This window comes from Petrotoga sp. 9PWA.NaAc.5.4 (assembly GCF_002895485.1).
Taxonomy (GTDB): domain Bacteria; phylum Thermotogota; class Thermotogae; order Petrotogales; family Petrotogaceae; genus AZRK01.
Window position 1 is genome coordinate 1 of the sequence record NZ_AZRK01000014.1, and the last position, 49386, is coordinate 49386.

General features: G+C 30.8%; 39 protein-coding genes and 1 pseudogene. 16 read left to right on the top strand and 24 right to left on the bottom strand.

What is annotated here, in order from left to right:
* A partial coding sequence (locus X924_RS10290) for a HAMP domain-containing protein (protein ID WP_233186589.1) occupies positions 1–1557 on the bottom strand: 1557 nt, incomplete at its 3' end.
* Between the two features lie 1467 nt (positions 1558–3024).
* Between X924_RS10290 and X924_RS05440 the strand changes: the two genes are divergently transcribed.
* Positions 3025–3516 (top strand): ferritin, encoded by a 492-nt coding sequence (locus tag X924_RS05440; protein WP_121957930.1) that lies wholly within the window; start codon positions 3025–3027, stop codon positions 3514–3516.
* Between the two features lie 79 nt (positions 3517–3595).
* Here the strand turns inward: X924_RS05440 and X924_RS05445 are convergent, their stop codons facing one another.
* From X924_RS05445 to flgM, 7 genes are all read right to left on the bottom strand, one after another.
* A complete protein-coding gene (locus X924_RS05445; RefSeq protein WP_121957931.1) occupies positions 3596–3964 on the bottom strand; it encodes a cupin domain-containing protein in 369 nt (122 codons plus the stop codon).
* 530 nt (positions 3965–4494) lie between these two features.
* Positions 4495–4758 (bottom strand): carbon storage regulator, encoded by a 264-nt coding sequence (locus X924_RS05455; RefSeq protein ID WP_121957933.1) that lies wholly within the window; start codon positions 4756–4758, stop codon positions 4495–4497.
* A gap of 2 nt (positions 4759–4760) precedes the next feature.
* Positions 4761–5234 (bottom strand): flagellar assembly protein FliW, encoded by a 474-nt coding sequence (gene fliW, locus X924_RS05460; RefSeq protein ID WP_121957934.1) that lies wholly within the window; start codon positions 5232–5234, stop codon positions 4761–4763.
* Positions 5235–5249: 15 nt separating this feature from the next.
* On the bottom strand, positions 5250–6134 hold the full coding sequence (gene flgL, locus X924_RS05465) for a flagellar hook-associated protein FlgL (RefSeq protein WP_121957935.1): 885 nt from the start codon (positions 6132–6134) through the stop codon (positions 5250–5252).
* 13 nt (positions 6135–6147) lie between these two features.
* The gene (gene flgK, locus X924_RS05470) at positions 6148–8571 is read right to left on the bottom strand and encodes a flagellar hook-associated protein FlgK (protein ID WP_158245326.1); all 2424 of its coding nucleotides are present in this window, start codon (positions 8569–8571) and stop codon (positions 6148–6150) included.
* Between the two features lies 1 nt (position 8572).
* Complete coding sequence (locus tag X924_RS05475) at positions 8573–9022, bottom strand: hypothetical protein (RefSeq protein WP_146255672.1); 450 nt, start codon at positions 9020–9022, stop codon at positions 8573–8575.
* Between the two features lie 52 nt (positions 9023–9074).
* Positions 9075–9344 (bottom strand): flagellar biosynthesis anti-sigma factor FlgM, encoded by a 270-nt coding sequence (flgM, locus tag X924_RS05480; protein WP_121957938.1) that lies wholly within the window; start codon positions 9342–9344, stop codon positions 9075–9077.
* Between the two features lie 1059 nt (positions 9345–10403).
* Between flgM and X924_RS05485 the strand changes: the two genes are divergently transcribed.
* The 12 genes from X924_RS05485 to X924_RS05545 all read left to right on the top strand — a co-directional run bounded on the left by X924_RS05485 (position 10404) and on the right by X924_RS05545 (position 28918).
* Positions 10404–11054 carry a peroxiredoxin gene (locus X924_RS05485; protein WP_121957939.1) on the top strand — a complete coding sequence of 217 codons (651 nt, stop codon included), beginning with the start codon at positions 10404–10406 and terminating at the stop codon, positions 11052–11054.
* 911 nt (positions 11055–11965) lie between these two features.
* On the top strand, positions 11966–13042 hold the full coding sequence (locus X924_RS05490) for a Xaa-Pro peptidase family protein (RefSeq protein ID WP_121957940.1): 1077 nt from the start codon (positions 11966–11968) through the stop codon (positions 13040–13042).
* Positions 13043–13207: 165 nt separating this feature from the next.
* The gene (locus tag X924_RS05495) at positions 13208–13780 is read left to right on the top strand and encodes a cyclodeaminase/cyclohydrolase family protein (RefSeq protein WP_121957941.1); all 573 of its coding nucleotides are present in this window, start codon (positions 13208–13210) and stop codon (positions 13778–13780) included.
* Positions 13780–14907 (top strand): tRNA guanosine(34) transglycosylase Tgt, encoded by a 1128-nt coding sequence (gene tgt / locus X924_RS05500; protein ID WP_121957942.1) that lies wholly within the window; start codon positions 13780–13782, stop codon positions 14905–14907. The genes X924_RS05495 and tgt overlap by 1 nt, the downstream gene beginning before the upstream one ends.
* A gap of 763 nt (positions 14908–15670) precedes the next feature.
* On the top strand, positions 15671–16027 hold the full coding sequence (locus X924_RS05510) for a hypothetical protein (RefSeq protein WP_121957944.1): 357 nt from the start codon (positions 15671–15673) through the stop codon (positions 16025–16027).
* A 67-nt stretch (positions 16028–16094) separates the two neighbouring features.
* Positions 16095–16481, top strand: coding sequence for a VanZ family protein (locus X924_RS05515; protein ID WP_121957945.1), 387 nt, complete (start codon positions 16095–16097; stop codon positions 16479–16481).
* 20 nt (positions 16482–16501) lie between these two features.
* Positions 16502–18271, top strand: coding sequence for a tetratricopeptide repeat protein (locus X924_RS05520; protein ID WP_121957946.1), 1770 nt, complete (start codon positions 16502–16504; stop codon positions 18269–18271).
* Positions 18272–18280: 9 nt separating this feature from the next.
* Entirely contained in the window at positions 18281–20905 is a 2625-nt protein-coding gene (locus X924_RS05525; protein WP_121957947.1) for an Ig-like domain-containing protein, read from the top strand.
* 264 nt (positions 20906–21169) lie between these two features.
* A complete protein-coding gene (gene rlmD, locus X924_RS05530) occupies positions 21170–22339 on the top strand; it encodes a 23S rRNA (uracil(1939)-C(5))-methyltransferase RlmD (protein WP_121957948.1) in 1170 nt (389 codons plus the stop codon).
* Positions 22340–22494: 155 nt separating this feature from the next.
* On the top strand, positions 22495–24168 hold the full coding sequence (locus tag X924_RS10420; RefSeq protein WP_121957949.1) for a flagellin: 1674 nt from the start codon (positions 22495–22497) through the stop codon (positions 24166–24168).
* Between the two features lie 80 nt (positions 24169–24248).
* Positions 24249–25814, top strand: coding sequence for a flagellin (locus X924_RS10425; protein WP_121957950.1), 1566 nt, complete (start codon positions 24249–24251; stop codon positions 25812–25814).
* Between the two features lie 479 nt (positions 25815–26293).
* Entirely contained in the window at positions 26294–28918 is a 2625-nt protein-coding gene (locus X924_RS05545; protein WP_121957951.1) for a glycosyltransferase, read from the top strand.
* 90 nt (positions 28919–29008) lie between these two features.
* Here X924_RS05545 and X924_RS05550 read toward each other — a convergent pair whose 3' ends face one another.
* The 5 genes from X924_RS05550 to X924_RS05570 all read right to left on the bottom strand — a co-directional run bounded on the left by X924_RS05550 (position 29009) and on the right by X924_RS05570 (position 35264).
* On the bottom strand, positions 29009–31549 hold the full coding sequence (locus X924_RS05550) for a polysaccharide pyruvyl transferase family protein (RefSeq protein WP_121957952.1): 2541 nt from the start codon (positions 31547–31549) through the stop codon (positions 29009–29011).
* Positions 31550–32736: 1187 nt separating this feature from the next.
* Complete coding sequence (locus X924_RS05555; protein ID WP_121957953.1) at positions 32737–33621, bottom strand: UDP-3-O-(3-hydroxymyristoyl)glucosamine N-acyltransferase; 885 nt, start codon at positions 33619–33621, stop codon at positions 32737–32739.
* A 213-nt stretch (positions 33622–33834) separates the two neighbouring features.
* On the bottom strand, positions 33835–34269 hold the full coding sequence (locus X924_RS05560) for a hypothetical protein (RefSeq protein WP_121957954.1): 435 nt from the start codon (positions 34267–34269) through the stop codon (positions 33835–33837).
* Complete coding sequence (locus X924_RS05565) at positions 34235–34810, bottom strand: hypothetical protein (protein WP_121957955.1); 576 nt, start codon at positions 34808–34810, stop codon at positions 34235–34237. The genes X924_RS05560 and X924_RS05565 overlap by 35 nt, the downstream gene beginning before the upstream one ends.
* A 55-nt stretch (positions 34811–34865) precedes the next feature.
* The gene (locus X924_RS05570; RefSeq protein ID WP_158245327.1) at positions 34866–35264 is read right to left on the bottom strand and encodes a type II toxin-antitoxin system RelE/ParE family toxin; all 399 of its coding nucleotides are present in this window, start codon (positions 35262–35264) and stop codon (positions 34866–34868) included.
* Positions 35265–35540: 276 nt separating this feature from the next.
* On the opposite strand from X924_RS05570, the gene X924_RS05575 reads away from it, so the two are divergent.
* The gene (locus X924_RS05575) at positions 35541–36434 is read left to right on the top strand and encodes a glycosyltransferase (RefSeq protein ID WP_199172641.1); all 894 of its coding nucleotides are present in this window, start codon (positions 35541–35543) and stop codon (positions 36432–36434) included.
* A 200-nt stretch (positions 36435–36634) separates the two neighbouring features.
* Here the strand turns inward: X924_RS05575 and X924_RS05580 are convergent, their stop codons facing one another.
* The 11 genes from X924_RS05580 to X924_RS05635 form a co-directional block, all read right to left on the bottom strand.
* Positions 36635–37057 carry a GNAT family N-acetyltransferase gene (locus tag X924_RS05580; RefSeq protein ID WP_121957957.1) on the bottom strand — a complete coding sequence of 141 codons (423 nt, stop codon included), beginning with the start codon at positions 37055–37057 and terminating at the stop codon, positions 36635–36637.
* Positions 37058–37062: 5 nt separating this feature from the next.
* A complete protein-coding gene (locus X924_RS05585; protein ID WP_121957958.1) occupies positions 37063–37506 on the bottom strand; it encodes a hypothetical protein in 444 nt (147 codons plus the stop codon).
* A 441-nt stretch (positions 37507–37947) separates the two neighbouring features.
* A complete protein-coding gene (locus X924_RS05595; protein WP_121957959.1) occupies positions 37948–39180 on the bottom strand; it encodes a glycosyltransferase in 1233 nt (410 codons plus the stop codon).
* Positions 39181–39213: 33 nt separating this feature from the next.
* Positions 39214–40320, bottom strand: coding sequence for a glycosyltransferase (locus tag X924_RS05600; protein WP_121957960.1), 1107 nt, complete (start codon positions 40318–40320; stop codon positions 39214–39216).
* 46 nt (positions 40321–40366) lie between these two features.
* On the bottom strand, positions 40367–41815 hold the full coding sequence (locus X924_RS05605; RefSeq protein ID WP_121957961.1) for a lipopolysaccharide biosynthesis protein: 1449 nt from the start codon (positions 41813–41815) through the stop codon (positions 40367–40369).
* A 77-nt stretch (positions 41816–41892) separates the two neighbouring features.
* Positions 41893–42942: a dTDP-glucose 4,6-dehydratase gene (gene rfbB, locus X924_RS05610; RefSeq protein ID WP_121957962.1), complete on the bottom strand. Its 1050-nt coding sequence runs from the start codon at positions 42940–42942 to the stop codon at positions 41893–41895.
* The gene (locus X924_RS05615; protein ID WP_158245328.1) at positions 42939–43850 is read right to left on the bottom strand and encodes an NAD(P)-dependent oxidoreductase; all 912 of its coding nucleotides are present in this window, start codon (positions 43848–43850) and stop codon (positions 42939–42941) included. Before X924_RS05615 ends, rfbB begins: the two co-directional genes overlap by 4 nt.
* 1 nt (position 43851) lies before the next feature.
* Positions 43852–44967, bottom strand: coding sequence for an ATP-grasp domain-containing protein (locus tag X924_RS05620; protein WP_121957964.1), 1116 nt, complete (start codon positions 44965–44967; stop codon positions 43852–43854).
* A 23-nt stretch (positions 44968–44990) separates the two neighbouring features.
* A complete protein-coding gene (gene rffA / locus X924_RS05625; RefSeq protein WP_121957965.1) occupies positions 44991–46121 on the bottom strand; it encodes a dTDP-4-amino-4,6-dideoxygalactose transaminase in 1131 nt (376 codons plus the stop codon).
* On the bottom strand, positions 46118–46996 hold the full coding sequence (gene rfbA / locus X924_RS05630; protein WP_121957966.1) for a glucose-1-phosphate thymidylyltransferase RfbA: 879 nt from the start codon (positions 46994–46996) through the stop codon (positions 46118–46120). Before rfbA ends, rffA begins: the two co-directional genes overlap by 4 nt.
* 11 nt (positions 46997–47007) lie before the next feature.
* Positions 47008–48060 (bottom strand): TDP-N-acetylfucosamine:lipid II N-acetylfucosaminyltransferase, encoded by a 1053-nt coding sequence (locus X924_RS05635; RefSeq protein WP_121957967.1) that lies wholly within the window; start codon positions 48058–48060, stop codon positions 47008–47010.
* A 402-nt stretch (positions 48061–48462) separates the two neighbouring features.
* Here X924_RS05635 and X924_RS05640 point away from each other — a divergent pair, with 402 nt between their 5' ends.
* Positions 48463–48834 carry a hypothetical protein gene (locus tag X924_RS05640; protein ID WP_121957968.1) on the top strand — a complete coding sequence of 124 codons (372 nt, stop codon included), beginning with the start codon at positions 48463–48465 and terminating at the stop codon, positions 48832–48834.
* Positions 48785–49386 (top strand): annotated as a pseudogene (locus X924_RS05645) (hypothetical protein); the annotation flags it as partial. The gene X924_RS05640 and the pseudogene X924_RS05645, both read left to right, overlap by 50 nt.

Consider the following 49386-nt stretch of genomic DNA (forward strand, 5'->3'; position numbering starts at 1 on the left):
TGTTACTTCTTCTACTTTTCCTGTTGTTTCTTCTGCATATGCCTGTATCGTATCCATTTGTGTCTTTAACTCTTCAGAATTATTCCTGCTTTCTTGGGATGCTTTTGTTAGTTTTATGGATGCGTTATCTACTTTTTCTGATGCTTCTTTTATTGAACTCATCGATTTTCTTAATTCTTTGCTCATCTCTGATAGTGCATTCGCCATCTGTCCTATCTCATCTTTGCTTTTGCTTTCAAAGTCTACTGTTAGATCTCCTTTTGACATCTTTTTAACGTTAGAAGTCAAATTACTAATCCTATCTCCAAAACTCTTTCCAAACATATAAGAGAATATTATGATCACAATTATTAATATGATTAAAATAACTATTATATTTTTGATTATTTCGTTTAGACCTAAGTCTATATCAACGTCTATTTCTTGAACAGATAAAGAAGGAAGTTCAAAGGAAGTTTCTAAAGGTATATTTATAGATGTTTCAACTTCTTCATAATCTTTACTTATTTGTACATAAATACCATCAAATTCATTTATCCCTGTATAATAACTTCTCATTGACTTATTTATAATATTTTCAGTAATAAATTGTTGATTAAGCTTGTTTTTATCCAAAAAGACTTCTTCTTTAGGGAATTTAGAATACAAAACATTATAATTTTGGTCAAAAATCGTGAGTTGTGCATTTAGTAAATTGGAAATTTCCAATAACTTTTGGTTTTCAAATTCTTCTAAAATAACAAGAAAACCATTAACTGTATTGGTTGCAATTGGATCCGCAACTGGAAAAATACCTATGAAAAAGGGGATAGAATCAAAAGTTTTTGTTGTTACAACAGGTGTTAGATATCCCATTTTTAAAATTTCTTCAAAGTTTTTTTTAAGGAAGTCTTCAATTTTCACGTCTTTTGTGTATTCGTATCCTTTTAAATATGTTTCGGCTTTCTTTTGTACCTTGTAAGTATTATTATTAAAATTGATTTCTATCCCAGAGCCGGGGGTTTCTGGAGGATATGTAATCCAAAGTTGTATACCGTTATATTCTTGGGTAGTAACAAATGGTTCAAGCAAACCATACCTTTCTATCAAAGAAATTGTTTTAGAAGCTGCCTTTTCTTTAATAGTAGCTTCTGAAGCTATTAACTTTCCGGTTTTTTCTAATGAAGTTTTTTCTGAATTTAAAAAATTGTTAAATATTATAGCCAATGTTCTTAGCGAATCATCAAAAGATTTTATGTAGCTTTCTTCTATTTGTTTAGAGATATCGGATTCAATTTTATCTATTTGTTCTAATAAATAAGCATTATAAAGATTAAGCTGTTCTTGAACCATTTTATTATATTCTTCTATTTGTAGAAAATATTCGTGGTTGAGTTTGTTTATAGATTCTAAAACTTTCATTTCGCTTTCCACAGAACGATTTTGAACAAATAAAACCATATAAGTTACTAAAAAAATGGTAGGAATTAAAGCAAGCAAAATAAGTATCAACCCTATTTTATTACCAAACTTGTTAAACCATCTCATCTTTGAATAATCTTTAATAGTTTTATCCATCTAAATACACCTCCATGAAAACGTTTTCTAACAATAATATTATACACAATTTAATAATTTTTTGTATCTTTCTAAAAGATAAAATTTTTGAACTATTCATCTTTAAAAGTAACTTATTAATCAGTTTTAATTAGATATTTTATAAAAATTTAAAATTTATTTGGTATAATTAAAATTAGACAGTACTTTAAAAATAATCTTTTGAATTTAAAATGGGTTTAAGGTGGAGCCCCTTTCTCTTCTCGGTACAAGTACCGAATAACTTAAGAAATAAACAATTTATCAAAATTAGATAGAGACTTTAAAATGGAGAACTTTTTAAAAATAATCTTTTGATTTTATAATGGGTCCAGGGCGGAGCCCTCTCCTATACTTCAGATGTGTACCGACAAAATCAAAGAAATAGATGGGAACTTTTAGAAAAGGAGCATTTCTGAAAATAATCTTTTGATTTTAAAAGTGGGTTCAGGGCGGAGCTCTCTCCCCTCTCGGTACAAGTACCGAAAAGTTAAGAGAATTAAATTGAAACTTTAGAAATAATGATTTTCTGAAAAATAAGGTTTTGAATTTAAAAATGGGTTCAGGGCAGAGCCCTCTCCCATCTCCCGGTACAAATACCGAAGAGCTAAAGAAATAAACAATTTATCAAAATTAGATAGAGACTTTAAAATGGAGAACTTTTTAAAAATAATCTTTTGATTTTAAAACGGGTTCAGGGCAGAGCCCTCTCCCCTCTTGGTACAAGTACCGAAAAGTTAAAAAATTCAGATAGTACTTTAGAAATAACGATTTTCTGAAAATAATCTTTTGATTTTATAATGGGTCTAGGGCGGAGCCCTCTCCCCCCTCGGTACAAGTACCGAATAACTTAAGAAATAAACAATTTGTCAAAATTATATAAAGACTTTAAAATGGAGACTTTTTAAAAGTAAGATTTTGAATTTAAAGTGGGTCCAGGGCGGAGCCCTCTCCCCTCTCCCGGTACAAGTACCGAAGAGCTAAAGAAATAAACAATTTGTCGAAATTAGATAAAGACTTTAGAAATAATAACTTTTTAAAAGTAAGGTTTTGAATTTAAAATGGGTCCAGGGCGGAGCCCTCCCTCCCTCTCGGTACAAGTACCGAAAAAGTTAAAAGAATTAAATGTGGATTTTCGAAATAATAATTTTCTAAAAATAAGCTTTTTATGGGTCCAGGGCAGAGCCCTCTCCCTTCTTGGTACAAGTACCGAATAACTTAAGAAATAAACAATTTATCAAAATTATATAAAGACTTTAGAAATAATAACTTTTTAAAAGTAAGGTTTTGAATTTAAAAGTGGGTCCAGGGCAGAGCCCTCTCCCCTCCTTCGCTACACGCAGCGAAGAAGTTAAAGAAATTAAGAATTAGTAGTTATTAGAAAGGAGAGAATATTTTATAAAAAAATAATTAATGAATATATTAAAATTCAAAAGGAGGAGATAATTAATGAAATTGGATGAAAGAATGCTAAAAAGTTTAAACGAACAAATAAACAAAGAGATATATTCTGCTTATCTTTATTTTTCCATGGCTTCTTATTTTGATTCAATAAATTTAAAAGGTTTTGCAAAATGGATGAAATCGCAGGTAAAGGAAGAATTGAATCATGCCCATAAAATTTACGATTATATTTATGACAAAGGTGGAGTCGTTGAATTAGAAGCTATTCAAGCTCCAAAAAATAGCTGGGAAAGTCCTTTGGAAGCATTTAAAGATGCCTATGAACATGAGATTTTTGTAACAGAATCCATTTATAAGCTTGTAGACCTTTCAAAAGAGTTAAATGATCATTCTACATACAATTTCTTACAATGGTATGTAGCTGAACAGGTAGAAGAAGAAGCTCAAACCAAAAATATAGTTGATGCTTTAGAATTTATTAAAGATGAAAAAACAGCATTATTTATGCTTGATATGGAACTTGGAAAAAGAGAGTAGATAGTATAAGTTAACATAAATTCAACTAAAAAACACTATCAGTTTTTACTGATAGTGTTTTTTTAATAAGATTTTAAAATTACTCTTCATCTGCAGAAGTTGGAATTACACATATAAACTCTAAGTCTTCATTACCTGCATTTTTTAGTTGATGTTCAACATAAGGTGGTATATAAACATAACTTCCTTCTTCTACTAAATTATATTTTTCTCCATCATATACTTCAGCTTTTCCTTTTACTATAAAGATTTCATGTTCCCATCTATGGGAATGCTTAGGTGAATGCCCACCAGGCTTTACTGTAAAAAGTCTCATCACAAAATTTGGAGCTCCAAGATTACTTTTTCCAATCAGTATTCTTTTTTCTACATTCTTAGTTATTTCGTTATTTATTATTAATGGTTTAACTTCTTTTGCTTTTCCAATTATGGCTTTTATTTGTTCCATTAACAGATTCCTCCTGGATATAAATTTTTTTACTCACTGTAACATTCTAAAATTCAACTTTGCCCTGAACCCGCTTTTAAAATCAAAAACTTCGTTTTTAAAGGTATTAAGTAATTTTTAACTTGATTGATGCTTCAAAGCAGGGGGAGGAGGGCTCCGCCCTGAACCCATTTTAAATTCAAAATCTTATTTTTCAGAAAATCATTATTTCTAAAGTTTCAATTTAATTCTCTTAACTTTTCGGTACTTGTACCAAAGAAAGGGGGAGGAGGGCTCTGCCCTGGACCCATTTTAAATTCAAAACCTTATTTTTAAAAATCATTATTTCTAAAGTACTACCTGAATTTTTTAACTTTTCGGTACTTGTACCGATAGAGGAAGAGGGCTCCGCCCTGACCCATAAAAAGCTTATTTTTAAAAAGTTCTCCATTTTAAAGTCTCTATATAATTCTCACGAAATATGAATTCCTTAAACTTCTTCACTAAGTACAACAAAAAAGATGGAAAAGCTCCGCCACCTTAATTATCTTTTACCCGTTGAACTTTTGTTTTTCTTTTTGTAAATTAATTTTTTTATTTATTTCTTTTGCTAAATCTATATCGCTTATAACTGATGCTTTGTTTTGATTTACGATTTCTTGATATACTTCATCTCTGTATATTTTTATATCTCTTGCTGCCTCAAAACCAAGCTTTATACTCCCATTGTTAATTTCAACAAGAGTCATTTTAATTTCTTTATCACCAATTTTTATGATAATTGATTCACCAGTTTTTCGAGACAGTATAAGCAAAGTTAGTCACCATCTTTTTGAACAGAAAGCAGTTCAGAGTTCCTCTCCATTTCTTCCACTAAATAATGTCTAATCTTGTAATTGTTATTTTCAATCAAAAACTGCAACCCTTTATTGTTTTTTTTGGATATAATAATAGGAGCAGCCAAATTTATTGTTATATCATCTTTGTTTTGTGGGATAGTCAAAATACTTAATATAACAGCATCTTCAGGATCTTCTAATTGAAGATATGCCACTATATCTTCTGGTAAAACTACTTCATAATCATTTCTAATGAGTTTTGGAAAAGTTACAGGAAAAGCCACGTTTTTATCTTCTAAAGAAACAAGCCACATGATTGGATAAGTTGATTCTAATTCAATTATAGCAAATTTTTTGTGACTTTCAAAACCAGGTATTCCGTACTCAAAAGTAATTATTTTTTCTGTATCTATTTTAACATTTCCAAGTTTAGTTTCAAAATCTTTTATCATTCTCTAAAAACCTCCTTATAAAAAATCAGCTAAGGTCGGAGGAATAATATTTCCTGCCGCTTGTAAAGCAGCTTGCAAAACACTTTGTTGTATAGATAAATCCATAATAACTTGAGCAATGTCTGCATCGGCTTCGTTAGACAAGAACTCAGTTGAAAATATATTAAACTCTTCCATTCTATTTGAAGTCATATCAAGAAGTCTTTGAGTTCCTCCTACTTTTGCTAAAGAATTAAGTGCTTTTGACTGAATTTCATCAATGTTACCCAATTCTTGTTGAATAGCCTCGCTTGTGCCGGATCCAATTGCCTGTGACAGTCTATTTATTATTCCGAAAGCTGAAGCGCCACTATCCGTGACAAAAACATCGTATACAGTTAATCCATATACAACTTCTTGGGAGCCTATTGATATTTTTTGTCTTAAATTTGCTTCGGAAGGAGTCAATATTTTAAAGTCATCTGACACAACCGGAGAGTTGTTTTGAGCACCACCAAATATGTAATTTCCACTAATTTGAGTGTTGGCTATAGAAACCAAATGTGTGTTAATTTTATTTAATTCTTCCGAAATAGCCATCCTATCATCGTTATTTAAAGAACCGTTTGATCCTCGAACAGCCAATTCTTTTATTCTTAAAAATACAGTACTAATTTCTTGAATTGAAGAATCATACATATTAACATAATTTTTTGCCATTTCCACGTTAGTTTTGTACCTTTCAATCTCCCGTATCCGACTATCAAGATTTGAAATTCTTGTTGCTACAGCTGCGTTATCTGAAGGATATCTAACCTTTTTACCTGAAGTAAGTTGAGAACTTAAATCACTATATCTCTTTAAAACATATTGAATATCTTTAAGAGCTTGCTTATTTAAAAGATTTTCAGTAATTCTCATAATATTTCCTCCCTCATCTTCCTACTGTGCCTAAATTGTTGATCACAGTTCCGAGCATTTGATCTATGGCTGTAATAACTCTTGCTGAAGCATTAAAAGCTTGTTGATATTTTATAATATTAGCCATTTCTTCATCTATTGAAACCCCCATTACTCTTTCTTTTTCAAGGCTTATTTGAGAATTTAAGGTTTCACTGTTTAACCGCATTTTATATGCATTTTCACCTTTAACTCCCATATCCGTTATTATATTTGCTAAAAAATCCGAAAATCCTATTCTACCATTATCTAATATGCTAAGGTTTTTTAATTTTGAAATTTCGTTCCATACGCTAACATTGCCAGGACCTGTAGGATAGTAGTTTGAACCATCATAATAACCTAAATCAATTGCTAATAAAGAAGGATTACTTTTTAAATTTTGAGAAACATTGATTTGATTGATTATCCCTATGGTATTGTCTATTCTCAACAAATCAGCTTTAGAAAAACGTTCTTCGATATTTTGAGGAGACATATTTGGAGAAATCAGCGTGATTATGTTATTTGAGGTAGTTTCAATTAAACCTAATGCTTTAAATAAATTTTCCGGACCTTTAATAGTAACGTTTTGCATATCAAAATCAATGAAATTACCTGCTCTTAAAATAAACTTTCCTTGTGGAGTAATCGATGCGGTAACTCCGGTATTTGTAGCATTTATTTTATCAATTAAATCATATATATTGTCTTTTAAAGGATTAATTTCTATTCTTATTCCATTTATACTCATTTCTAAAGTATTATGTGAACCTAACAAATTATTTAGTGTAGGTTGTGAAATATCTAAGGCGTCAAGAGTAATTCTTTGAGCTTCCATTTGCGAGAGAGAGCCTTCAACATCATTTAAAACAATAGTGTTTAAATCGTAATTTGGAACTTTTTCTGTTGGAACAATATAAATATAACCGTCATTTTCAAAAGCTTTCAAATAACCTCCCGCATTAGAATTTATATTGTCTACTAACTCTGTTTCATTTGAAAAATTTATATTATAATCGTTTCCATTAACCACGAAACTCAAACTTCCAGGTATGACATTGTTTACATCAATCTTGTACGCCCCAACTTCTTTCTTTGCAAAACCATACTGTTTAAAAAAGGAACCGTCTAAATCAAGGATAAGTTTGTCTTCCAAAGGAGAAGTACTCTCTAAGTATATTGCATTATTTGTAGGATCATAATTTACAGAAATTGGAAGAGATGATCCTGATAAAACATCTGATGACGAAATAGAAAAAATATTAAAAGGGGTATTAGGATCTGTTAAATCAATTAGCGGATCATTATAAAAAGTCTTGTTACTTGTAACGTAGTTAATATTTGCTGAATGAAAAACATCGACGTTACCTGCTATTCTGAATAATCGCGAATTTTCAAAACCTGTTTGTGTACTAATATCCGTAAAAAATTGAGCTCCTTTTATAGTTCCTGTAGCATCCCATCCTTCTTTATATATAAGGTTTGTAGTATCGACTAAATATAATCCAAACTCATCCAATTGTTTTCTATACGAAGGTATTATTTCATCTCTTAATTCAAAAAGAGCTTTCATTTTGCCGTCTCCAAATGTTAGCGGGCTGTTTCCAACGTATGCTTGATAATAATCCCCTGTTTGCGGTAAGGTTTCTAAATGTATTTTTTGATAATGCGAACCATTTAGAATCACTTTATCTCCTATACTCAAAGACATTTGACCATTTGCAAGAGTAGTTATTCTAATATCAGATAGTTCTGCTAATTGATCTAATAATCTATCTCTTTCGTCTAATAAATCATTAGGACTGCCTCCGATTGTACTTACTGTCAAAATTTTTTGATTGAGATCTGCGATTCTTTCTAAGTTACCATTTATTTGATCAATTCTGAGTTTAATTTCGCTATTTATATCATTTGCGAGTTCTTGTAATCTATAATCAAGGTCTTTCATTGTATTTATCAATTCATCAGCTCGAAAAACGATTTGAGCTTTAGCAGCTTCATTTGAAGGATCTGATTTTAATTCTTCAATAGAAGCCCAAAAAGAATCGTACATATTTCTTAATCCTGTTTCTCCTGGTTCACCAAAAAGTTGTTCAATATAATGTATATTTGAGTAAATATTTTCCCAATATTGTAAGCGTGCCGATGTTTCTCTAAATTGTAAGTCTAAAAATTCATCCCTAATCCTTTGGATATCAGCAACAGTTGCACCTGTACCAAAAGATAAAGAGCGTCCTGAACCTCCCATACTACTTAAATAAATAGGCGGATTTGTTACCATTACAGGAGTTTGTCTTGAAAATCCCGGAGTATTTGCATTAGCAATATTGTGTGCGGTTACACTCATCGCAACTTTGTTTGTATAAACTCCCAACAATCCTGTATTCAACATGCCATACAGAGTCATCGCACACATTTTAACCCCTCCAACTTTTAGTAGAAATATTACTGTCTTTATCTTTTCCCGTATTAGTATATGTTTTTCCATGAGTTAATGAAGCAGGATTCAATATTTTATAAATAAAATCGTTTAAATTTGTTTGAAAAACAATTATATCGTTTAATAGATTTATTTCATCCATTAATTCTTTTACATTTAAAACCAACTGAGAAAGCAAGAGCGCCGTTTTATAATCTTTTTTTGTAAAATATTCCATCAAAGATTCTATATTATTGTCTATATTTTCATCTCTACATAAATTTAAAACTACTTCATTCCTCAAATTTTCAATTTTTCTAAAATCATTAGCGAGAACTTCGATTTCTAAAAGTTTATTATTAACTTCTTTTACAGCGGCTTTTTTTGTAATATTTTCTCGCAATTCTATAAAAGCTTGTTTTAATTGATTTAGTAATGAATTTTGCAAATCTAAAATACCCTTAAACTCATCTAAGTTAGAAATGAGGGTCACCACCTTTTTATTCAAGCATTTTGTTCACAATTTTCTCAACATCAATTTGATATGAGCCATTTTCAATTGCTTCTTTTAATTTAGCAACAATATCCTCTCTTATTTCTGGAATCTCTTTTGATAATTCTACATATCTTTTAGAATTTCCTGTAATGTTATAAACATTTTCTTGGTTGTAATCTCTTAGTAATTGTTTTTCGTTTGTTTTTTTAGTGTTGGCTTCATTAATTTTATTAAAATTGTTGTTCCCCATGGGATTAATGTTATTTATATCCATTATTTTTCCTCCTTTCGTCTAATTTATATGCACTTTAGAAATTATGGAACTTCTATTTTAATTTCTTTAACCTTTTCGGTACAAGTACCGAAGGAGAGGAAGAGGGCTCCGCCCTGGACCCGTTATAAATTCAAATGCTTATTTTCTGAAAATTTTCATTTCTAAAGTTCCTATTTAATTTATATGCACTTTAGAAATTTTATCAATATTTTAGTCCCAAGTTTTTATAGAAGATCTCTACGGTTCTAAGTTTTACTAATTGTCTATTTTTTAACTTCTTGAGACTTGTACCAAGAAGAGAAAGGGGCTTTGCCTCGATCCACTTTAAATTCCAAAACTAATTTCTAAAGTTATCTAATTTATTATCGACTCAAAATAGGTTTTCATTAGAAAAATTTTTAAAGACAAAAACAGATTTCAAAAAAACTGTTTCTTAATATAATCTCAAAAATAGTATTTATAAATTTACTTATTTTTTAATTTTAGATTGATATAATAATCTTAGGAGAATCTAAAAAAGTTTTGGTCAGAGACCTTCTTTTTAGTTTTGGAATTTCTAAAATAAGTAGAAATAAGAATTAATAAATACTTTAGAAATGGGAATTTTTGAAAAATAGAATTTTGATTTTATAACGGGTCCAGGGCGAAGCCCTCTCCCTCTCTCGGTACAAGTACCGAGTAACTTAAAAAATAAACAATTTGTCAAAATTATATAAAGACTTTAAAATAGAGAACTTTTGAAAAATAAGCTTTTTATGGGTCCAGGGCGGAGCCCTCTCCACTCTCGGTACAAGTACCGAATNNTAAAATGGAGAACTTTTTAAAAGTAATCTTTTGAATTTAAAAGTGGGTTCAGGGCGGAGCCCCCCTCACCTCCTTCGGTACAAGTACCGAAGAGCTAAAGAAATTCATAGTTAATAAGAATTAGATAGGTACTTTAGAAATGAAGTGTTTTTAATAGTAAGGTTTTGAATTTAAAACTAAAATATTGGCAAAACTTAGGTTTTGGAATTCCTAAAATGAGTAGAGATAAAAATTAAGAAAGGGAGGTAAATCAAGATGGAAGGTAGAATTCCTTTAATAGGAGAAAGGTTTCCAGAGATGACTGTAGTTACAACAGACGGTAAAAAAGAATTACCAAAAGATTATAAAGGTAAATGGTTAATTTTATTTAGTCACCCAGGAGATTTTACACCTGTTTGTACCACTGAGTTTGTTGAATTTGCGAAAAAGCATGATGAATTTAGAAAGATCAATACAGAACTATTAGGCCTTTCTATTGATCAAGTTCATGCACATATAAAATGGATGGAATGGATTAAAGAAAATGTTGGAGTAGAGATCACTTTTCCAATCATAGCCGATTCCCTGGGAAAAGTTGCAACAAAATTAGGTATGGTAGACCCTGAAAAAGGTTCTGCAACAGTTAGAGCTGTTTTTGTTATAGACCCTGAAGGAGTAATAAGACTTATTATGTATTATCCGTCAGAAGTTGGAAGAAACATTAATGAAGTATACAGAGCAGTGAAAGCTCTTCAACTTTCTGATAAACAGAAAGTAGTAGTTCCTGGTAACTGGCCTGAAAATTCTATATTAGGAAATAAAGTAATCATACCACCTGTGGCAACATACAAAGATGCTTTGGAAAGAAAAGCATCAAGTCAAGAAGGGTATGATTGGTGGTTTAAAGTAAAAGAAATAAAAGAATAAGAATTTTTCAATATGAACTGCACCTTAGGGGTGCAGTTTTTTTATGTTATAATAATTTTAAAGATCGCATTTATAGGAATTTTTTGTTAGATAAATTGGAAAATAAACGTGTGAATTTAAAAGCTGGCTCAGGGCGGAGCCCTCTCCCTTTCTCGGTACAAGTACCGAAGAGCTAAAAAAATAAACAATTTGTCAAAATTATATAAAGACTTTAAAATGAGGACTTTTTAAAAGTAAGATTTTGATTTTATAACGGGTTCAAGGCGGAGCCCCTTCCTCTCTCGGTACAAGTACCGAATAACTTAAAAAATAAACAATTTGTCAAAATTAGAGAAAGACTTTAGAAATGAGTTTTGGGTTTAAAGTTGGGTCCAGGGCGGAGCCCTCTCCTCCCCCTCGGTACAAGTACCGAAGAGCTAAAAAAATAAATAATTGGTCAAAATTAGATAAGGACTTTAGAAATGAGTTTTGGGTTTAAAGTTGGGTCCAGGGCGGAGCCCTCTCTCTCTCGGTACAAGTACCGAAGAGCTAAAGAAATAAACAATTGGTCAAAATTAGATAAAACTTTAAAATAGAAGACTTTTTAAAAATAGGGTTTTGAATTTAAAAGTGGGTCCAGGGCGGAGCCCCTCTCCCCTCCCTCTCTATACGTAGCGAAGAGTTTAAGGAAATTAAGAATTAAAATGAAACTTTAGAAATAATAATTTTCTTAAAATAGGGTTTTTAATTTAAAGCGGGTCCAGGGCGGAGCCCGCGCCCCCTCTCGGTACAAGTACCGAAAAAGTTAAAAAATTCAGATAAGGACTTTAAAAATGAGAACTTTTGGAAAATAAGTGTGTAAATTTAAAATGGGTCCATGGCAATTTCCAACGTGAGTAAAAAATAATTTTTTAAGGAGGAAATACAGATATATGAAAGAACAAAGATTAAACGAATTTTTAGATCTTATGCGAAAACAAAATATTCACCAAGTTATAATTACTTCCACTCCTTCTTTGTATTATTTTTTAGGAGAATGGATAGAACCAGGAGAACGCCTCCTTGCGTTTTATGTAAATATTTTTGGAGAAACAAAACTAATATTAAATGAAATGATAAAAATAACTAATTTGAAAGAAGTTGATATAATAAACTACTCAGATTCTCAAGATCCTATAATAATATTATCTCAGCTTATTAACAAAGACAAAACGATAGGAATTGAAGAACAGTGGAGATCAGGGTTTCTATTAGATTTATTAAAAATCATAGGAACAGTTTCTGTGTTTCAAAACATAACACCGTTAATAAGCAAGTTAAGAATGAAGAAGGATTCTGAAGAAATTGAACTTATGCAAGCTTCTTCAATTATAAACGATTCATCAATGGAGAAGGTTATAAGTGTAATTCCTGAGATGTTACCTGAGAAATACTTAGCAAAAGCAATTAAGAATATTTTTGAAAGAGAGGGCGCGGACGAAGTTTCTTTTGAGCCAATAGTAGCGTATGGAAAGAATGCTTCAGATCCTCATCATATCCCTCAAAATACAAAGATAAAAGATGGAGAAGCTGTATTAATAGATATGGGATGTATAAAAGATCATTATTGTTCTGATATGACAAGGACAGTTTTTTTTGGAAACCCTATAGAAACTTTAAAGAATATATATCAAATTGTTTTAGAAGCAAATTTGAAAGCTATAGAAAAAGTAAAACCTGGTGTTATGGCTTATGAAGTTGATGATGCTGCAAGAAGTGTTATAAATCAAAAAGGTTATGGCCAATATTTTATACATAGAACAGGTCATGGTGTAGGATTAGAAATACATGAGATGCCTTATATATCACAAAATAGTCAAATTATTCTTGAAGCTGGCATGATATTTTCTATAGAACCTGGTATATACTTACCTGGAGTTGGAGGAGTTAGAATCGAAGATTTGGTTCTTGTAACCGATGATGGATGCCGAGTTTTAAACAAGTTTCCAAAAGAACTTACAATAATATGAAAGCCTATAAATTTATGAAAAAATAAGAATTTAAAAGTGTCATAAAGTTTTAAGAATTTTTTATATGATATAATATTAATGAAAATAGAAAATTATAGATACTTTAGAAAATATAATTTTTAGAATTTTAAAATGAATAAAAATAAGAAATAGGGGGTGAATGAAATGAATAAACAAATGAATTTTGAAGAAATTTTGAACGAAATTTCAGAGTTACCTCCTAACTTTGCTGTTTCAACTGCTAATGCTATGATTGGGACTTTAGCAGCTACGTTAGGTGCTATGATTGCTAATCAGACAATAATTTCTAAAAAAGCTGTAGATTATGAGAATACTTTGGAGATGGCATTAGAAAATCTTTTGGAAATTAAGGAAAAACTTTTAAATTATGCAGAAAAATCTTCGCATAATGTTGAATCTTTTGAAAAGTCTGAAGACAAAGATAAAATTTTAAAAAACATTGTTATAAATTCTTTCAATGTTGCGAAGCTTAATTACAACATACTGAGAAATTGTTATGAAATTTACAAGTATGGGGATCCTAATTTAAAAGTGGAAGCAAAAAGAGTATGTTATATAGCCTGGGCTTGCTTGAACTCTGCTTTAATCTCTGTCAAAAGCAACTTGGAAAAGGTCAATAACGATGAGGAAAAAGAAAATATATCAAACGACTTGGTTGAATTCACAAATGAGGCTGATTCGTTAATAGAAGAATTAAAGGAGGAAATGCGTAATTAATGGACGAAGCTCCTATAAAATTCGAAATAAAACATATAGACAAATATACAGGTGCAAGAAGAGGACAAATTATTACAAAACACGGAATGATTGAAACCCCAGTTTTTATGCCTGTAGGAACAAATGCAACGGTTAAAGGTTTGACTAAATATTATTTAGATCAAATAGGAACAGAAATCATACTCGGGAATGCTTTACATCTGTATTTAAGGCCTGGAATGGATGTTTTGTCTAATTTTGAAGGTCTTCACAATTTTATGAATTGGCAAAAGCCAATTTTAACTGATAGTGGAGGATTTCAAGTTTTTTCTTTACCCAAAACCAAGCTCACAGATGAAAAGGTAGTTTTCAAATCTCCCCTTGATGGTTCTGAAATTGAGATTACACCAGAAAAATCATTGGATATTCAAAATGTCATAGGATCGGATATAGCAATGGTGTTGGATGTTTGTGTAAATTCATTATCGGATTATAACACAGTTAAAGAAAGTGTAGAAAAAACTTTTAAATGGGCTTTAAGGTCTAAAAAGTATCATTATAAAAAAGATCAGGCTTTATTTGGTATTGTCCAAGGAGGGTTGTTTGAAGACTTAAGATCACTTAGCTTGTCTCAAATTACCTCTTTAGATTTTGATGGTTATGCTCTTGGAGGACTTGCCGTTGGAGAAAAATATCAAGATTCAGAAAAGATTTTAAAAGCATTTGGTAACCAGCTTCCAGATAATAAACCGCGTTATATTATGGGAATAGGTTCACCAACGATGATGTTTCTTTCTGTTGAAAATGGAATGGATATGTTTGATTGTGTTTTGCCAACTAGAATGGGCAGACATGGAACTGCATTGACATGGAAGGGTAAATTAAATTTAAAATCTTCGGCAGTCAAATACGATGAAAATCCCATAGATGATGAATGTGACTGTTACACTTGTAAAAACCATTCCAGAGGATATTTACACCACCTTTTTAAAAGAGAAGAGATGCTTGGGAAAATTCTTTTAAGTATACATAATTTGCGATTTAACATTTCATTGGTAGAAAGAATGAGAAATGCCATTGAAAAAGATGAATTTAAATTTTTTAAAGAAGAATTTTTTAGCCGTTCCACTTATTCTTTAACTAATTAGTAGGAATTTTAGAAATAAAGCGTTTTTAAAAATAAGCTTTTGAATTTAAAATGGGTCCAGGGCGGAGCCCTCCCCCTGTCGGTACAAGTACCGAAGAAGCTAAAGAAATAAACAATCGATCAAAATTAGATAGAGACTTTAGAAATGAAGCGTTTTTAAAAATAAGCTTTGAATTTAAAATGGGTCCAGGGCGGAGCCCTCCCCCCTCCTTCGGTACAAGTACCGAAGAGGCTAAAAAAATAAATAATCGATCAAAATTAGATAGAGACTTTAGAAATGAAGCGTTTTAAAAAATAAGCTTTTGAATTTAAAATGGGTCCAGGGCGGAGCCCTCCCCCTCTCGGTACAAGTACCGAAGAAGCTAAAGAAATAAACAATCGATCAAAATTAGATAGAGACTTTAGAAATAAAGCGTTTTTAAAAATAAGCTTTTGAATTTAAAATGGGTCCAGGGCGGAGCCCTCCCCCCTCCTTCGGTACAAGTACCGAAGGGGCTAAAAAAATAAATAATCGATCAAAATTAGATAGAGACTTTAGAAATAAAGCGTTTTAAAAAATAAGCTTTTGAATTTAAAATGGGTCCAGGGCGGAGCCCTCCCCTCCCTTCCTTGGCTACAAGTACCAAAAAAGTTAAAGGAATTAAGAATTAGTGAAGATTAGAGCTATGGAGGTATTTTGTAAAAGAATCAACGCTAAAATATACATATAATAAGGATTTTGGAATTTCTAAAGTAAGTACTAATTAGAGTGAGGAGGGATGATAGTGAAATCTTATATAAAGTATTATAATGAAATTAAACCAGATTATCAATATCAATTAGACCTTGCTAAAAAATTTTCAGAAATACCACAAATCTTTTCAAGAAGTGTTAGCAAACTGTTAGAAAAGATATACGGTGAGGAAAAGGTCGATAAAAAATTATTTGAGGAATATGTGCAATTTGATCCTGATGAAGAACCTTATTTTAAATTTAAAAATGAGCTATACGAATTTTTAGGAAATGATTGGAAAGAAAGCGATTTACCCAGTATAATAGAAAAAATGGCGAGATCTGCTCATTCGAGGTATAAACAAATAAAAGATGATTACGATAGAACTGAAACCTTTAGATTATCATAGCGAATAAGGGGCGAAAGCCCCTTTTCTATACATCCTAATCACTAAGAGAAAGGCGGAAATGGGATAATTGAAAAAAAATTCTCAAATCAATATAAAAAAAGTATCTGATTATTTTTGGAAAACTCTTTTTTTCATATACATAATCCTGGTGCTTTATCTTACTGTATCCGTGCCAAAAATAAATTATAATACTTTCAAAGGAGAAGATAAAATAGTTCATTTTTTAATATATTTCATCGGAGCAGATCTTTTTTTTACGGCTTTTTACAAAAAGTCTAAAACACTTTATTTTTTTATTTTTTTGAGTTTTTTCCTATTAATTCCGTTTATAACCGAATTTTTGCAATTACTAACGCCTTATCGTTCTTACAGTCTATTAGATATGGCTGCTAATTACGTAGGCATTTTTGTAGGTTATTTATTTTTTATGTTTAAATACAAAGCGTTTAACTGAAAGATGAAAGAGGTGTCATTTTGAGTAACATTAAGTATGCTATTGTCTATTTGACTTTGGATCCCGATTATGCAAAATTTAATAATTTACCTGTAAAATTACCCATATTGGCACAAGATTTTCAAAAAGCCAGAGAGACGAATAAAATACCTTTAGAAGTTATAATAAGGGGTTTAGAAGCGCAAACAGAAGTTGACAAAAATAACAAATATTACATATCTTACTTAACATACTATTATTATGAAGCTTTTAAGAAGTATTTGAACCAAGGTGATTTCGATAAAGCAAAGAGCTTTTTAGATAAAGCGGCAAAAATAAATCCTGATTATAGACTGTATTTCTATACAGGGCTTTATTTTAAAAGTCTTGGTAACTATGAACTTGCAGAGTTGAATTTGAAGCAAGCTTTAAAAGAAAAACCCAATTTTGCGTATGGATATTTTGAACTTGGTAACTTGATGTTTGAGAGAGGAATATATGATGAAGCTTTGGAGAACTACATGAAATCAATTGAATACGAAAAAGATTTTTCTCTAAGTTATTTGAAAATAGGCGATGTTTATATGGAAAACGCAAGATATGAAGAAGCGGCATCTTACTATAAAAAATGTATCGAGAATGATAAAGAATTTATTCCAGCATATGAACGATTAGGTGTGGTATTGAACATGATGCAAAGATTTAAAGAAGCACATATCATTCATCAAAAAGCTATAGCGATTGATGATAAAACATATGAAATATACTATAACGATGCTCATTCGTTAGCAAAATTAGCGGAACATAACAAAGCTGTTGAAGCGTTGGAAAAGGCATTGAAAATACAAGAAACTGATTACATATTACATGAACTCGCTTTAGAATACAAGAACGTTGGAAGATATTTAGAAGCGGTAAAAACAGAAGAAAGAGCTTTAGAAAAAGCCGATTACGAAAATGTAGACATGATAAAATTGACGTTATTGAAGTTATCGGTTATAATTGAAGATTCAAAAAGAGTTTCAGATTATTATAACTCTTTGGTTAATACAAAATATTATGAACCAGCAAGAAACCTTAAATTATTGTTCGATATCTCTCAAGGAGATGTAAAATCAGTTATTAAGAATCTTTCAGAAAATCAAATATTAGACTTTGGTTCACTGTTAGAAAGATTGCACAATATAGATTATTATTTAAACAAATTAGAAAACTTTGCAGATCCAATAATTACAGATTCACTTTTAGAAAGTATAAATGAGTTGGGAGAAATAGATCCTTTTATTCTGGCTGATAATTTGAATGAGAAAGGAATAAGAGAAGAGTATGTTAATTGGCTAACAGAAAATACAATTTTTCCCAAAGACGTTCCTTTGGGGATAGAATTAATAACCAACAGTCTATTACTTTGCGGGTTTAACTATGGACTTTCGGAAAGGGTATCAACTATTTTATCAAAACTTCTCTGGAAAGATGGAAACGGATTAGCATTTGGACGTTTGTTATTAAAATTTTATCAAGATAGAATTTTCGGAGAAAAATTACCCCTTGAAGACTTTATCAAGGAAAATATCGAAGAGATAAAAGATATGTCTTTTTATTTTGCTCAAATTATTGCAAATTACGAAGAATTTTTGATGGATTTTGACTCTATGTTAGAATTTCAAATAAAAAATTTTGAAGAAGCTTTATATGTCTTTTTATCGATGGCAAGGTTGGAAATAACCATAGAAGAAATTAACTCAGAAACTTTTCTTGATGAGAAGGTAAAAACTATAGCTCTCTTTGTATCTTTTCTTAACCAATTGTGAGGTGTGAATATGAAAATTGGTTTTAAAATATACTCTTTATTAGGATTTTTTGTTATTATCAGTTCTATTTTTTATGCAGTAAACATCACTTTAATTTCTCCTCAAAATGGTTCAAATAACGTTGATATCAGAAGTTCTTTCAGATGGCAAGTAAGCCAAGGAGGGGATTTTAGATATAACGTTTATATATCTGAAGATGAAAATATAGATCAAAATGATCTAAAGATTCAAGATATTTTTTCAACTTTTTACACCGGTGATGTGCTTAAACCCAACACTACTTACTACTGGAAAGTCGAAGCTGTAGATACTCAAGGGAATATATATTCCAGCCCAGTTGCAAAATTTACAACAAGAAGCCTACGACCTGGAGATGCATATATTATTTTTTTTGAAAACTATAAAAAAATAATACCTGTTGCGTTGAATTATGTAGGTGTTACTGAGAATAGTTTAATTCTCTTTAATGAAGATAAAACCGTTAATAAAACGATTAATTTAGAAGAAAATATTGTAAATACAATTTCTGATAATAAAAATATATTTGTTGCAACTGAAAGAACTACATATATTTACGATAAACATCTAAACAAGATAGAACTTCAGATTAATGACAAGATAAAAGACTTTGCTGGAGAGAATGTTGTTTATAGTGAAAACTCAATTTATGTTTTGAGTGATGATTATAAGATAATTAAGCAAATTGAATTTCAGAACATTGTAAAAGCATTGGTAAATAATGGAAAATTATACGTATTAACAAAAAATTCTCTATTAGAAGTAGATAACAACTTTAATGTATCAAATAGCTTTAAAATCAACCAGTCACCTCAAGATTTTATTTTTATAGAGAATGAATCAGAACATATAATAGTTATTTTAACTAATGAAAACATGGTTGCACTCAACTTAGATTTTCAAAAAGTTGCAGAAGAAAAATTCCCATTATTAACTCGAAATTATCAAAGAAAGTTATACGGATACTACGATAAAATAGTGCTTCTTTCTAACAAAAAAAGTTTAAATTTCTATGGAACCGACCTTAGTTTAATAAAATCATTAACTTTTGACGAAAACTTTGAATTTTTTGTCCCCATAAATGAAAAAAGATTTGTTTTATTAGGAGACAGCATAAGGGCTTTTGAAATGGATGGGAACTTGATTTGGAGTTATGCTACCTTAAATAAATTAGAGATTATATCTGAACCCTTAGTATATGATAAAGGATTAATAGTAGGAATAAAAGATTTTATAACAAGATACTTAGTGCTTTACGATAATTTTGATCAGAAACACTATTATTATAAACAATCAGAAGAAAAACTGTTTTATGAACTTGAAACTGTTGAAGAACCTCATGCTGAAATAACAGCCCCTTCAACACCTTCAACACCAGTAACCGTAACTTTTGAATTTCAAGACGAAATATTTATAGAAGAGCCGATAACACCACCACAACAAGATACTACATTATCAGAAATTCCTCTAATTGTTGAAGAAGAACCATTTCCACCTTATGAACCAGAAGAACCAGAAGAACCAGAATTTATCAAAATCTTTGAAAAGCCATATAATGAATATATTTATGGTGCAAAGTTTGATGGAGAATACTTTTATCTTTATGGTTATGAAGATATTCACGGGTGGGATGCAAAAATATGGAAAGTAGATAAATTTGGTAACATAATATTAGAAAAGTCTTTGCAAGGGCAAGACACCGATTTCTTTAGAGATGCAATAATCACAAACGATGCAAGTTCACTTCAGACAAATATTATTGCTGTAGGAGATACATTATCATACGGATTAAACGGGAACGCATATATCGTTTCTTTAACAGATGATGGTTCGATAAATTACCAAATAAACTATGGAGATATAGGCAGGGATAACGGAATAAAGATCTTGCAAATAGATGAAGAAAGTTTTGCAATTGCCGGGAACATATTCATAAATAAAAAATTATCAGATATATTTGTATCAAAATATCTAATTGACGGTACAAGGATCTGGACATACAATTTTGGCGGAAACGATGTTGAGATTGCTATAGACATAAAAAATACTCAAGATCAAGGGTTCATCGTTGTTGGTGCCACAAGGTCTTTTGGAGCAGGTGGCTTTGACGTTTATATATTGAAACTTGATTATTATGGAAACATGAAATGGCAATATGTTCATGGTGATAGTTACGATAACATTCCCGTTGGTTCTATACAGAAAGGTAAAGTACACTATATTGTTTATGAGACCTCTTCTAACCCAAGAAAATTAGGTGTTTTGGAAGTAGATGAATTAAATGGATTTAAATCTTCTTTTGAATATACTGTTAATGAAGCGGGAAAACTACTCGGAGTTTCACAAATTGAAGATAAATATTTTGCTTATGGATACAAAGTAGAAAATAACAAAAAAATAGGTGTTATATATGAAATTAATTTGAAAGATCAGTCATTTAATGAAGTCAACACTTACAAATTTGACAGTAATTTTGAAATAATGGGATTAATAAAACCAGATAATCAAGATTATTTTTATATTTTTGGAAACATAGAGAACAATAAACGTCAAAACATTTGCTTTATTAAAGTTCATGAAGATAATTTTTTTAACAGAGAAAATGTTGATCAATAATTTCTACACTTTAAAAATGAGAATTTTTTAAAAATACTCTTTTGAATTTAAAAGAGGGTTCAGGGCGGAGCACCTCACCACATCGTTTACGGTTTCAACTGCAAAAGTATCTTTGAATTTAAAAGTGGGTCCAGGGCGGAGCCCTTCCCCTCTCTCGGTACAAGTACCGAAAAAGTTAGAAAAATTAAATGTGAACTTTAAAAATGTAGCATTTCTAAAAATACTCTTTTTAATTTAAAAGCGGGTCCAGGAAGGAGTAATTATATGCAATTATGCTCTACCTTTGATAAATGCGGCGGTTGTAGCAAACTAAACATACCTTACAACGATCAACTAAAAATAAAAGAAAAATATATTTTTGAATTATTCAATCAATTTCAAATTGCACCTAAAAATTATTATCCAATAATCCCTTCTCCAATTGTATATGGATATAGAAACAAGATGGAATATTCTTTTGGCAACGAATACAAAGATGGTCCCATTGTCTTAGGTTTAAGAGGTAAAAAGAAAAAGTTTGATGTGTATCCCGCTATAGATTGCAAATTAGCTGATGAAGATTTTAATAAGATAGTCTATGAGACTAACGAATACTTTAGAAAAAAACAAGTCCCTTATAGAAATTATAAAAACCACAGTGGTTTCTTAAGAAATTTAAGCGTTAGAAAAGGCTTTAATACAAAAGAGATACTTCTAAATTTAGTAACTTCAACTGATGAACAGTATAATAAAGAAGTAGAAGAATGGAAAGAAAACATATTAAAACTGAAGTTAGAAGGAAAGATAGTCTCAATAATTCAAAGCAAAACAGAATCAAAAGCAAACGTCGTTAAAGCAGATGAAATGAAGATTTTATATGGTAAAGACTATTTTTATGAAAAAATATTTGACCTTACCTTCAAAGTTGGACCTTTCTCTTTTTTTCAAACAAACACAAAAGGAGCAGAAGTTTTATACAAAACTGCTTTATCTTATGCCTATGAATCAGATATAGCTTATGATCTTTATTGTGGAACCGGAACTATCTCCATACTATTAGCACAAAAGACAAAAAAAGTATATGCAATAGAAATAGTGAAAGAGGCAGTAGAGGCAGCCAAAGAAAACGCCAAATTAAATAAGGTTAACAACGTAGAATTTATAAATAAAGATGTGAAAGACTTTGTAAAAAGCCAAGAGTATGAAAAACCTGATTACATAGTGGTTGATCCCCCTCGAGCCGGCCTTCATCCTAACCTTATCAAATTCATAAAAGATCAAAAATTCGATAAAATCATATATATTTCATGCAATCCAAAAACATTGGCTTCTAACTTAAAAGAATTATCCGAAATCTATGAAGTATCAGCTTTTCATTTAGTAGATATGTTTCCACATACCGATCATGTTGAAAGTGTAGTTTTAATGACAAGGAATTCGTTCTCAGCTTTTTAAATGTTTTAAATAGCAAAACTTTTCCTCTTACTTCACTTAAAAATTCTATTAAAGTTTCCCAAAATAACTCCGATAATATTATGAAAATCTCTGGCCAGAGAAAAAATTTGCCCAAGGAAGGGCAAAAAAACAACACACACGGAGGTGTATGAATTATGAGGATAAACCATAACATCAGTGCTTTAAATGCATGGAGATCTTTGGACCAAGTAAACACATCTATGGGTAAAACACTTGAAAAACTATCTTCAGGATTAAGGATCAACAGAGCAGGAGACGACGCAGCAGGGCTTGCCATCTCTGAAAAAATGAGAGGGCAAATTAAAGGTCTTGACATGGCAGTTAAGAACGCACAAGACGCAATATCCTTAATACAAACTGCAGAAGGAGCGTTAACAGAAACACACTCCATACTTCAAAGAATGAGAGAATTAGCAGTACAAGCAGCATCAGATACAAACACAAACGTAGATAGAAACCAAATCCAAGCAGAAATTGATCAACTAAGAGAAGAAATAGACAGAATAGCAAGAACCACAGAATTCAACACCATGAAACTACTTGACGGAAAGATAGAAAGCTTCAGACCAGAAGCAGACATTAAAGTAGTTACAGGTGGAAACTTTGATTTACAAGCATCATTAAAAGGAGCAACTGCAGCCGGTTCTATAACAGTTGGTTCGGGAGTAACTCTTGCAAATATTGAAGAAATTGCAATTGAAGACGATGAAGAACAAACAATCACCTTGAATCTAAATGGAGTAGAATTAGGAAGTATCAGTGTGAAGCTCATAAGTGCAGGTGACACTGGTGCTGGAACTATAGTTTTTAGAATGGGAACAGAAAATGTTGAAGAATATGAGATTGTGAATATAGGTGAAGGTTCTTCCAACGCAATAAGATCAGTAACTATAGGTGATTTGAAATTTGATTTTGAACTTTCTGATTCAAGCACTGCAGCGGGAGTACAACTTCAAATCAATTCTATTAATGTTTCTCTTGCTAAAGATAAAATAGTTGAATACAACTTTGATTACGATTTCCAAGATGCAAAAGAAGGTTCTTTTGTTGTAGAAGTGGGTCAATTTGAAGGAGAAGGAACAAGTCCCTTAGATGTAAGAATTAATTACTTTGATGAAACTGGTCTTGCTGAAACAGTAGTTGTAGATTTTTCACAAGGAAATGCAGTCATTGGTGTTTCAACAATCGTTGCTCCAGGTGCTTCTGTGGCAAGTGGGTCATTGTCTGTAGATAATGGTTTTCTTATTAATCTAGAAGCACAAGTCTCAGGCCGCGGAAGTGCAACTGAAGGTCTTGTTTTCAGTTGGGATACTTCTGTCTATGATATCAGTTCCTTCAATGGTGCCTTGCCACTGGAAGAAGTGATTGACAGCGGTGTAGTCAGAGCGGAAGAGAAGTGGTTGGAAGATACCTCGCTTGTCTTCCAAATTGGTGCTAACGAAGGACATAACATGGTTGCAGGTCTTGACGATATGAGAGCAGCTGCCTTGGGACTTACTAATGACTCACTTAAAGTTACAAATCAAAACAGTGCGGAAAGAACTATCATGGTTATAGATGCTGCAATACATAAAGTAAGTAGTGCTCGAGCAAAGATAGGAGCTGTTCAAAACAGATTAGAACATACTATATCCAACCTTGGAGTTGCATCAGAGAACCTAACAGCGGCCGAAAGCAGAATCAGAGACGCAGACATGGCAAAAGAAATAATGGCGTTCACAAAGCAACAGATATTAATGCAATCAGCGAATGCTATGTTGGCACAAGCGAACACAATACCTCAAAACGTATTGCAGTTGTTAAGATAAAATAAAATTAGTTAAGAATTAGATTCTCCATATAGCCCAAGGAAGGGCAAAAAAACAACACACACGGAGGTGTATAAATTATGAGGATAAACCATAACATCAGTGCTTTAAATGCATGGAGATCTTTGGACCAAGTAAACACATCTATGGGTAAAACACTTGAAAAACTATCTTCAGGATTAAGGATCAACAGAGCAGGAGACGACGCAGCAGGACTTGCCATCTCTGAAAAAATGAGAGGGCAAATTAAAGGTCTTGACATGGCAGTTAAGAACGCACAAGACGCAATATCCTTAATACAAACTGCAGAAGGAGCGTTAACAGAAACACACTCGATACTTCAAAGAATGAGAGAATTAGCAGTACAAGCAGCATCAGATACAAATACAAACGTAGATAGAAACCAAATCCAAGCGGAACTTGATCAACTAAGAGAAGAAATAGACAGAATAGCAAGAACCACAGAATTCAACACGATGAAACTACTTGACGGAAAGATAGAAAGCTTCAGACCAGAAGCAGACATTAAAGTAGTTACTGGCGGAAATTTTGATTTACAAGCTTCAACAGATTTACAAGGATTAGAACTTGCAAATATAGGTGGTTTAACGATAAATAATGGACAAAGTACGACCGTAAACGTTATGAATTTAGGAAATATCAGTGTGAAGCTCATAAGTGGAGCTACCGGTGGTGCTGGAACTATAGCTTTTAGAATGGGAACAGCAACTGTTGGACAATTCACTGTTAACGGAATAACTTCTGGCTCTACAGGGGTAGCTAAATCAGTAACTATAGGTGATTTGAAATTTGATTTTGAACTTTCTGATTCAAGCACTGCAGCGGGAGTACAACTTCAAATCAATTCTATTAATGTTTCTCTTGCAGCTTCAAAAACCGTCAGCGATGTTCAAGAAGGTTCTTATGTAGTAGAAGTAGGACAATTTAAAGATGAGGGAACTAGTCCATTAGATGTAAGAGTAAATTATTTTAACGAAGAAGGTTTGGAAGCATCACCGGTAGTAGATTTCTCTAGTGGAAAAGCTTTTGTCGTTGGTACTATCAGTGGAACAATAGCAACGACATCAAGTGGCTTTAGCGTTACAATTGATCAAAATGCTTCAAAAGCTTTAGCTTTCACCTGGGATACTTCTGTCTATGATATCAGCTCCTTCAAAGGTGCCTTGCCACTGGAAGAAGTGATTGATAGCGGTGTAGTTAGGGCTGAAGAAAGATGGTATGAAGATACCTCGCTCATCTTCCAGATAGGTGCTAACGAAGGACATAACATGGTTGCAGGATTAGACGATATGAGGGCAGCTGCTTTAGGACTTACTAATGACTCACTTAAAGTTACAAATCAAAACAGTGCGGAAAGAACTATCATGGTTATAGATGCTGCAATACATAAAGTAAGTAGTGCTCGAGCAAAGATAGGAGCTGTTCAAAACAGATTAGAACATACTATATCCAACCTTGGAGTTGCATCAGAGAACCTAACAGCAGCCGAAAGCAGAATCAGAGACGCAGACATGGCAAAAGAAATAATGGCATTCACAAAACAACAGATACTAATGCAATCAGCGAATGCTATGTTGGCACAAGCAAACACAATACCTCAAAACGTATTGCAGTTGTTAAGATAATAAATCTAATAGAAAAGAGGGCCCAAAAGGCCCTCTTTTTTTAGGATTTTTATGCATATTTCTAGTATAATTAATAAAGAATATTTTATCTTCAATTTTATTAGTGACTTTAAAAATGAGAACTTTTGAAAAATAATCTTTTGAATTTATAACGGGTCCAGGGCGGAGCCCTCTCCCTCTCTCGGTATCAGTACCGAAGAGCTAAAGAAATAAACAATTTGTCAAAATTAGATAAAGATTTTAAAATGAGAACCTTTTAAAAATAATCTTTTGATTTTAAAAGCGGGTTCAGGGTGGAGCCTCTCCCCCTCTCTCGGTATAAGTACCGAAGAGCTAAAGAAATAAACAATTTGTCAAAATTAGATAAAGACTTTAAAAAGAGAATTTTTTAAAAGTAAGATTTTGATTTTATAACGGGTCCAGGGCGGAGCCCTCTCCCAGTGAGTAACTATTAAGCCTTTTAGAGGAGGAAATTAAAAATGGTTTCAAACAATGAAGGCCTTCTTTCTGTAGCAATGATAGTAAAAGATGAAGAAGCTAATATAAGACGAGCTTTAGAATCAATCATTGACGTAGTAGACGAAATAATTGTTGTAGATACAGGTTCAACTGATAGAACTCCTGAGATAGTAAAAGAATACACAGACAAACTATACTTTCATGAATGGCAAAATGATTTTTCTGAAGCAAGAAACTATTCCCTACAATTTCCAACTTGTGAATGGGTATTAAGATTAGATGCTGATGAAGAAGCATCAGAATCTTTTAGAAAAAATATACGTGACTTTTTAAAAAGCCTTGATAAATCGGTAAATACAGTATACCTTCCAATTATTAGTTATCTTGATCCTGATCTAAAACACACTGAAGTCGCATCTATACCTGTAATTTTTAGAAGAGGTACCGTTTATTTTAAAAACATTGTTCACAACCAATCTATCTACAAACCAAAAGTAGTACATGCTAATTTCCCTATTTTGCACTATGGATACATTTGGACAAGATCGTTAAGAAAGAAAAAATATGAAAGAACTGGAAATCTTATTAGAGAACATTTACAAACAGCAAAAGACCCTTTAGAAAGAATATATTACTTAGTTCAGTTGTATAAAACAGAATCTATCGGAGGATATACCTATAAAAAGAATCAAGTAGCTTGGGAAACCTTAGAAGAAATAAAAAAAGTAGGGCAGATTCCTGCGATAGGTCTTGAGTTTTTGTATCTATTTGGTTTAGATTGTGTGCTTGGTGGTCTCAATGAAATGGCAAAAGAATTATTTGAAAAATGTATTCAAGCTGCCCCTCAATATCCAGACCCATATTTTGGCATGATTGTTCTGTTAGAAAGAGAAAAAAATTGGGATGAACTACTAACCTGGGGTAAAAAGTTTTTTGATGTGCTTGAAGATGCTATGAAAAATGTAGAAAAGTTTGATTGGACAATTATGTCTTTCAAACAAATCCCTCTTGCAAATATGTTAATGGCAAGAGCCGCTTTAAATGAAAAGGATTTGAGCGAATTCAATAAATATCTTACTGGAGCATTTTCAGAAGAAAGTCCTTCTTTTGATAAGAAGAATATATACATATTATTGCATGAAGTAAATCAGAACATAAAAACAAAAGAAGAGTTTGAAGAGATATTACCGAGCATAAAAGTTATGGTTGAAAGCCTACATAAACAAGGGACTGTTATTTATTACGATTTATTGATTGAAAAGATAGCTGAATTGCAAGTTGAAACAGAAGAAGACATTTTAGAAAAATTGACTTATAGGAATCCAATATCTAAATATGTAATAAACAAATTGAAAACAAAAGAAGATCAACTTTTAGATTTTTTAACAAAAGAAAATTATACAGAGTTTGTTGAAAAAAGTGGAATACCAGGACTTTTACTATTTTATTCAATACTTAAAAACACGAAAGATATCGTCGGCATTTTAAAGATATTATCTTCTTTAAGAAAAGTGGAAAACGAAAAAGTTCAAGGAGTTTTATACGCCTTATTAGGTGATTGCTACCTAAAGATAAAACGATTTAAAGAAGCTCTTGAGATGTATAAAAAGTCTTTAGAGGCTGTTCCTGAATTATCGATGTTCATTAAACCTATAGTAGAAGATTTAAATACCAAGTTAGATCCATTGATGGATGGTGTATATGAAGAGATGTATGCACATTTTTCTTCTGGTAAAGAGTTTATATTCAACATTATGGAATATATAGGTCAAGAAAATGTACAAAAGTTGTATCTCATTTCTGATACACCATTTGCCTTGTACACATCAGGCGTTTCATATATTCAAAAAGATTCAGATAAGGCGAAAGAACTGTTAAGTAAAATAGAAAATACACAAGAATTCCCTTTTTATTACTACAGATTAGCAAAAATCTATGAAAAGGAAGATATGAAAAAAGCTTTTGAACTTCACAAAAAAGCTGTAGAAGAAAATAATAAATTAGCAGATTTTGCTCTTGGGAGATACACATATTCTGGCCTTTATCCAAACGCTCGATATAATTTCATGAAAAACGATGATAAAATAATTTGGGTTGGAAATATATCAGAAAAATTCTCTACGCTTGGAATTATACATCCAATAAGAAGCTGGAAAAAAGGTAATAATTTTATGTATGCAATTCCTTATCCTGCTGATGAGGCATTAAAAATCTACGAAGAAAGAGAAAAAGAAACGTATAAGACAAAACCTTTCGAAGTTAAAAAAGAATACATTTTAAAAGGTTTAATTGACTCAGAATTCAATGAGTTAAAGGTAGTTGGGTTTGAAGAAGAAAAATACAAAAGTATATTTGATGATTTAGAAATAACAGTAAACCAAGATTCAAAAAATCTTTTAATTATAGGCGAGTTTGAAAAAAATTACGACATGTCAAGCCTTTTAAAAAATGCAGAAAAAGTCCTGGCTTTTGTATATGTTCCTGATTTAAACGATAGAGAAAATATAATATGGTTTGGACCTAATTTTAGAGTTCTTAGAACTACAAAACAACTCGAAGAACTATTCAAAAAAGAAGGATTTAAAATAACAAAACTAGAAGCATTAAACGATAATTTAAGAAGTATTTTAGCTCAAAAATCATAGGGACGTAGAAAAATTTTACGTCCCTATTTTGGTTATTATTATATATAAACTTTAATAATACTTATTTTTAGGTTTATAAGTTAACTATTTTTATAACAAATGACTAAAAAATTTTTCCATTTCTTTAGATTGAATTTTAAAATCTTTGTATTTAACGGGATTTTTCAATTTGTTATAAAGCTTTTGTTGCGAATTTAATGTTCTTAAATTTAATTCTTTGAGCTTAGGTTCATAATTTAAATTTTTGTTTTCGAGGATAGATAAACATTCGGTCAATAATTCATCGGGGTCAAATTCAGGATATTCAATGCAATATTTTCCATCATTCATCATTTTACAGAAAATTTCAACTTTAGAATTATATGAAATTCCAATAAATTTTGTATTTACTAATGAGGAAAATATTAATGAGTGCAAACTCATTCCTACAAAAAATTGGCATTTCTTGAGGCTTTTCAGTAATTCAAGAAAGTTATAGTTTTGTTCAAATATATATATTGAATCTTTATTTTCAATATAGGTAGTAATTAATTCATAGAATTTATCGTCATATCCAAGATATGTAGAATAAAAAATTGCCTGTATTCCCATACGTTTATATAGATTATCAATAACAAAAGCTATTTTTTTAGCTATTTCTTTATCTTTAGTAGGATTTCTATAAACTAGTTCTTGGATTGGTCTAAGTTCTATTCCAAACAAGTGTTCTTTTTGAACATTAGGGAAACTTACCTTTTCATAGAGTAAAAAAACATTATCTGCTCCCAGATTTATCTCATTATCTACCCCTATTTCTTTCAAAAATTCAAAAGATTCAATATCTCTAACTGAAATAAAATCTGCATAATCGAAAATATCTTTTATCAGTTGTTTATTTTGTTGAAGATGAACCTCATTACAACCTATATTTAAGAAAAACACAGGTTTTTTTATTTGTAACATAGTAATTGCTGCCAAGTATATTCGGTACCATAAGGCATTTGGCCTTGGATCACCATAGTCATAAAATATTCCTCCTCCTCCAAATATTAACCCTTGTGAATTTTTTATGGCTTCAAATGCTTCCTTTGGTTGAAGGTAATTAAAGTACTTATAATTACCATAAAGCTGAGAGCTAATCTCTTTATTAAAAGTTCCTACGTACTTCACTTTTTCTCCGATGATACTTTCTTTTAAAATACTATAGCCAATTAGTTCATCTCCTAAATTTCCAGAACCATAACTTCCAATTAAACTATAGTAAGAATCACTGTCACTATTTCTCTGTGCAGGTATTTTATTTAATAGATTCTCAATCAAATCAATCTGCTTTTCCAATGAATAATTATCTTCTATAAATCTTCTATAGCCTTCTGAATCATAGGTTTGCTCTATTATTTTTTCTACAGCTTCATCGATTGTGTTGTATATTAACTTGTTGGGCCATAAAGTCTTTGCTCCATCAAAATTGTGGATTATAGGTTTTATGCCTCTCGCCATGGCTTCTGCTATATTATAGCCAAAGCTTTCATGAATACTTGTTGATAGTATATAATCTTTATCTTCTAAAAATTCTTCTACATTGTCTATCCATCCATGTAATATAAGATTATCTTCTATTTTCATTTCTTTTTTAATGTAATTAAAATATACAAAATAGCGAGGATCTTGAAAATCTCCTCCAACATGTAATTTATATCTGTTATCTACCTCTTTAAGTTTACTAATAATATGAATCCACATTGTTGGATCTTTCTTGTAATTGATATGAGCCAAAATGGCTAGATTGTATCCTGGTTTACGCGGAGAAAATTTGAATTTATCTAGATCAACACCATTTGGTATAATAACCTCTTTAGTGGGATCTATATTTAGATTTGGATGAAGTTCATGCAATATTCTTTTGATATGATCCCCAACGAAAATTAGTTTATCTATATTAGCCCAATTAATTTTCTCTGGAAACTGAGTGAATATCTCGTAACTATGCAACCTACATACAACTTTCTTATTTTGTATTTCAGGTACATTGTTTGTTGCGAAGATTGCTAAGTCATTTGCCCATTCTAACCAAACAATATCAGCCCATTTTATAGCTTCTGCTATTTGATTTCCATCTTTTGTGACTACTAGTTTGACATCGTATGCAAGTGAGAAGGTTTCTACTATATCTTTTAGGAAGTTATCTAATCCAGGTAAGCATAGGAAAGCAATCTTAGTATCTTGTTTTATATTGTTTCTCATGTCTAAGAATTTTTTCTTCATTTCTTCAGGACTATCGGTTAATTCTGCTGCTTTTTTGTAGAATCGTAGTGCGGATAATTTGCTCCTGGTTTTGAATTCTATATCTCCTAACATATCATATGTTGCCCAATCTTTTTTATGTATCCTCATTAAGTATCTCCATGCTTCTTTCTCTTGGTTCATTTCTTTTAGTAGGTATCCATAATTGAATAACAGGTCTGAATCTACTGCATCTATTTTTAATCCTTTTTCAAACTCTTCTTTTGCTTTTTCTAATTCTTTTTTCTGATAATATATGAGTCCACTTACGTTGTATCGTTTTGGATCATTTTCTGGGGTTTTGTCTATCAATTCTTGAGCTTTGTTTAGTTCTCCTTTTTCTATCAGTTTAAAGATTTCTTCAAACATTTTTTCAAGCTCCTTTTTTAAGTAATAGTTATCGTTGACCTAAAAAGAGGGGGAGGGCTACGCCCCGAACCCTTTTAAATTCAAAAAAAATATTTTTCGGTTAAAACCGCGAACAATGTAGTGGAGGGATGTGCCCTGGACCCGTTTAAATCCAAAATCTTGTTTTTGAAAATTATAAAAGATAAGTTTTATCGTTGACCCAAAAAGAGAAGGAGGGCTACGCCCTGGACCCACTTTTAAAATCAAAAGATTATTTTTCGGTTAAAACCGCGAACGATGTGGTGATGGGCTACGCCCTGAACCCGTTAAATTCAAAATCTTGTTTTTTAAAATTACAACACAAAAGATAAGTTTTCTCTTTGACCCAAAAAGAGGGGGAAGGCTGCGCCCTGAACCCTTTTAAATTCAAAATCTTGTTATGAAAATTATTTATTTCTAAAGTGTTTATAAATAATCGTTAATTAATGTTGATTGCCTACATTTATTTGTTAGTATGATATATCTGAAGGAGCTAAAGCATTTTATTTAACTGGAAATAAGCTTTTTTAAGATTTTATAAAAATAACTCTCCAATTAGATTCTTGCCACTTTTTCTAATAATATATCGACTTAAATCTTAGAAAATTTAGTATAGGATTTATAGTAGTATTTGAAGTTTTAGGAATTGATTTTGACGTTTAATTAAAAAAGAGCAAAGTTTCTTTTTTATTTGATTTACTTCTATTTTCAAGTGAGATTTTCAAAAGTTGAATCAAGTCATGAATTTACTTTAACATATAATCCTCATTATATTCTTCTTCTATTCGTAGTGCTTCTCCTAAAATGAACAAAAGAAAAAATACACATTCAAATAAAAAGTAGGAATATCCTGTTAAATCAAGAGAAAACTAAAATAGCAATTAGAAAGAACAAACAAAGCATATAATTAGTACAAAAAACTTTTTGGTTTGAGAAGCCTAAGGAGGCTTAACTGATGTACAAGAAATTTGACAAGAAGAAAGACCGAAGCAAAAAAGATAAACCAAAAGATAATCCTAAGAAAGAGTAGTCTCAAAGAACAGGCTGGGTTAATTGTGCGCAATTAATAAGTAATAGAAAAAGGCGAACTGGCAATTACGTAGAGAATATCTCTAACTCTGAATTTAGATAGGAGGTTTTGAGAACTCAACTTCCATTCTTTTTGCTTATTATTCTTTGCTTTTTTTCATTTTGAATTCGTTCATGAATTTTTTAGTATCGTATGCAAAGTTACCTGCAACTCTTTCTCCATCATTAATATCGTTTATTAAAACTGCACCTAAACTAACAAAAGCATTGTTTCCAACTTTAATTTTATTAGAAAGTGTCACATTTGGGCCTATCCACACATTCTCTCCTATGATTGTATTTCCAGAAATAACTGCTCCCGCACCTATTTCTGTGTTTTTGCCTATTTTAACTGCATGAGCTATTTGTACAATATTATCTATTTTAACGTTCTCTTCTATAATAGTATCGTACCCTCTAAACAGCCCTTTACATACACAGCAATTGTTTAAAATTTCAACATTATCTTTCAAAATACAATATCCTGTATGTGGAACGATTTTACTATGCCCATAAATTTTCGCAACCTCATAACCATCGCTACCCAAAACACAATTGTTTCCAATATGTACGTTATTTTCTAAAATAGTACCTTCCCTAATTACTACGTTATCTGCTATAACACAATTATCTCCAATAATTACACCAGAACTTGCAATCGTTGCTTTGGGAGAAATAGTAGCTGAATCAGAAATTTTGTTGTCAAAATAATTTAACCTACCTTCTGAATAGATTGTATAATATATCTCATAAAACGTGTTTTTAGGTTCTTTTGATACAACTATTCCTATGTCTTTACCTAAAAAAAATGGCAACAATTCTTCATTACATACAATGCAAGAAATATTTTGATCTATATCAGGTAAGTACTTTTCAGAATGTATGAAAGAGATAGAATTTTCTAAATAAATTCTTCCTAATTTACCAAAATTCTCAAAGTATCCATCTTTTTTTATTTCAATACCTTCTATTTCTGATAAATACATATTTATTCCTCCATAAATAAGTATTTAAACGCGCTGGGAAGGAAGAGGGCTTTGCCCTGAACCCATTATAAATTCAAAAACATTAAATAAACAATTGCAACTTTTCGGCACTTGTAGTTAGAAAAGGGAAGAAGACACCGCCATGAACCCATTATAAATTCGAAATTCCATTTTTAGAAAATCTTTCTTTCTAAAGCACCTTTCAAAAGCTTATTATCCTAACACTTCTTTCATTTTTTTGTCTACTAGATCTGTTGCATCAATCATTGGGAGATATATAGGCTGAATAAATCCAAAATTTGCACTTATCGCTGCAACTTTTGCTCTTGTTATCTGAATAAGATTAAGAATACCAGAATGTATAACTAATTTCTTAAACTCAGTATCATCTAATTTCGGATTCCCAATAAATGAGCCTTCAAGCTCAATATTCATTTTTAGATATATCTTTTTCCCTTCCTTAAACCTCACGTCATATTTTAAAAGAAGTGTTGCCCTATAGGGTTTATCATTTGTTTTTTCCAAAAAATTATGTTGAACTTCTAATTTTGGTTTTGGAGTAAGCTTTTTACCAATTATTTCATCATCAATCTGATATTCAAATTTTTTTATTCTATCCCACTCTAACTGCAAATTGCTGATTTTCACTTTCTTCACGTCCTTTGAATTCAGAAATAAAAGAATTTTTATCATAAATTATGTTTAAATCAATTAATGGCGTAATTTCTTTTTTACTATTAGTAGTATTATTGAAAAGCTTTTCTACTTTCAATTGTTTCCTTTCCTTAATTACAAAACTATTATCTTCAACTTGTTGTTCTCTAAAGCGATTCTTAGCGATAAAATAATACTTTTCAAATTCATTTAAATCATAAAACAGAGGTTTTTGTCCAGGATTTAAAGGTTCAATATTATTACTTTTTAGAATTCTTTGTACCTGCCTTTTTGATAAACCTGTCATGATCGCTAAGTCATCTTGTGTAAAATATAATTTCTCATTCTCTTCTTTTTCGTCAATCTCATCACTATACAACAAATCTTCTTCCAAATCTCTTAACAAACCAACAAATTCAATATATTCTTCTGATTTTACCTTTGAGAATTCATTAATTAAAAAATTATATAATCTTTTTTTGTTTGTAGCTGATAACTCAGAAAAAATGCTTATTAACTCACCAATACTGATCATATTATAATACTCCTCCTCCGATGTAAACATTAAAGTTATTCCTTATATTGAAATATTAAATAGCTTTGTTATTAATATATTTTAAGATGCTTTTCTGGTTTCTAAAATAATCCGTTAGTTCTTTATAAAAATTTTCCCTTGAACCTACATGAATGAACATTATATTCGTCTTTTCAGAATCCAAGATCGGCTTATCAACATAATACGCAATTCTATATGCAACATTATTGTAGTTAATTTTGAATGTTCTAACTCCACGCAGATCTCCCGTTTTTAAGTCTCCAACTGAATAATCCATTTTAATCTCACGTATTGCAAAAAAGATTTTCAATAATAAGTTTCTATCTTTTAATTTCTTTACATCATTTTTGAATAATTTTAAACTATTCGAAGATGCTTCTTTGTTGATTAATGAAATTAGCTCTTTAATACTTTTTGAACTAAAATCTTCCACTATCGACACCCCTATTATAACAATCATATATTAAATTTAAGTTAACATTATATAATATGTCGTAAAATGTCATAATGTTGATTTTTCAAATCAATTTTGGAAAAAACTCTTATTACATCCACTAAGACCCTTTAAATATTTGAAATTTACCCAACTTTGTATAAATTATAATAAATTTTTCTATAATTTTATTATTTCTTTAACTTACCGCCTGAGAATGATATAATTATCACGTTACTACCAAAACATCCTATCAAACAATATGAAGGTGAAGTCATGAAAATACTTATTATAGGTTACATGCATCCAAAGCTTGATAAAAGAGTCTTCAGAACCGTTAGAACTCTTTCTAAATCAAATGAGATTATATACCAATATTGGACAGATAAAGAAGAAAAAAAGTATCAGGATGGAAATATCACGTATATGCCAATTAAATATACAAAAGAAACTAATAAAGACAGTCCTTTTGAAAAGTTAATAAATAGAAGAGCATTCGATAAAATAATTTGTGATTTAATTGAAAATGAAGATTACGATATATTATACATGCACCATTTTTTAGCAAGTAGACCACTTAACCCCTTTAAAATAGCGAAAAAACGAAATAAGAAAATAGTTTACGACATACACGAATATCATCCTGAGAACTTTTTAGCAGAACTACCTGCAATCATTGGTGATTTAAAAACGGCGGTAATATGGCGCCTATTCAAAAAACAATTGAATTTATCAAATTTAGCCATCTTTGTTTCTGACGAAACAAGAGATGATATTATTAATAAAACAAAAATAAGTAAAGAAAAAACATTTATTATGCCTAATTACGCCTCTTTTAGCATAAAACCTGATATTCAAAAAAAACGAAAAGAAATCGTCTTGGTAGGCAAAACGACGAGGAAAATAGAAGACGAGAAAAAACTACTCAATATTCTTATTAAAAAAGGCTTTTCTTTCAAAGTCATAGGCATGGATTCAAAAGAGTTTGACGATATTCCACACACCGCAACATCTTTCTTGCCTTACAATGAAATGATGGAAGAGTTATCAAAAGCCTCTTTTTCTTTAATTTCGTACAACACTGTAAAAAAAAAATTACAAAAACGATATATTTGCACTTCCATACAAATATTACGATTCTATAGCTGCAGGAACGCCAGTTATTATTAAAGAATCATTTGTTTCAATGGCAAAACAAGTTGAAGAGTTAGGGGTTGGAGTAGTAATAAACACATAAAACATAGAACAAAGCGTAGAAAAAATACTAAATGCCTACGAAAATTATGAAACTATCTTAAAAAATATTGAAAAATACCTTTCTTCTTAAATACAATAGAAATGGACATATAAAAACCAAAGTTACCTTATATTTATTCTATATCCTTCGAATATATTAGTAATTCATTTCTTTTGTGCCATCCAGTTTTTTCCCAAAATGTTTTACCCAATTCGTTTTCATAATAAACAAAAAGGTGACATTTTATAATGCCTTTTTTCTTTAGATTATCAAAAACTAAGTTTACCAGTTTCGTTCCTATTCCTTTTCTTCTGTAATCTTTATCAACAGCGAGATGATAGAGATAACCTCTTCTGCCGTCTTCGCCACATAAAATTGTGCCTATTATTTTTCCTTCTTTTTCGCAGATATAATTTAATCCTTGATTCTTATTCAAGAATTTTTCTATATTTTCTTTTGTATCAGAATCACTGAGACCCATACCTTCGATGTTTTTCCATAGATTATACATTTGATCATAATCATTTATCGTTGCTTGCCGATATAGTACTTCCATCTTAATCATCCTAAAGGAAATGGGAAATTTGGTAGCGATGCTATGTGTGCTACTATCAATACTACTAAAATAATTACGAACATATACCATTTTGCATGTAAGTTTCTGAGAACTTTTTTTACATTAGCTGGAGCTTTTGTAAATCTCAAAGTAATCCCTGCAAAACCCATCCAAAGGAGCAAAGTAATCAATACCCAATGCCAAAAGCTTGCATAAGGCAACAGTAAAATTCCGTGAATTAGCGCAAGAACTATAAATATGATATTCCCAAAATAATGAACATAATGCCATCTTTTCCCCATCGCATTGAGCCATTTAAATTGACGCTTTGGGAAAATAAGTTTTTGAAGAAAATGAAGAATAACGTACAAATTCGCTATAAAAAAGAAAAATGCGGTAGCTCCACCTAAACCTAAACCTACAATGACACTTTGTGGGACGTTTTCCATGTACACTCCCCCTTTAGTTTAAGAAGTACTTTTCAGCTATTTTTCTAAAATAATATGTAATAAATTATAACATAATTTTATAAAAGCAAGATTACAATTAACTAATCTTTATATAATTTAATATAATCATTATAAACATCTTTATACCTTCTTGCCGGTTTTACAAAGAAATCATAATATTTCTTATATAAATCTACAGAATATATATCAAGCTTGAACGTTTCTCCCATTTTAATCATAGGGCAAATTACAAAATAGAAAGTGTTTCAAATACTGTTAAATTTTTATTAGATGAAGAAAGTTATTCTATAACTGGACAAGTTATCCATGTTGATAGCGGAACTATTTAATAAAAAATATATCTTTTTAAAATATAATTGTTCACCAAGGTCTGATTTTTTTCTTGCTGCAGTTTTCTTTTAAATATGATTTCATTTTATCTCATTCCTCAAAAATTCTTTTGAGAAATATTTTATTATTTTTTTCTAAATTATATTGTTCATTCCAAGTTCTAAAACAATTATTCGACAAAAATAGATAACGGTCGATATCATTAAACCTACATTTCATAAAGTCTATTATTTGTTCACAAAAAGTTTCTTCTAATGGTTCATTTAATAACAATCCATTTGAACTATTAACGATCTCGCTTACGCCGCCAACATTTCTTGCAATAACTGGAATTCCAAATGACATTGCTTCCATTATCGAAACAGGTAGTCCTTCAGAATCACTAAGATTAATAAAAAAATCGGCATCATACTGCTTATACACATCTAAAATTTTATCGTTACTGACGAATCCTAAAAATTCAAATTTGTTCGGCGGTAACTTCTCAGTGGCATATTTTATAATTTCTTTTTCTGTTTCCCCACTTCCTATGTGAATCCAATAATAATCATAAGGAACCTTTGATAAAATATCTATTATCAAATCAAGTCTTTTAACAGGTTTAATTAACGAACATGATGCAATTGTAATTTTATCTTTCTGATATATTTGTTTTCTAATTCCTTTGGGATTTGAAGTGCCCATTCTTGTAACAAACTTTTTTAATTTAGAATTAGAAGAAAAATTGTTTTCATAATACTGTAAGCCAGCTTCGGAAATAAAATGAATTTGGTCTAAATTTTTATCGATATAAGATCTAAAAGGCAAATAATTTAACTCATTCCTATCAATGTACAAATCGTAACCATGAGCTCTTGACACTATTTTTTTGATGTTAAGAGCTGTTTTCAAACTATAAAAGTTAGAAATAACGTATGCTCCTCTACTTAACCAAAAAGAATAGAGAAAAAAATCATTATCGCTATGTTCCTTTATCTCTTGCAAAATAAATTTTTTGCTATCAACATAAAATAAACCATAGTAAATAATGTAAAAAAATCTTTTAATTCCTTTGAATGAAAAAGAACAGTTTTCTTTTATTTCTCTTAAAACATCTTTAGAAAAAAACCATTTAAAAAAATTTATATTAAAAATATTTAACCAAGAATGTTTTTTAACCATATAGTAATTTAAATCATATCTTTTAGCAATTTCTTCATACTTGTTTTTATCACCATAATAAGAAATGACGACTATTCGCTTAAAATACTTTTTTAAAAAAGGAATTTCGTTTATGAAAAAGATTAAATCTAGAGCCCCAGGAAATATAATAACAGTTTTCATGAAATATCTTCTCCTCACATGTAAAAAATATTTCTACTTATTTTCGTAACTCAACTTATTAATTCTCTCTAAAACGGGCATTAGTTTTGCTTGCCAGCTTAAATGCTCTTCTGCATATTTTCTCATTTCTATAGAATAATCTGGATTTTCTTGAATTAGCCTTTCATACCAACTTATAATTTCCTTTATATTTACAGCTCTTTCGTCAGAAGAAACTCGGAACACATAAGGAAACATTTCAGGAAAATCAGAATCAGGTGAAGCCAAAATAAAAGGGACTCCTCTTGCACAATATTCCCTGTTTTTTAAAGCAGCATCATAAAATAGCCCTTTTCTATGATTTGCTAAACTTCCTATTGCAATATCAGACTTATCAAATATGTTGTTCAATTCCTTTCCACTTTTTGCACCGGGAAAGATAACATATTTTTCTAAATTCAACTCTTCTACCATTTTTTTTAAATTTTCTAAATCATCACCTTCACCAACACAGTAATAAAATACTTCTGGAGTAACTAACTTATTATCACCATAATAATATTCATAAAGTCCTTTAATGACTCTATCAAAACCATGCCAGTAACTTATATTAGCAACAGAAATTAAATTAATACTATTGCTTTCATTTTTATCTTTTAGTTTTATGCTTTCAACATCTACTCCGTTGGAAATGTATACAAATTTATTTTCTATTCCCTGAGTATATTTTAAATCCTCTGGTGCATATTCTACTATTAAATCAAAGTACTCTAAAACACTTGGAAAAGAATGATTAAACAAAAACCATTTTATCTTTTTTACAAGCATATTATCTTTGCTCTTAACAAATTCCTTTTCAGATGTAATAATAGGTGTAGGAATCTCCAAAACAAGTATATTGCCGTTCTTTTTTAACTTTCGTAATTTTCTTTTAAAAAATACAAATAAAAAACCAAATCCTCTAAAGTAATAAACAGCATTTTTATTAATTTTTAATGATTTCTGCATTTCAAAAACTCTGAATAAAACTCCCTTCTGAACTGTCTTAATTAAACTTACATTAAACCCAAAACTTTTGAACGCTTCCATTTGACCTAAGACTTTCTTTTTAACACCTAAACTTTTTTCTAAACACTCTAAGGTTACATAATAAAAATCCAATATAATCACCTTTTAAAATATTAATTAGTAATTAATGTTTTTAATTTCAAGCTTTTTTTGGAGTAATTACTCTCTTTAATTCATCAACAACCAAGTCAAGGGCATATTTTACTTCAGTGTTATAGACCAACAATACAATAACAAGTCCAACTACTGCAGAAAGAACCTGCCAAACAAGATTTCCTATAAATGTGTTTATAAACGCTACTATAACAAAAACAACCGTAGCTATGAAGAATTTACCCAGATGATAATTAACTGGATACAAATTCTTTGATATAAACGTTCTCATACAAAAATAAAGGATATAAGATAAACCTGTTGTAAACGCTGCGCCTTTTGCTCCATATTGTGGAACTAACAAGGTATTTCCAATAACGTTAGCAACAGTAGGTACCGCAGATATTATCATATGCCAATATGTCTTCTTTTTAAAGCCAATTCCAACCCCTGTAACTTGCGATGTAGTGTTCATGATAGGTATTAAAAGAAGAAAAGCACTAATTCCAGCTGCTTGTCTGTAACTGCTTTCTAAAAGTAAAAATATTACATCTTTAAACACAATAATTAGCATTCCCACAACAAACATAGCAGCAGAAATAAACAAAGACACCTTTTCAAAAAGACTTGTACTTTCAGGATTATTTTCATAACTCTCGTAAGAAACAGGTGTCCAAAAATTAGAAAATCCCACTTGAATCAAACTCATAACAGAAACAACCTTAAAGGCAGCAGAATATAAGCCAATCTCAGTAAAAGTTGCATAGTTTCTTAAAGCTAATTTATCAAAAGATTGAAAAATCCATATTATTAAAAATGTAGGAACAAACGGGAGTCCATACTTGATAATTTCTTTGACTGAATCAAAGTTAACTTTAAACTTACCAAACCACAAATCTCTTTCAAGAAATATAGCTAATGTGGCAGAAACTATATGAGAAAGAAACAAGCCCACAATAATGGCATAAAAAGTTCTTGAAACAAGTAATACATATAAAATTGTAAAAGCGGCATTTGATGCTCCATTTACAACTCTTAAAGCAGAAAAGGCTATCCCTCTTTGTTTCATTCTAACAACCAATGTGGCAAATCGTTCTATGATCGCAATTAAAATGGTAAGCCCCAGTAAGAAGATAGATAAAAAATGATTAGAATCTTCAAAAAGAACGAAAGATAACTCCTTCCAAAACAATCCAATTATAACAAATACAATCAATCCTACAGACAGACTTGGCATCAAAGAGTCCCAAAGCAGGTTTCGTCTATCTTCTTCTTTTTTCTCATAGAACATCCTTACAAAACTTTGATCAGTACCAAGGAGAGAGATGTTTAAAAACAAATTAAAGGCTAATGTAAACATAGAGGCTTTACCAAACTCTTCAGGAATGATGAGCCAGGTAGTTATAGGGGTAGTGACAAAAGAAATTAGGGCAGCAATCCATTGCCCTATAGAAAACTGAAAAAATGATTTAATAAATTCTCGTTCCTTTGACATCTTATCCTCCATTTTATGCATATATATTGTGAACTTTGATTCATCTACTTTCTTAAATTAGTTATATATTTAATAATCTACTCAAAAACATAATTTTTCTCATAAAAATCTAAATACTCTCCTGTTATAACTTTTTTCATCCATTCTTGGTTGTCTAAGTACCAGTCTATCGTTTTTTTGATACCGTCTTCAAATCTTGTTTCTGGTTCCCAGCCTAATTCGTTTTTTATCTTTGTTGGATCTATTGCGTATCGTCTATCATGTCCAAGTCTGTCTTTCACATGTTTTATTAATCCTTCGTTTATTGTCTTATCTTTTGTTTTTTCTTGAAGATACGTTATTATTAACTTCACTATCTCTATGTTTTCTTTTTCGTTGTGTCCCCCTATGTTGTATACCTCTCCACTTCTTCCTGTTTCAAACACTAAGTCTATTGCCTTACAATGATCTTCTACATACAACCAGTCTCTTACATGTTTCCCATCTCCGTAGACTGGTAGTTCTTTGTGATTCAAAGCATTGTATATCATCAAAGGAATAAGTTTTTCTGGAAATTGGTATGGTCCATAGTTGTTCGAACATCTTGTTATGTTTATATTCAACCCATAGGTGTCATGGTAGGCTTTCACTATTAAATCACTGCTTGCTTTACTTGCTGAGTAGGGGCTGTGTGGATTCAGTGGGGTTTCTTCTGTGAAGTATCCTGTTGGTCCTAATGCTCCATATACTTCGTCTGTAGATATTTGTAAGAACTTTTGTTTCTTTTTTTCATCGTAATGTTCTTTAAATACATGTAGCAGTGTTTGTGTTCCTAAGACGTTTGTTTTTAGAAATATACCGGGATCATGTATTGATCTGTCTACATGACTTTCTGCTGCAAAGTTAATTACTCCATCTATTTCATATTTTGAATATAGTTCTTCTAACAATTTTCTATCGTTTATATCGCCTTTTATGAAAACAAACCGTTTTTTTTCGTCTTGAGTTAATTTAGATAAATTATCTAAATTACCTGCATAAGTTAATTTATCTAATCCTATTATCTTTCTGTCTTTGTATTTTCTTAGGTAGTAATACACAAAGTTACTTCCAATAAAACCTGCTACACCTGTTACTAAGATTGTCATAAATCATACCCCATTTCATTTTCCAAGATTTTTCTCATATCTAACAAGGCAAGATACATATCATAACTAGGAAACCAATTCAAATATTTTTTTGTATGAGTAATATCCATAAGATATTCATCTGTATCTTCTTTCAACTCTTTTGCAAAAACTATATTATTTATATTATCAAACACAAGATTTACAAGTTCTGCAAATTCTCTGTGTGAAATATTATTTTCCATAGCTATATTAAAAATCTTTTCTTCTGACTGATTTATTAGAGCCTTTTCAACTGCACTAACTATATCTTTTACATAAACATAGTGCCGTTTTCCTTTCCCTTCACCATACACTGTCAAAGGTTCCTTGTTCATTGATCTTTTGATAAACTCTGTAACCATAACCCCTTCTTTCTCTCCAACACCTAAGACTTGTGCTACTCTTAAAGACTTGATATCCATTCCATAATAGTGATTATAGTACAAAGCTAACTTTTCACAAAAATACTTGGATAATCCATACAAATTTAGTGTATACTCAATTTTGTCACTTGTTTTAAAAGGAATGTTATTACAACGTGGATTATATACACTTATCGATGAAGCAAATACTATGTTACTAATCCCAACATTTCTACAACTCTCGAAGATATTTGAGGTTAATTCAACATTCTTGTTATATATTAAATAGCCACTTTCTTGACCTTTTAGAGGCCTAATCGCTGCAAGATGGACAACTGCATCACAATCATACAATGCATCCATTAACGATTCTTTTGAATAGTCGCTGATCTTGTAATTTACTTCGCTTTTTGATATACATTTACTGGCATCCCTTGTAATACCTATCAGTTCGTATTTTTCTTTTAATCCTTCTATCAAATAACTCCCAATAAACCCTGTAGCACCTGTTATAGCTATTTTCACATTATTCACTGCTTTCTATGTAATAACCAATCTTTTCAAAATATCCATTTATCTCCTTAACAACCTCGTTGTTTTTGTAATACCAAAAAACATTTTTATTATCATACTCTGAAGTATTAAAAACGCTATTAGGAGGCATACATATGAATTTCAGAACCTTTGGCTTAATTGTTCTGACTTCAAAAACATCATCGGTTATCTTCTCGCCCATTAAATGATCAACTGTAATTTTAAGTAAGTTTACCCCTGTACTTTCAGATATTAGTCTCCACATATGACATCCATCTAACCTCGGAGTTACTTCTATCAAATAAGGCATATCATTGTCTATTTTTATTTGAAAATAAACTGGACCATTTTTGATTCTTAATACATTTATTGTATTTACAACTAATTTTTCTATTCGATCAATAACCCCTTGCTTTTTATAATATTTACTAGGCATTCTATGTTCCTTTACCAATCCTCCAGGGTATTCATCAAAAACGATTCTATCTGAAACAATCTTGAACTTAACCTCTCCATTTACAACATATGCGTTAACCGAAATCTCGTCAGATGGAATATATTTCTCTACGATAACCTTCTTGCTTTGAGAGTACCTGGACGATTTCTCAAAATATTCTATTATTTCTGAAAAGTTATTAACTTTCAATACACCACGTTGGCCTTGACTATCAACAGGTTTCATAATAGCTGGGAATATATTCCAATGTTTAAAATCTTCAAAACTTGATCCCACAACAAACGGGATGTTCCCCTCAAAATATTTTCCTAACGCTTCTCTCAATCTACTCTTATTATGACAGATAACAGTTGTTTCATACGAAACAAAGTTAGGTAAATTTAACTTTTCATTTACATAGCTAATGGTTGGTAAAGCTATATCAGATCCAATAGAATAAACATAATCGATATTCATCTCTTGTACGTAGTTCATAACCGATTCAACATCTTTTATATCTATCAAAACAAACTTATCTACAAATGCAAGAGCACTGCCTTCTTTTCTATTTGAACATCCGTGCACCTCTAATCCTCTACATTTACATTCAACAACGAGATCAAATTGAGCACTTCCCACCCCTAAAATTAATATCTTTTTTTTAGTATTCATTTGATTCTCCTTTCTCTTTATAATTAAACAGATAATATATAGCTATGTATCTTCTCAACGATATAGTTAACTTCTTCTAATTTCAAACTATAATACATCGGTAGTCTCAGTAATCTTCTGCTAAGATTTTCTGTTACGGGCAAGCTGAAACTTCCAAATTTTTTCATCGAATATGGTGATTCATGCAACGGTATGTAATGAAACACACTGAGTATTCCATTAGCTTTTAAGTAATCCATCAAACCATTTCTTTCTTCTTCTCTGTTCAATAAGATATAGAATAAATGGTAGTTCGATTTAGCATAATCGTTGATTATAGGTAGTCTCAATTTGTTTTGATCCTGTAAGTCTTTCAGACCGTTATAATATGTGTTATATATCTCTTTTCGCTTATTGTTAATATTTTCCATGTTTTCAAATTGATTGTACAATACAGCCGCATTTATGTCTGAAGGTAGATAACTAGAGCCAATGTCAACCCATGTATATTTGTCAACTTCACCACGAAAAAACTGACTCCTGTTTGTCCCTTTCTCCCTGATTATTTCTGCCCTTTTTATGTATTTCTCATCGTTAATAGATATTGCACCACCTTCACCAGATGAGAAATTTTTAGTTTCATGAAAACTATAACAACCAAAATTTCCAATTGTTCCTAAATATTTGTCTTTGTACTTTGCATCAACAGCCTGGGCTGCGTCTTCAACCACAATCAAATTGTACTTTTTTGCGATATGCATTATCGTATCCATTTCACATGCAACGCCAGCATAATGAACGGGAGAAATTGCCTTTGTTTTCTCAGTTATCAACCCTTCTATCTTATTCTCATCGATGTTAAGATTGTCTTCTCTAATATCACAGTACACTATCTTTGCCCCTCTTAATACAAAGGCGTTTGCAGTAGATACAAACGTATATGAGGGTAAAATAACTTCGTCCCCTTCTTTTATATCTGCTAAAAGAGCAGCTAGTTCTAAGGCATGTGTACAAGATGTAGTTAGCAATATCTTCTTTGAGTTAAATATTTCTTCCATAAATTTAGAACACATTTTTGTGTATTTTCCATCTCCTGATACCTTTCCACTATTATATGCATCTTTGATATACTCTAATTCTTTACCAAACAAATTTTGCCTGTTGAAAGGGATCATTTTTTAACATCTTCCTTTACAATATTTTTTAAGTAAGTGCCATACTCTGTTTTTTCATATTCTTTTCCCATTTTAATTAACTGATCTTTAGTAATCCATTTCTTTCTGTAAGCAATTTCTTCCAAACAAGCTATGCTTAAGCCGGTTCTTTTTTGAATCGTTCTAACAAAATCTGTTGCGTTAGCCAGTCCATCGTATGTTCCTGTATCTAACCAAGCAAAACTCCTTCCCAATAATTGTACATATAATTTACCTTCTATGAGGTAATCCTTTATCAAATCAGTTATTTCCAATTCCCCTTTTTCAGAAGGCTTTAACTTTTTTGCTTTTGCTATAACTGAATTATCGAAAAAGTATAAACCAGGTATCGCATAATTAGACTTAGGATTAAGAGGTTTTTCTTCAATAGATATTGGCTTAAAATCTTCATCAAATTCTATTACCCCAAATTCTTGTGGATTATTCACATAATATGCGAAAATTACCGCTCCATTGTCCTTTTTTGAAGCCTTTTCTAATATTGGGCTAAACCCTTGCCCATAAAAGATATTATCTCCTAGGATTAAGCAAATATTATCCTTTCCAATAAATTTTTCTCCAACAACAAACGCATCAGCAATTCCTTTTGAATCTTCTTGAACCATATAACTAATTTCTATACCCCACTCAGATCCATCTCCCAATAGATTATTATACAAACCAACAAATTCCGATTTTGTTATTAACAGTATCTCTCTGATATTTGACAACATTAAAACAGACAAAGGATAGTAAATCATGGGTTTGTCGTATATGGGAATGAGATGTTTGCTTATCCCTTTAGTTATGGGATACAGCCTTGTTCTGTTTCCACCAGCTAAAACAATACCCTTCATGTCAAGTCCCCCTAAGAGTTAAAAATATTTTCCCAAAGCTCTCTACATCGTTCTTCTGAAAATTCTCTTCCTATAATCTCTCTATTTTTAGCTTTTAAAGATTCATCAATGTATACAAACTCTTCAAAGCTTAATTTATCTATACTATAGGTATCATACACAGTTATGCCGATTCTTTCAAAATAATCCCAAGTCGTCACATCTTTTCTTATATACACCTTTTTGCCTAAATATAACAGTGTTTTTATATTCCCTAGGGCTTGTTGCCTATTATGATTAAAAACAGCAATATCAACCGAATTTAAAATTTTAGCATATTCTGCTGGGGGTAAAAAGTCAACCAGAGGTTTAAATTTATCTCCGTACAACCTCTTACCATTTTCAATAACTTCCTTAGCCCATTCTTTTTCTCCGTAAGATAGAGGTATAATGATTTCAATATCCTCATCTTTGAACTTTAATAATTTATTTAAAACTTCAATATGATTATTTGTCGGATTGGCAGAATTTCCCACTAAGATTGTTATAGTACTTTTATCTTTGTAATCACCATCAAAATCTAGATTCTCATAGACTATAGGGCTGGGATAAAATGCTTTCATATGTCGCGCCTTTGTAGGATACCACTTTCTTGCTAATTCATATTCTCCTTCGTTATTTGTAATTATTACCTTTATATTTTTAATTATAATCTTTCTCATAAATTCACCTAGATTTGATCTAAAGCTTTTTACCCTAGTCTCATGATAATATAGATCTCCTCCCCAAATAACCCAGTAACACTTTTTTAAGATGCCAAGCCTGATAAAAAGAGCAGGTACAATTTCTGTAAAAATACCGTGCAAGATTATTTTATCAGCTATAAACATCTCTTTATGAAAGAAAAACATGTCTTTGCTCTTTCTCTTAACAAAGAAAACGTTCTCTTGCTTGTTAACCTTAAAACTGTTACCTTCACACACTACCAAAAAATCGTGTTCTTCCTTTGGAAAATATTTGTTCATAAAATCTATAAATCTCACTGTGTAGACAGAATTAGGTAACAAGTGCACTATCTTCTTCATTTTAATATATTCTCCAATCCCGCCAAAAAGATTATTAAAACAACTTTGATATAACTATTATAACCTAACTCAAACTATTTTGAAAGTCAATTTAGTTTCTAAAAGCTCTCCTAAAAAATATCAAAGAATCTAAAAAAATCAAAAGTGAAAGTACCCGAAAAATTAAGACACCTGTCTTAAAAAATAAGACAGAACTGTATGAAATTTTCAGACAAAACTGTCTTAAAAAATAGGACATTATATAATACATAATACAAGAAACATATATTATTTTCAGAAAAATTTTTCTGATTTTATCTCACACAAGATTTCCAAAAAAATTGCAAAAACAGACAAATATTTTGCGGATATTAATTATAGAGAAAAGAAAATATCTTATACAAAAAACTATGAGGTGAAATTATGAATATTTTCGATCTAGTAAACATTTTCTTTGAAGAAGACAAAAAGAGTAAACTTCCTTCTTCTTCAGCAAAGTTATATTTTTTCTTAATTTATCAAGCGAACAAACTATTTTGGGAAGGCCCTTTAATACTCTCAATTAGACATTTATCAAATCAACTAAAACTTGACAAAAACACAGTTGTAAAATCCTTAAAAGAATTATACAAAAGAAAACTCATAACCTACTACCCATCAGAATACTTTCAAAAAGCTAATCATACTTCTATTTGGTTTCCACAATCCAGTCTAAAGACAAAAAATAATAAAGAGGTGAAAAATCTTGTTAAATACACAACCACAAAAGAAAACAAATACTCCAACTATTTCTAATAACAATTGCCCATGTACAAAACCATACAACTGCCTTACCAACGGAATAATTGATCATGCATTTTGCAACAAATACGCAAATTACTTAAAAGCCATCAGTTACTTCAACGATGTTGTGCCAAAAATATATTCTGACGTTTCTTTCACTAATTTCGTTATAAAAAACGCGATTATAAAAAAAGCAGTGTATAAAAGCGTCTACTTTGTAGATCACAAATTGTGGCAAAAAGGCAGTGGCTTGATTCTATATGGAGGTTGCGGCACAGGAAAATCACGTTTAGGTTACACCATCCTAAAAGAAATAGCAATTATGGGAGGAATAATAGGAGTAATAGACGTATTACATGATTTTGAAACATTTGAGCAAGCAGACGAAGCTGTAAAAACAGCATTAAAATCAGATATAATCTTTATCGACGATCTTGGAGCAAAAGAGTACAAATGGATAGCAGACAAAATTAGAATAATAATAGATGAGATCAACAGAAGCCAAAAAAGTCTAATAATATCAACAAACCTAAACCCACAAGAATTAATAAACTCATTAGAACT

Bases quoted from the DNA above. Each gene is read 5' to 3' on its own strand.
- X924_RS05440 (WP_121957930.1), top strand. From the start codon at position 3,025: ATGAAATTGGATGAAAGAATGCTAAAAAGTTTAAACGAACAAATAAAC.
- X924_RS05445 (WP_121957931.1), bottom strand. From the start codon at position 3,964: ATGGAACAAATAAAAGCCATAATTGGAAAAGCAAAAGAAGTTAAACCA.
- fliW (WP_121957934.1), bottom strand. From the start codon at position 5,234: ATGATAAAAGATTTTGAAACTAAACTTGGAAATGTTAAAATAGATACA.
- flgL (WP_121957935.1), bottom strand. From the start codon at position 6,134: ATGAGAATTACTGAAAATCTTTTAAATAAGCAAGCTCTTAAAGATATT.
- flgK (WP_158245326.1), bottom strand. From the start codon at position 8,571: ATGTGTGCGATGACTCTGTATGGCATGTTGAATACAGGATTGTTGGGA.
- flgM (WP_121957938.1), bottom strand. From the start codon at position 9,344: ATGGATATAAATAACATTAATCCCATGGGGAACAACAATTTTAATAAA.
- X924_RS05485 (WP_121957939.1), top strand. From the start codon at position 10,404: ATGGAAGGTAGAATTCCTTTAATAGGAGAAAGGTTTCCAGAGATGACT.
- X924_RS05490 (WP_121957940.1), top strand. From the start codon at position 11,966: ATGAAAGAACAAAGATTAAACGAATTTTTAGATCTTATGCGAAAACAA.
- X924_RS05495 (WP_121957941.1), top strand. From the start codon at position 13,208: ATGAATAAACAAATGAATTTTGAAGAAATTTTGAACGAAATTTCAGAG.
- tgt (WP_121957942.1), top strand. From the start codon at position 13,780: ATGGACGAAGCTCCTATAAAATTCGAAATAAAACATATAGACAAATAT.
- X924_RS05525 (WP_121957947.1), top strand. From the start codon at position 18,281: ATGAAAATTGGTTTTAAAATATACTCTTTATTAGGATTTTTTGTTATT.
- rlmD (WP_121957948.1), top strand. From the start codon at position 21,170: ATGCAATTATGCTCTACCTTTGATAAATGCGGCGGTTGTAGCAAACTA.
- X924_RS10420 (WP_121957949.1), top strand. From the start codon at position 22,495: ATGAGGATAAACCATAACATCAGTGCTTTAAATGCATGGAGATCTTTG.
- X924_RS10425 (WP_121957950.1), top strand. From the start codon at position 24,249: ATGAGGATAAACCATAACATCAGTGCTTTAAATGCATGGAGATCTTTG.
- X924_RS05545 (WP_121957951.1), top strand. From the start codon at position 26,294: ATGGTTTCAAACAATGAAGGCCTTCTTTCTGTAGCAATGATAGTAAAA.
- X924_RS05550 (WP_121957952.1), bottom strand. From the start codon at position 31,549: ATGTTTGAAGAAATCTTTAAACTGATAGAAAAAGGAGAACTAAACAAA.
- X924_RS05555 (WP_121957953.1), bottom strand. From the start codon at position 33,621: ATGTATTTATCAGAAATAGAAGGTATTGAAATAAAAAAAGATGGATAC.
- X924_RS05565 (WP_121957955.1), bottom strand. From the start codon at position 34,810: ATGATCAGTATTGGTGAGTTAATAAGCATTTTTTCTGAGTTATCAGCT.
- X924_RS05575 (WP_199172641.1), top strand. From the start codon at position 35,541: ATGAAAATACTTATTATAGGTTACATGCATCCAAAGCTTGATAAAAGA.
- X924_RS05580 (WP_121957957.1), bottom strand. From the start codon at position 37,057: ATGGAAGTACTATATCGGCAAGCAACGATAAATGATTATGATCAAATG.
- X924_RS05585 (WP_121957958.1), bottom strand. From the start codon at position 37,506: ATGGAAAACGTCCCACAAAGTGTCATTGTAGGTTTAGGTTTAGGTGGA.
- X924_RS05595 (WP_121957959.1), bottom strand. From the start codon at position 39,180: ATGAAAACTGTTATTATATTTCCTGGGGCTCTAGATTTAATCTTTTTC.
- X924_RS05605 (WP_121957961.1), bottom strand. From the start codon at position 41,815: ATGTCAAAGGAACGAGAATTTATTAAATCATTTTTTCAGTTTTCTATA.
- rfbB (WP_121957962.1), bottom strand. From the start codon at position 42,942: ATGACAATCTTAGTAACAGGTGTAGCAGGTTTTATTGGAAGTAACTTT.
- X924_RS05620 (WP_121957964.1), bottom strand. From the start codon at position 44,967: ATGAATACTAAAAAAAAGATATTAATTTTAGGGGTGGGAAGTGCTCAA.
- rffA (WP_121957965.1), bottom strand. From the start codon at position 46,121: ATGATCCCTTTCAACAGGCAAAATTTGTTTGGTAAAGAATTAGAGTAT.
- rfbA (WP_121957966.1), bottom strand. From the start codon at position 46,996: ATGAAGGGTATTGTTTTAGCTGGTGGAAACAGAACAAGGCTGTATCCC.
- X924_RS05635 (WP_121957967.1), bottom strand. From the start codon at position 48,060: ATGAAGAAGATAGTGCACTTGTTACCTAATTCTGTCTACACAGTGAGA.
- X924_RS05640 (WP_121957968.1), top strand. From the start codon at position 48,463: ATGAATATTTTCGATCTAGTAAACATTTTCTTTGAAGAAGACAAAAAG.